The following is a 56,151-nucleotide window of genomic DNA, read 5'->3' on the forward strand; positions in this document are numbered from 1 at the left end:
CAGCATCACGCGTACGCCGCTGTCGTCCCGGAAGACGGTGGCCAGCCGGAGCGGCAGCGGGGTGGTGACGGCGGTGAGCGCGTCGACGACCTGCTGGTGGGCGCGGGCGGTGGCGGTCAGCCAGTCCAGGTCCTCCAGGTGGGCGCGCAGCGCCTCCTCGCTGAAGTCGGCCTCGGGCACATGGCTGACGACGGCGACCAGGTCGCCGTGCGGCAGCAGCCGGGGCGGGTCGCCCGCGACGCCCGTGAGCTGGGTCTGCAGGGCCGCGTCGAAGGGGCGGCAGACGGCGTAGACGTAGCGCAGTCCGGTCACGGCGCCTCCCTCGGTACGCGGCCCGGGTCCAGCTCACGCAGGCGTTCGCGCAGCGCCGCGTTCTCCCGGGCGAGCTCGTCGTGCCGGGCGCGCGAGGACAGGGCGGGATCGCTCTCCCACCAGTCGATGCCCATCTCCTTGGCCTTGTCCACGGAGGCGACGACGAGCCGGAGCTTGATCGTCAGCAACTCGATGTCGAGCAGGTTGATCTTGATGTCGCCCGCGATCACGACTCCCTTGTCGAGCACCCGCTCCAGGATGTCGGCGAGGTTGGCGCTCTGTCCCTGGCCGTAGGGATCGGGCAGCCGGCTGGGGGTGGTCATCGACGGCTCCCGCCCTCGGCGTCCTCGTACTCCTCACGGGACGCGTACTCGTCCTCCCCGGCTTCCTTGTCCGCCGGGGGCTCCTCGTACTCGCCCTCGGGCTCCTCCTCGTACTCGGCGTCGGCCTCTTCCGGCTCCTCCTCGTACTCGCCCTCGGGCTCTTCCTCGTACTCGCCCTCGGGCTCCTCGTCGTACTCGGCCTCCGCCTCGCCCTCGGACTCCTGCTCCGGTTCCTGCTCCCGGCCCTGCTGCTCTTCCTCCTCCGCGACGGCGTCCTCGTGGCTGCGGACGACCTCACCGTCGCGGATCTCGCCGCGCCAGCCGTCGTCGGCCTCGCCCTTGAAGGTGATGTGACGGACGTAGTTCTTCAGGTCGAGCCGGGCCCGGCGGCCCTGGGCGCGCCAGATGTTGCCGGTCTTCTCGAACAGGCCGCTCGGGTAGTACTCGATGACCAGGACCACGCGGGTCAGGCTGGGGGCGAGCTCGTGGAAGCTGACGACGCCCTTGGTGGAGCCCTTGGCGCCCTCGGACGTCCAGGAGATCCGGTCGTCGGGCACCTGCTCGGTGGTCGTCGCCTTCCAGCTGCGGTTGGACCAAAAGACCTTCAGCTGCCAGTCGGAGGTCGTGTCGTCGGCGCGGTTCGCGCTCTTGACGCCCTTGGCGAAGGTGCTGAAGTCCTGGTACTGGGTCCACTGGTCGTAGGCGGTGCGCAGCGGCACGCCGACGTCGACGTACTCGATGATGACCGTCGGCTTCTGGCCGCCCCCGCCCTTCTTCCCGCCCTTGCCGCCGGTGAGGTTCTTGAAGGCGCCGACCACGTTGTCCTTCACCTTGCCGGCGCCGACCTCGAAGGCCGCCCGCATCGGACTCTTGCCCTCGGCGAGCTTGCGTCCGCCGTCGAGGGCGAGCTTGGCGAAGCCTGGACTGTTGCCCTCGGCGATGTCGTTGAGCTTGCCGGTGGTCTCGCCGAGCTTGGTGCCGAGGCCGGTCAGCAGCCGGGTGGCCTGGGCGGCGAGGTAGTCCTGCACCTCCGCCTTCAGGCGGTCGGCCGCCTCGCTCTGCGCGACGTCGGCCAGCGGGTTCTTCTTCGCGGCGTCTCCCGCCTTGGAGGCCGCGGATCCGAGGGTGTCGCTCATCGCTCACCACCGCCCTTCGGCTGGCGGGCACCGGACGTCTTCTTGGCGGCCGCCTTCTTCGCGGGCTGGGCCCGCTTCGCCGCCGCCTTCCTCGCGGGCGCCTTGGCCGCGGCCTTCTTCGCGGGCGTCTTCTTGGCGGTCTTGCGCGCTTCGGGCGGAGCCTTCCTGGCCGGCCGCTCGCGCCGCGGTGCGCGCCGTTCCCCGCGCTCGTCGCGCTCCTCACGCTCCTCGTACTCCGAGTCCTCCGAGTCCTCGGAGTCGCGGGAGTCGTCGGATCCGACGCCGGCTGCCTGGGACGCCCCGCCGGAGAGCTGGTCGCGCACCTCGGCGGTGCGCCCGTGCAGCCGGTCGGCCAGCGCGTCCAGCCGCCGCTCGACCAGGGCGCCCGAGGCCGCCTTGCCCACGCCCCGCAGATCCGTGCGCAGCTGGTCCCCGATCTCCTTGAACTGCGGGTTGTTCTGCAGTTGTCCGGAGACCAGTTCGGCGATGCCCTTCGGGGTCAGGTTCATCTTCTTGCCGGCCACCATGGTGCCCACGGCGACCGCGAGTTTCAGCTTCTTGGTACGTCCCAGCAGATAACCGGCCCCTATCGCGAGGCCCAGTCCCGTTCGGTTCATGGTGCCGTCCCGTTGCCCAATCCCGCGCTCGTGCGCGTAGCGATCTCCAGCCGGTCCAGAAGCTCGTCCTCCTGTCGGTCGAACTCCTCCTCGGTGATCTCCCCGGCCTCCAACTGCTCCTCCAGGCGGGCAAGTTCGGCTCGTACGGTGGCGGGGTCGTAGTAGATTCGCTCCGCCTCGCTCAGTACCTGTCTGATGGCCCAGCCGCTGCCGCGCACCGGTGCGAACGGCAGCAGCAGGACTTCCGAGATCAGCCCCATGTCGTCACCCCGCTCCGGCGTCCGCCCCGCCGGCCGCGGTCCCCGCGGGCTCGGCCGGGCCGGGCTCGACGAAGCTGTACGGCGGGAGCGGACCGTTCAGGCGGACCTCCAGGTGCGGCATGTCGCCGCGGGCCCGCTCGACGGCCTCCAGGAAGTCGTCGGCCGCCTCCCGCTTGACCAGGAACGAGACGTTGGCCAGCCAGCCGGTGGACTCGGGGCCCACGCTCACGGCGTCGGCGGCCGGTTCCAGGGCGCGCTCCAGCGTGGTGGCATCCTCGGCCTCCTTGTCCTTGACCGCGGCCGCGACCATCTCGCCGAGCCGGATCTTCGTCTCGTACGTTCCGCCGCCCGCCTGCCGGTTGGACTCCGCGAGGGCGCGGATCTCGGGGTTCTGGGCCATCACGTGGTGCAGCACGGCCTCTTCGACGTGGGTGGCCTTGACGTTGTACTCGACCCGGCCGTCCAGCGCTCCCAGGCGCTCCGCGTAGTGTTCGGCGCGCTCGGCGAGCACCCCGGTGACCGCCTTGTCGTCCGGGGCGATGCTGCCGAAGCGCATGGGCAGCACGCAGCCGTCCGCGCCGACCTCGCTGAGCACGTTCTGGTGGGCGAGCAGTTCCCTGCGCTTGGGGCGCAGTCCCTCGGGTGCGTCGCTGACGACGGCCGCCAGGCCGCCCTCCTTGAGGATCCGCACCTCGCGCGGCGGGTCACCGACGCCGCCCGTGCCCTCGGGGAGCGAGGGATGCGTGGCGGCGGTGATGCCGTAGACGTACGTACTCACTCCTGCTCCTCCTTCCGGCGCGGGGGCGCGGCCTTGCGGGCGCGCGGTCGCGACGAGGTCTCGCGCTCGGAGCCGCCCTCGTCACGGGCCTGCTTGAACGCGTCGGAGATGGTCTCGGCGGCGCCGGACAGCGCCCCCTTGGACTTGCCGCGGGCGCCGGACTCGGTCATCTCGCCGACCAGGTCGGGCAGCCCCGGGTCCTTGCGCGGTCCGGCCTCCAGGTCGAGCCGGTTGCACGCCTCGGCGAAGCGCAGATAGGTGTCCACGCTGGCGACGACGACACGGACGTCGATCTTCAGGATCTCGATGCCGACCAGGGACACGCGCACGAAGGCGTCGATGACGAGCCCCCTGTCCAGAACAAGCTCGAGCACGTCGTAGAGGCCGCTGCTGCCGCCTCCGCCGCCGGTCTGTTGTGCCGGTACGACAGTCATGCCTGCTGTTCCTCCATCTTGTCGGTGGTGTGGGTGGTATGCGCGATGCGCTTGGGTGGGGGCGGACGCCGTGCGCCGGTCTAGCGGCTGCCGCGGGCGTCGGCCCGGCCGCGCTCGTAGCGCCGTACGCGCCGGTAGCCCGTGAGCTGCCCGTCGGCGTCCAGTTCCACCTGGTAGCTCGCCATCAGGCTCATGGTGTCGGGCACCCGCTCGAGTTCCAGGACCTCGACCTCCAGCGCCCAGCCCTCGTCCGTCTGCTCGAAGGACGACACGGACTCGGCGGTCATCCCCGTGAGCTCCGCCAGCTGGGCGCGCGCCTCGCGCAGGACCTCCATCGGCCTGGGACGGCGCGGCTCCTGTGACGACTGCGACGTTTGGGACTTGGGAGTCTTCCGGGATGTATGTGGCTTTCGTGAACTCTGTTGTGCGTCTTGCGAGTCGGATGTGCTGTTCGTGTTCGACATGGCCACCTCCCCCTCCGTGTGGCCGCATGTGTGTTCGCCAAACCTCGCCGAGTTGCGCGACTCGCTCAGTCGTGCAAGGCGTTCAGCCGCCGCCGGGCGGGGCCGAGGGCCCGGGCGCGGTCCGTGAGCCCGGCCCAGGGCCTGGTCCGGGCCTGTTCCACGGCGTCCGCGATGGTCCAGCGCCGGGCGTGCAGACCGGGGTCGTCCAGCTGGTCCCAGGAGATGGGCGTGGCCACGGGGGCGCCGGGGCGGGCGCGCACGGTGAAGGGGGCGACCGCGGTCTGGGCGTAGGCGTTGCGCTGGATGTCGAGGTAGAGCCGGTCGCCGCGGTCCTTCTTGCGGGCGGCGGTGGTGAGCCGGTCGGGGTGGGCGGCTGCCAGGACGTCGGCGACGGCCCGCGCGAAGTCGCGTACGTCGTCGAAGTCCTGGCAGCCGTCCAGCGGAACCACGACGTGCAGCCCCCGGGAGCCGGTGGTCATCGGCGCCGAGGGCAGCTTCAGCTCGTCGAGCAGTTCCGCCAGCAGCCGGGCCGCCTCCCGGACCGCCTCGAAGTCGTCTCCGGCCGGGTCGAGGTCGAAGACCATGCGGTCGGGCCGGTCGATCTCCGCGGTCCGGGACAGCCAGCGGTGCAGGGTGAGTGCGGCCTGGTCGGCGAGGTAGACGAGGGTGGCGGAGTCGTCGCAGACGGTGTGGCAGACCGTGCCGCCCTCCTTGCCGACCTCGACGCGTTCGATCCACTCCGGGTAGTGCTCCGGGGTGTTCTTCTGCATGAACCGCGGTCCGTCGATCCCGTCCGGGTGCCGCTCCAGCATCAGGGGGCGGCCCCGCAGGTGGGGCAGCATGAACGGGGCGACGGCCCGGTGGTAGTCGACGAGATCGCCCTTGGTGTACTCCTTCGGCTCCTCGGCGCCGCCCGCACCGGCCGGGAACAGCACCTTGTCCGGCCGGTGGACCTCCACGGTGCGGCGCCCGGCCCGCACGGTCCGGGCGGTCCGGGCGCCGTCACCGCCGCTGCCGCCGTTCTGGCCCCCGCGCCCGCTCACGGCACGATCGCCTGCTCCACGAGCATCCGGGCGGCCGCCTCGATGGACTCGGCGTCGATCCCCGCGGCGTGCAGTTCCTCCGCCGGGGACGCGGAGCCCGGCATCGTCGTGACCGCGAGCCGCACCAGCCGGGGCACGGGCCGCCCGTCCGTGAACGCGTCCAGGACGGCGTCGCCGATGCCGCCCTCGCGGCGGTGGTCCTCCACGGTCACCAGGCAGCCGGTCTCCTCGGCGGCGGCGCGCAGGGTGGCCCGGTCCACGGGCTTGACGGAGTACAGGTCGATCACCCGGACCGGGATGCCGTCCCGTTCGAGGGCGTCGGCCGCGGCGAGCGCCTCGTGCACGGTCACGCCGGCCGCGACGACGGTGAGCCGGTCACGGTCGGAGGAGCGCAGCACCTTGCTGCCGCCGACGGGGAACTCCTCGTCGGGTCCGTAGACCACCTTGCTCTCGCCGCGCGAGGTGCGCAGGTACCGGATGCCCTCCAGGCCGGCCATCTCGGCGACCAGGCGAGCGGTCTGGTTGGCGTCGCACGGGTACAGCACGGTCGAGCCGTGGACGGCCCGCATCATCGCGAGGTCCTCCAGACCCATCTGGCTGGGTCCGTCCTGGCCGATGGCGACGCCCGCGTGGGAGCCGACGAGGTTGATGCCGGAGCCGCTGATCGAGGCCATGCGCACGAAATCGTAGGCGCGGGTCAGGAACGCGGCGAACGTGGTGGCGAACGGCACCCAGCCGCGCGCCGCCATCCCCACGGCGGCGGCGACCATCTGCTGCTCGGCGATGTAGCACTCGAAGTAGCGCTCGGGGTGTTCCTTGGCGAAGAACTCGGCCCGGGTGGAGTCGCCGACCTCGCCGTCGAGGGCGACGACGTCGCCGCGCGCGGTGCCCACGGCCGCGAGCGCCTCGCCGAACGCGTTGCGGGTGGCGATCTCGTCACCCTTGTCGTAGCGGGGCAGCTCGGTCCGTCCGGTGCCCGTCGAATGGAGGGCCCGGGCGTCCTCGGGCGCGTGCACCCGCACCGTGAGGTCGCGGGGGCCGCCGAGTTCGGCGACGGCCTCCTCGGCCTCGGGCAGCGGCTTGCCGTGCTGCCCCTCGCGGTCCTCCACGGCCTTGACGCCCTTGCCCTTGAGGGTGCGGGCGATGATCGCGGTGGGCTGGCCCTTGGTGGACAGGGCCTCGCCGTAGGCGCGGTCGATGGCGTCGACGTCGTGGCCGTCGATCTCGATGGTGTGCCACTCGAAGGCCCGGAAGCGGCGCGCGTACGCGTCGAGGTCGTGGCCGTGCCGGGTGGGGCCGCGCTGGCCGAGCCGGTTGACGTCGACGATCACGGTGAGGTTGTCGAGGTGCTCGTGCCCGGCGTGCTCGGCGGCCTCCCACACCGATCCCTCGGCCATCTCGCTGTCGCCGCACAGGACCCACACGCGGTAGTCGGTGTGGTCGAGCCGCTTGCCGGACAGCGCGATGCCGACGCCCACGGGCAGTCCCTGCCCGAGCGACCCGGTGGCCGTCTCGACCCACGGCAGCCGCTGCGGCGTGGGGTGCCCCTCCAGGCGGCTGCCCAGCTTGCGGAAGGTGAGCAGTTCCTCGTCGTCGATGGCGCCGGCCGCCTTGAAGGCGGAGTAGAGCAGGGGCGAGGCGTGTCCCTTGGAAAGCACGAAGCGGTCGTTGCCGGGGTGGGCGGGGCGCCCGAAGTCGTAGCGGAGGTGGTTGGCCAGCAGTACGGCCATCAGGTCCGCGGCGGACATCGACGACGTCGGGTGCCCGGACCCCGCGGCGGCGGACGCCCGTACGCTGTCGACGCGCAACTGCTGTCCGAGATCGACGAGTTCACCGGTGTTCATGAGTCTCCTTCCGCGGCGCGGCCGTCGGTGCGCTTGACCGGGCCGGGGGCGATGTCGGGTCCCGGGGGCGGCTGGTTCGCCGGCGGTTCGGGACCGGGGTCGGTGGGCGGCCCCGCGGACCGGCTCGGTCCGGACGGGGCGGTGGGGCGTTTGCCGGCGGAGCCCTCACCGGCCGCCCGCGGGGCCTTTCCCGGCCTTCCGGAGCCTCCCCGGGCGGGGCGGGGTCCGGCGGCTTCCACGGCACGGCGTGGCTTGCCGGAAGCGCGGGGCGAGCCGGACGGCCCCTTCTTCGCACGCTCACCGTGCGGCTGGTTCCTGGCCGGTTCCCCGCCGGGCTGATTCCTGGCGCCCTCGCCGCCGGGCTGGTTCTTGGCGGGCTCGCCGCCGGGCTGGTTCTTGGCGGGCTCGCCGCCGGGCTGGTTCCTGGCCGGTTCCCCGCCCGGGCGGGACCGTGCGGGCTCGCCGCCCGGGCGGGACCGTGCGGGATCACTGTCCGGGCGGGACCGTGCGGGATCGCTGGCCGACTGGTTCTTCGCCGCCCCGGCGTTCGCTGTGCCGCCGGCCTGCGCGCCCCCCGGCCCGGTGTCCGACCGCTGCGTGCCGGGCGTCGTGGTCATCCCCGCCCCCTCCGGTCGCCCGGGTACCCGCGCGACCTCGGGCGACGACGATTCCAACGGCACGGACCAGGACCGTACGAGACCGAGCTGCACGGCCTGCCGGGGCAGCACCGCGTCGAGCAGCCAGTCGGCGGCGACCCGCACGCGGTTGCCCGGCATCGCCGCCAGGTGGTAGCCGCGGGTGACCGCGCCCGCCGCCGGGCCGGACATCGGCACGCCGAGCGGGTTGGCGGCGGCCTTGGCGCCGCCGAGGTCCACGACGAACCCCATGTCACGGTGGCGGTAGGCCCGCCGCTGCCCGCGGCCGAACGACGCGACGACGTTGTGGGCGCAGACCTTGCCGTGCCGCCAGGCGTGCTGGGCGGTCATCGGCGTGTACTGGCCCGGCTGGTTCAGGTCGGGCACGGCGGCCACGTCACCGCAGGCGAACAGCTCGGGCCGGCCCGGCACCTGGAGGTGGGGGTCGACGAGCAGCCGGCCGCGTTCCATGGGCAGCCCCAGGGACTCCACCAGCGGGTCGGGCCGTACGCCCACGCACCACACGAGTGTGCGGGTGTCGACGGTGGTCCCGTCGGTCAGTACGACCCCGTCGTGCGTGGCCTCCTTCACGGAGGTCCCCATGCGCACGTCGACACCCCGCTGCCGCAGGACCCGCTCGGCGGTGCGGGAGAGCCGTTCGTCCATCTCCGGCATGACCCGGGGCGCCACGTCGAGCAGCATCCAGCGCGGCCGCATGCCGGTGCGCATCGGGTGCTTGCGGACCTGCGCGTCGGTGTACATCGCACCGTGCGCGGCGACCTCGGTGCCGGTGTAGCCCGCGCCGACCACGACGAACGTGCACCGTGCGGCGCACTCCGCCCGGTCGTCTGCCGCCGCGGCCAGCTCCACCTGCCGGGTCACGTGGTCGCGCAGGTAGAGCGCCTCCGGCAGCCCGCGGAAGCCGTGGGCGTGCTCGGCGACGCCGGGGATGGGCAGCAGCTTGTTGACGCTGCCCGCGGCGAGCACCAGCCGGTCGTAGGACAGGGTGCCCTCCTCGCCCTCCGGGCCGGTGTAGTGCACGGTGCGCCCGTCGAGGTCGATGCCGTCGGCCTCACCGAGCACCAGCCGTACGTGCGGCAGCGTGCCCGACAGGGACACGCTGACCCGGCGCGGTTCCAGGATTCCGGCGGCGACCTGGGGCAGCAGGGGCAGGTACAGGAAGTAGTCGGTCGGGTTGAGCAGGGTGATGTCGGCCTGGTGCCGGGTGAGCCGGGACAGGGTGCGGGCCGTCCGGTACCCGGCGAAGCCGGCACCGACGATCACGATGCGGGGTCGGCTCACGGTTCGCCTCCGGGCTGTCGCGTACCTCGTGAGCCTTCCGCGTCCCCTTGGCCAGGGCGCCCAAACGTCCCCGGGGCGGCCGCACCCCACCGGCGAGGAGGCCGCCGTGCCACCGGTTTCCGGCCCGGTGCCCGGGTACCCGGCCCCGGACCCACCCGCTCCCTGTCCGGAGGCACCCCCTCATGCCCGAGTACGGCTATTTCCTCTCGTGCGAACAGTACGGTCCCGCTGAGCTCATCGAGCAGGCCCGAATGGCCGAGCAGGCCGGTTTCCAGGCACTGTGGATCTCCGACCACTACCACCCCTGGAACGGCGAACAGGGCCAGAGTCCGTTCGTGTGGTCGGTGATCGGCGCGTTGTCCGACGCCGTGTCCCTGCCGATCGAGACGGCGGTGACCTGCCCGACGGTGCGCATCCACCCGGCGGTGGTGGCGCAGGCCGCGGCGACCAGCGCGGTGATGACCGACGGCCGGTTCCGGCTGGGCGTCGGCACCGGCGAGGCGCTGAACGAGCACATCTTCGGCGACGCCTGGCCTGCCGCACACGTACGCCTGGAGATGCTGGAGGAGGCCATCCTGATCATCCGCCGGCTGCTCACCGGGGAGGAGGTCAACCACCACGGCACCCACTACACGGTGGAGAACGCCCGCCTGTACACGGTGCCGGACGAGCCGGTGCCGATCGACATCTCGGGGTTCGGTCCCTCGGCCACGAAGCTGGCGGCCCGGGTCGGGGACGGCTACATCACGATGATGCCGGACGCCTCGATGGTGGAGCAGTACCGCAAGGGCGGGGGCGGCGGCCACCTGGTCAGCGGCGGCACCAAGGTCTGCTACGACACCGACAAGGACGCGGCCGTGCGCACGGTTCACCGGCTGTGGGCCAACGAGCAGCTGCCCGGCGAGCTGGGCCAGGTACTGCCCTCGCCGAAACACTTCGAGCAGGCGCAGACCCTGGTCACCGAGGACATGGTCCGCGACAACCGGGTGTGCGGCGCCGACGTGGACGAGCACGTGGCGGAGCTGAAGCAGTTCGCCGACGCCGGCTTCGACCGGGTCTACGTCAACCAGATCGGCCCGGATCTGCGCGGCTTCTTCGACCTGTACCGCACCAAGGTGCTGCCGCAGCTCCAGCAGAGCACCTGACCGCGGCACGACAGGCACGGCAGAGCGCCTGACCGCGGCACGGCAGGCACCTCACCGGCCCGGCACGAGAAGGCGCCCCGCACGGAAGCATCCGTGCGGGGCGCACCCCGTCCGCGGCCGGTCAGCCGCGCTCGCGCCCGGCCTCGGGGTCGATGTCGTCCTGACGCGGGGCCGCCGGTCCGGTGCCGCCGGGTGCGGGCGTGCCCGCGCCCGGGGCGCCGGTCGCCGCGCCCGCGCCGCCGGGAGCGACGGGGGGCATCGGCGGGTACGGCACAGCGCCTAGGCCGCTCGGCGGTCCGCCGGGTGCGCCGCCGCCGACGACGTGCTCGTGACCGGCGCCGTGCGCGGAGTCCGGCCCGGAGGCGTGCGGCCGGGCCGCGCCGCGCAGCAAGTACGCCACGACGCCCAGGAGCACGGCCGTGATCAACGCCGCGGCCCAGCCCGGCAGTACGGCGGCGAGTGCCAGTCCCACGGCCAGCGCGACGGCGGCGCCCGCGTACAGGGCGGCGGTGCCGGACGCGGCGTACAGCGCGGCCTTGCGGCGCTGCCTGCGGGTCTGTTCGCGCAGTTCGTCGCGCACGGTCTCGCGTGCCACCTGCGCCAGCTCGTCGACCAGTTGCCTGTCCAGGTGTTCCAAGTGATCCATGCGGTCCATGTGTTGCGGGTACCCGCGGACCCGGCTTCCATGGCCGGACCGGCGGTGGCCGGCCGGCGGACGCAACTAGGCTCCTCCTCATGGACATTCTGGGAGCCACACTGCGCATCTACGTCGACGACCTGGACAAGGCGATCCCCTTCTACGAGCAACTGGCCGGGGGCGAAGCCCTCCGCTTCGAACGCGGCGGGGTCCACGTCGCCGCGGTCGGCTGCTTCCTGCTGATGAGCGGGCCCGAATCCCAACTCGAGGTGTTGCGCAAGGTGGCCGCGACCATCGCCGTGACGGACGTCGAGGAGACGCACCGCGTACTCGCCTCACTGGGCGCGGACATCATCGCCGGCCCGGTCGCCACGCCCGTCGGCCGCAACCTGATCGCCCGGCACCCGGACGGGACGATCTACGAGTACGTGGACCGGCAGCAGAAATAGACCCGGGTACCGGACGGGGCCGGACGGGCGGGCGGGTGCCCGGATCACTCCCGGTCCGGCCGCATCCTGAAGTCGTAGCGGGCCGGGAGCGGTGCGTCGTCCAGACGGGCCCACAGCAGGCCTATGCTCTCGGCGCCCTCTCTCAGGTCGGCGACCTCGAAGCCCTCGTCGAAGACGGCCCGCGCCTCCTCCCGCCGGCCCTCGGCGGCCAGCAACTCCGCCTCGGTCAGGCGGAAGCGGCCCCGCGCCCGCGTCTCCGGGTCCAGCCTCTCCCACACGGCACGGGCGTCGGCGGTGCGCCCGGCGGAGAGCAGCGCCCCGATCGCCTCGCCGCCGAGCGCGGCCGCGACGGCCGTCCACCGTCCGTCCGCGTCCTGCGGCCCGTCGGGCCGGCGTGCGCAGAGGTCGGCGAAGGCCTCCGCGTAACGGTCGGCGGCGCGCTCGCGGTGGCCGTCCTCCTGGTCGGCGACGGCGAGGCAGCGCAGCAACGGCCAGCGGTCGGCGGCGGCCCCCGGGCCCCGGTCGCTCCGGGGACCCTGGGCGCTTTCGGCACTCTGGAGGCTCTGGAGGCCGCGTTCCCAGCTGCGTACCGCCTGTGCGCGGTCGTCGCCGTGCCACTGGGCGACGCCGAGGTGGTACTCGGCCAGGGGTGTGGCGGCCGTCGTCTCCAGCATGTCCCGCCAGGGCCGGGCGACCAGCGTCCCGCCGGGCGGCTCGTGGTCCGCCGGCTCGGGCAGCGAACCGGCGCGCAGGAGGTGCAGCCAGGGCCGCTGCTGCTCACCGAGGGTGTCCTCGTCGAACGGTGTGCCGGGCAGTTTCCAGCCGGCCCGCAGTACTTCGAGGGCGCCCCAGCCCGACCCGGTGGCCAGACGCTCGCCCGGCTGCGCGTCGGCGTGCGGCCGCCAGGCGTCGTACGCGGCGTCGACGTCGGCCCGCGGCAGGACGGCCTCGAGCCGGTCCTCGGCCCCGCTCAGGACGCTGTGCCAGTCGCCCTCGGGCGGGGCGTCGAGCGGTCCGTACGCCTCCAGCCAGGCGATTTCGCTCTCCGCCTCCAGTTTGACGTGTTCGAGCTGGGTGCGGACGAGTCCGGCCTGGATCTCGCAGTAACCGCCGGTGCCGGGCTCGGTGAGCCACTCCTGCCAGCGCCGTCCGCCGGGCCCGGTGCCCCACACGAACAGCTTGCGGCCGCGCAGCACGTCGGTCGAGGTCTGCACCAGTCCGTGACCGTGCTCGTCGAGGGCGGCGATCCAGCGCCGCCGGTCGTCCGGCACCTCGTAGAAGTAGTCGGCGGCGTACCTGCTGTTCGGCGGGTACGTCCGGTCGACGCCGTCGTACTCCGGGACGGGCACGCGGCGCAGCCGTCGCTCGTAGCCGAAGTGCCAGGCCTCGTCGGCGGGGGCGAGGACGCGGCGGTCCTCGGGGACGGCGATGTTGGACCACCAGTAGGTGGGCACCGGGTGCTCGTGCGGGTTGCGGATCCGGGCTCCGACGTAGAGGAAGTCCGAGCCGTCCGGCAGCCACAGGTCGACCTGGAAGGCCAGGTCGCGCAGCCGCTCCCACTCCCACAGACGCAGCATTTCGCCGCCGTCGGGGGCGGGGACGCGGGCGGCGTGCACGGGTGAGCAGGACAGGGTGGTGTGACCGGTGGCTCCGATGTTCCACTCGATGCCGCCGGAGAACCAGGCGCCGTTGAGGGCGAAGTTGGCGGGCTGGAGGACGGGGTTGACGTAGAGGAGCTCGCGGTCGCTCGGCTTGTGGCGCAGGGAGGCGATGCGGCCGCCGAGGGCCGGCAGGACGGTGGCCCGCAGCCGGTCGTTCTCGATGACGAGGGCGTCCAGCCCGCGCGGTTCGCGTCCGCGTCCGTAGCCGTCCCGGACCTGGACGGGCAGCAGGCTGCGCAGTGGCTCGTAGTCGATCTGGCGGGCCATGTCGCGCGGCAGGTCCGCCCGGTCCCGGTCGTCGATGCGGTGGGCCTCGTCCAGGGGGCGCAGCGGCGGCAGGGGGTTGTCCGGGCCCAGCGGCGCGGCGGACAGGGTCAGTACCTCACGTCGGATCGTCGTCACGCCTCCCCATGGAAGCCGCTCGCCGCCCCGGTGAACAGGGGTTCCGCCGGCCGGGCCGGGGCGATGTGGCTCACGTTTAATCCGCTGGGGCGCGGTGGGGGCGGGGACATAGGCTCGTGCGGTCGGCGCGCCCGCGAAGGCCGGGGCCGAGACGACGGAAGAGAGCGGCACGTGAGTGAGCAGCACACCTACCGGGTGATCGTCCGGGGCACCTGGGACGGTCTGACCGAGGACGCCCGGACCCGGTTGCTCGCCGAGGCGGGCGAGCACGGGATGGCGAGCATGCGGTTCACGGAGGAGGGGTCGCTGTCGTACGAGCCCGCTCCGCTGAAGCACTTCTCGATGCGTTACGTGGTGGTGTCGGACGCGGCGGACGGCGAGGAGATGGCGGGGGCGATCGCGGAGGACCGGGCGGAGGGCGCGCTGCGCGGTCTCGGCTACGGATTCCGCGACCTGCGGTCCACGGTGACGGACCTGGACACGATGAAGGTCAACCGGAAGTCACGGTCTCGGCGGTGATCGCCCAGCGCTGGTGGTCGCGCCAGGCGCCGTCGAGGTAGAGCATCCTCGGCGAGAAGCCCTCCAGGTGGAAGCCGCAGGAGCGGGCCAGCGCGATCGAGGCGGCGTTGCCCGGCTGGACGTTGATCTCCAGCCGGTGCAGCCGCATCGGCCCGAACGCGTACCGCACCACCAGGTCCAGCCCTTCGCGCATCAGCCCGCGGCCCGCCGCGTGCGCGAAGGCGCCGTAGCCGAGCGCGCCGCTGAGGAATCCTCCCTCGACGATGTTGTTGATGTTCACGAACCCGGCGATGGTGCTGCCGGGGGCGTCCCCGCAGGCCGGGTCCGGGTCCTTCTCGCAGACCAGGAACCCGGCCTTGGTGCGGTCCTCGATCAGCCGGCCCGCGTAGGCCTCGTACGCCTGGATGGTGTCCGGCGGGAAGAGCCAGGGGTGGTGCAGGTCCTTGCTCTCCCGGGCCCGGGCGGTGAACTCGGCACCGTCCTCGTAGGTGAAGTGCCGGATGCCCACGCGCGGGCCCTCGGCGAGGTGACGGGACGGGGTGTGCGGCATGGGGTCAGCCTACGACGGTCAGCGCAGCGCCGGCCGGTCCAGGGTCAAGGTGCCCGCGTCCGCGTCGAGTTCCGCCGGTATGCCGAACGGGACGGTCAGCGCCCCCTCGCAGTGCCCGAAACCGAACCCTTCGGCGACCGGCACGCCGAGGCCGCCGAGCCGGTCGGCCAGCAGGGGCCGCAGCCGCTCGTAGGGGTCGCACTCCTCCCAGGAACCGAGCAGCACGCCGGCGACCCCGTCGAGCCAGCCGGCCCGCAGCAACTGCGTGAGGTAGCGGTCGACGCGGTAGGTCTCCTCTCCCACGTCCTCCAGGCACAGCAGGCCGCCGCGCGCGGAGGGACGGGCGTGCGGGGTGCCCAGTTCGGCGGCGAGCAGAGCGAGGCAGCCGCCGAGGGTGACGCCGCGGGCCCGGCCCGGCACCAGGGGTGTGCCGTCGGAGGCGATCACGCGGACCGTCTCCGGGGCGAACAGGGTGGCCCTCAGGTGTTCCTGCGCCCGCGCGTTCTTGATGAAGTCCGCCGCCGCCGCCATCGGTCCGTGCAGGGTGGCCAGGCCGAGGCGGGCGGCGAACGCCTCGTGCAGCACGGTGATGTCGCTGAATCCGACGAACACCTTCGGCCCGGCCGCGCGCATCGCCTCCCAGTCGAGCAGGTCGGCCATGCGCTGTGCGCCGTACCCGCCGCGGGCGCAGAGCACCGCGTCCACGGACGGGTCGCACCAGGCGGCCTGGAGGTCGGCGGCCCGGTCGGCGTCGGGGCCCGCGAGGTAGTCGAAGGTGCCGTGCCGGTCCAGGACGTGCGGCGCCACGACCGGGTCGAGGTCCCAGCCGCGGAGCACGTCCAGGCCCGCCTGGATCCGCTCCTCGGGCACGGGCCCGCTGGGTGCGACGACGGCCACCCGGGCTCCGGGGGCGAGCCGCGCCGGCCGGACCAGCTCTCTCACCTGGCTCACCGGGACAGCTCCAGGGTCGGGACACCGGGCGGGGTCAGCCCGAAGGTCTGCGCGTACAGCGAGAGTTCGGCCTCCAGGGCGCGGACCATCGTCTCGGCCCGGCGGAATCCGTGCCCCTCTCCCTCGAAGGTGAGGTAGGCGTGCGGCACCCCTCGGCCCGCCATGCGTTCCAGGAACCGCTCGCACTGCACGGGCGGGCAGATCACGTCGTCGAGTCCCTGGAGCAGCAGGAACGGGGCGGTGACGCTCTCGGCGTGCTGGGCGGGCGACCTCTCGGTGTAGCGGTCGGGGACCTCGGCGTACGGACCGATCAGGCTCTCCAGGTACTGCGACTCGAAGTCGTGGGTCTCCCCGGTGCCCCACCCGGTGAGGTCGAGGATCGGGTAGAGGATCGTGCCGCAGGCGTAGACGTCGGTGCCGGCCAGCGACGCGGCGGAGGTCCAGCCTCCCGCGCTGCCGCCGCGCACGGCGAGCCGCTCCGGGTCCGCGGTGCCCTCCTCGGCGAGGGCGACGGCGACGGCCGCGCAGTCCTCGACGTCGACGACTCCCCACTGCTCGCGCAGCCGGTTGCGGTACTCCCGGCCGTGTCCGCTCGAGCCTCCGTAATTGACCTCGGCGACGCCGATGCCCCGGGAGGTGAAGTAGGCGATCTCCAGGTCGAGAACGAGCGGGGCGCGGCTGGTGGGGCCGCCGTGCGCCCAGATGACGTACGGCGGAAGTTCGCCGTCCGGGGCCCGGCAGCCGGGGTTGTGCGGCGGGTAGAGGTGGGCGTGGATCTCGCGTCCGTCCGGGCCCTGGAAGGTGCGGATCTGCGGCTGCGGGTAGTAGGCGGGGTCGGTGGCGTCCTCGTGGGGCGCCCCGATCACGCGGGCGCGGCCGGTGCGGGCGTCCAGTTCGACGACCTCGAAGCCGCTGTGCGCACTGGCGCCGACGGCGACGACCCGCTCGCCGTGCGCGGCGAGAGCGGGCGCGAACTCGGTCCAGGGGCCCGCCGCGTCGACGACCTCGCCGGTCTCGGGGTCGAGTATGCCGAGGACGGCGGCGCCCCGGCCGTGCAGGACCGCGATCAGGCCGCTGTCCAGCGGCGCGAACCAGCGCTGCCCTAGCTTCCACAGCGGCCCGCCGAACTCCTCCTCGCGGGCGCACAGGGGCTGCCCGTCGCGGTAGAGGTTCCACCAGCCGGTGCGGTCGGAGACGTGGAGCAGGGTGCCGTCCGGTGCCCAGTCGGCCTGGGCGACCGACTCCTCGGGGCCGCCCGCGAGGGTCCGGGCGTCCTGGAACGTGCCCTCCGGGCCGACCTCGGCGACGATCAGCTCGGTGCCGTCCCAGGGCATGCGCGGGTGGTCCCAGGCGAGCCAGGCGGCGCGGTGCCCGTCGGGCGACAGGCGGGGCCCGGTGACGAAACGGTGCCGCTCGGGGGCGAGTTCGCGGACGGCGCCGCGGTCGCCGGCCGCCGAGCCGTCCAGCGGCACCGCCACGGGCACGCGGCGCAGGTCGGTGGGGCCCTCGCCGGTGAACTCCTCCAGGACGCACCACACTTCGCCACGCTCGGGGTACGGGTCCGGTTCGATCCAGCGCAGTCCGCCGCCCACCGTGGACAGCGGTGTCAGGGGGCGGGGTTCGCCGCCGCCCGGGGTGAAGGCGTACAGCCGCTGGTCGGCGAAGTTCACGAAGACCACGAGCGGGCCGGAGTCGGTCTGGACGGCGCCCCAGGGCCGGCCGCCGTACTCGATGACGCGGCTGCGCACGTTCCACGGCGCGGGCAGGACCGGCTCCTCGGTGCCGTCGGGGTGCCGCCGCACCAGGGTGCGGCGTCCGCCCTCGGTGGGCCGGGGCGCGGTCCACCACACCTCGTCGCCGACGAAGGCGACGTCGTCGGGCCGCCCGTCGTGCGCGGCGGCGAGGGCCGCGTCGACGGGTGAGGGCCACGATCCGTACGAAAGAGTCGACACTGACTCCCCCACTTCTCCTCCAACAACTGCTCGTTCGGTCGGGTGCCGGGCCCCGGGGGCTCTAGGCCGTGCGCAGGAAGCGGTCCAGGACGCGCACGCCGAAGTGCAGCGCCTCGACGGGGACCCGTTCGTCCACGCCGTGGAAGAGGGCCTGGTAGTCGAAGCCCTCGGGCAGCTTGAGCGGGGCGAACCCGTAACCGGTGATGCCGAGCCGCGAGAACTGCTTGGCGTCCGTGCCCCCGGACATGCAGTACGGCACGACGTGCCCCTCGGGTGCGAACTCCCGCACCGCCGCGCGCATCCGGGCGTACGTCGGCGAGTCGACCGGCGCCTGGAGCGCCACCTCGCGGTGGGCGAACTCCCAGTCCACGCCGGGCCCGGTGAGCCGGTCCAGGGTGTCGCGGAACTCGTCCTCGCCCCCGTACAGGAACCGTCCGTCGACGTGGGCGACGGCTTCTGCGGGGATGACGTTGACCTTGTACCCGGCGTCCAGCATGGTCGGGTTGGCGCTGTTTCGGACGGTTGCCTCGACCAGCTTGGCGGCCGGGCCGAGCTTGTCCAGCAGCGCGTCGACGTCGCTCAGGTCGGTCTCGATGCCGTAGACGGCGGCGATCTCGGTCAGGGCGGCGCGCACGGTGGGGGTCAGGCGCAGCGGCCACTCGTGTTCGCCGATGCGGGTGATCGCGGCGGCGAGCCGGGTGACCGCGTTCTCCCGGTTGACCTTGGACCCGTGACCGGCGCGTCCGCGGGCGGTGAGCTTGAGCCAGCCCGTACCGCGCTCACCGGCGGCGATGGGGTAGAACTGCCGTCCGGACCCGTCGTGGAAGGTGAACGCACCGGACTCGCTGACGCCTTCGGTGCACCCCTCGAACAGGGCGGCGTGCCGGTCGGCGAGGAAGCCTGAACCGTCCTCGGCGCTGGCCTCCTCGTCCGCGGTGAACGCGATGACCACGTCCCGCCGGGGCCGCACTCCCTGACGGGCCCAGTCGCGGACCACCGCGAGGATCATCGCGTCCATGTTCTTCATGTCGACCGCGCCGCGCCCCCACACCACGCCGTCGCGGATCTCCCCGGAGAAGGGGTGCACGCTCCAGTCGGCGGCCTCGGCGGGCACCACGTCCAGATGACCGTGGACCAGCAGCGCGTCGGCCGACGGGTCGGTGCCCTCGATGCGGGCGACGACGTTGGTGCGGCCCTCGGTCCGCTCCAGGAGCGCGGGCTCGATCCCGGCCTCGGAGAGCCGCGCGGCGGCGTACTCGGCGGCCGGCCGCTCCCGGCAGTCGCCGCCGCCCCTGTTGGTGGTGTCGATACGGATCAGTTCGGAGGTGAACCGGACTACCTCGTCCAGCGCCTGCTCGCCCGTTTCCGGGGCCGGGTCGGGGCCCGTGTGCTCAGCCATACTGCTCCTCCACCGCCGCCGAGACGATCGTGGTGACCGCCTTGAACGTCCGGATCGCCTCGAACATCGTGTCGTGGGTGTACGCCACCTTGCGCTCCCCGACCTGCGCCACCCCGGGCACGACGGTCGCGGCCGCCGCGAGGTGCTCGGCGTCGAACTCGAGGGCGAGGGTGAACGGCCCTCCGGTCACCGGTTCGTGGCGCACCGCGAGCGTCGCCGCGTCCTTGGCCGCGGCCCGGATGTCGGCGGCGGTCCTGGCCGGCGTGCGGCACACGGCCGCGTACCGCGACACATGGTCCTTGACCGCGACCTTCCGCGCCTCCGGCGCGTAGCCGAGCGCGTCCTCGCAGGCGACGTCGTCCCCGGTGACCAGCACCACGGGCACGCCGTACTCGGCGACCACGTGTGCGTTGAGCAGACCCTCGCTGGCTCGTATGTCGTTGAGCCAGACGCCGGTGAGCTGGTTGGCGAGGTAGGTGTGCGCGAGGACGCCCTCCATTCCGGCGCCCGCGTGGTATCCCACGAACGCGATGCCGTCCACGTCCCCGTGCTGGACGCCCTCCACCATGGAAAGCGCCTTGTGCCGCCCGGTGAGCATCTCCGTGCGCTCGTCGAGCCGCTCCAGGAGGAGGTTGCGCATGGACCAGTGCGCCTCGTTGACCAGCACCTCGTCGGCGCCGCCGTCGAAGAAGCCCAGCACGGCCGCGTTCACGTCCGAGGTGAACATCGACCGGCACCGCTCCCACTGCGGCGTGCCCGGCAGCACGTCGGCCGGCCAGGTGACACCGGTGGCGCCTTCCATGTCGGCGCTGATGAGGATCTTCATGGCTCGAAACCGTACGCGCTGCCCGGCCGCCTCGGCCAGAGCTGTGGACAACCACCGGTGGTCTAGACCGCCAAACTGACCTCGTACGGCCTACGATCAGCGCTTTCTCCGGAATCGGTGCGGTCGTACAAACGCGAGGAAACGGCGCACCTCACGCACGCCGGCCCGCCACCACCCACGTCGACGGCAGCTCGATGCGGGTGCCGTCCGGCGTGTACTCGGTGGTGAGCAACGGGAGTTCGCCGCTCGCCAGGACGGTGAGGCCGGCCGCGCGGAGGTACTCGGGCACCGCCTCGTCGGGGACGGCGCCGGGAGTCAGCCCGTGGCGGAGGACGGGGGCGAGTTTCGCCGGCGGCCCGGCGGGGCCCCGCGCCAGGCCCATCAGGACGGTCCTGGCCGCCTGGGAGGGCTCCACCAGGAAGGCACGGCCGCGGGCGCCCAGGAGCGCGGCGACGGCGTCGGCCAGGGGCTGACGGTCGTCGGGCTCGCACTGGTGCAGGACGCCGCGGACGTAGACGTTGGCGTCGCCCAGCTCCGCGTGCAGGGCCTCCGCCTCGGCCTTGTCGGCGGCGTCCAGCCGCCGGTACGCGGCCGTCCCGGCCGGGTCCGCACGGCGGGCGTGCTCGAGGGCCGCCTCGGAGAGGTCGGCGCCGACGACGTGCGGGAAACGTTCGGCGAGGTGGCGGGTCTGGGTGCCGTTGCCGCAGCCCAGGTCTATCAGGGGCAGGCCCGGGTCGGTCAGGTGCGGCTCGAAGTGGGCCAGGTGGCGACCGGCGGTCAGGGGCGGTTCCGCGTCCCAGAACACCGCCCCGCGGTCCTCGGAGGCCTCGCTCCAGAAGCCCTCCCAGGCGGCCCGGTACCGACTCGTCACGCTCATGCCCGCTCCCCAGGTGCGACGACGTACGAGCCCGTCGACGGCGACGGGTCCGTACGGTGTACCGCGCCCGGCGCACGGCCACAAGCGCCCGGCGCGTTCCTTCACCGGTCGTTCGCGCCGGGCGGATTCGGGCCGCGGACGGGTCGGGTAGATTGCGGCGGTCGGCCGGGGACGGGGCGGCGGGGGCAGCCAAGAGGGCGGGGGAACGCGTGAGTGTCGGACGGTACCGGGACATCGAGGTCGCGGACATGCCACCGGTGCTCGCCGCCGTCCTCGGGGTGTTCCTCCTGGGCCTGTTCTGCGGCCTCATCTGGTACCTGACCAGGCTCGACCACACGAAACTCAGGGACCCCCGCGCCCGGGCGCGGGCCGAGCGGGGCAAGAAGAGCCGCCGCCGGCAGCGGGAGCTGCGTGCCCGGCGCGAGTCCCTGCAACGCAGGGCGGCGCGGCGCCGCGACGACGTCTAGGACGTCGGCGCCGGGGCCTCGCGGCGCCGGCCCTGCCGGGCGGGCAGGGTCAGTTCGAACCACACCGTCTTGCCCGCGTTGGTGCGGCTCGCGCCCCATTCGCGGGCCAGGGTGCTGACGACGCGCAGGCCGCGCCCGGTCTCGTCCTCGGGGCCCGCGCTCTTCAGGGCCGGCAGGTCGTGGTCGTCGTCGTCCACCTCGCACAGCAGCGTGTCGGCGCGCACCAGGCGCAGTTCGACGGGGCGGGCGTGCGCGTGGCGGACGGCGTTGGTGACGAGTTCGCTGACCATGAGTTCCGCCGGGGCGGCCAGGCCGGGCAGCCCCCAGTCGTGGAGTTGCTCGCGGACCGCCGCGCGGGCACGGCCCACCTCGGCCGGGTCGCGGCCCAGGCGCCACTCGGCGACGGCGTCGGGTTCGATGCCGGTCAGCCGGGCCATCAACAGCGCGACGTCGTCCTTGCGGCCGCCGCGGATGCCCAGCGCGCGGATGATGGTGTCGCAGGCGTCGTCCATGGACGCGGCCGGATGGGCGGCGGACTCGCAGAGGGTGGCGAGACCGACGCCGATGTCCTCGCCGCGCACCTCCACCAGGCCGTCGGTGCACATCACCAGCCGGTCACCGGGAGCCACCGGCACGCGCACCGACTCGAAGGGCACCCCGCCGACGCCGATCGGCGCCCCCGTCGGCAGCTCGATCAGCTCGCTGGCGCCGTCCTCGGCGCGGACCAGGACGGGCGGGATGTGGCCGGCGTTGGCCAGGTGCAGTTCACCGGCGATGGGGTCGTACACGGCGTACAGGCAGGTCGCGAGGTGGGTGTCGCCGAGCCGCTGGGCGAGGTCGTCGAGGTTGCGCAGGAGCTGGGCGGGCGGCAGGTCGAGGCCGGCCATGGTCTGCACGGCGGTGCGCAGTTGCCCCATCATCGCGGCCGAGCCCAGGCCGTGCCCCATGACGTCGCCGACGACCAGGGCGGTGCGGGCGCCGGGCAGCTTGACCGAGTCGAACCAGTCGCCGCCGACCCGGCCGAGCAGCGTGCCCGGCAGATAGCGGGTGGCGATGTCGCAGCCGGCCATGCGCGCGGGGATGTGCGGCAGCATGCTGTCCTGGAGCGTCTCGGCGACGTTCTCCTGGTGGGTGTACATGCGCGCGTTGTCGAGTACGAGGCCCGCGCGGGCGGCGAGTTCGGCACCGGTGACGCGGTCCATGTCGTTGAAGACGGGGCGTTCCGGGTGCCGGAGCAGGATCATGAAGCCGAGCACGACCTGGCGTGCCTTGAGCGGCACCAGCAGCATCGAACGGCCCGTGATGAGCGGCCGGATGTCCCGCTTCTCGAACTGGGAGGCGATGGCGTGCCCCATCTCCTCCGTGATGCGGGGCACCAGGACCGGCTCTCCGCTGGTCATGCACTGGAAGAAGGGAGTGTGCGCCGGGAAGGGCATCGCCTCGCCGACGGGGACGACGTCGTCCCAGCGGCCGGGTTCGTCGGTGTGCTCCAGGGCCACCCGGTGCCACATCGTCGTCGTGTCGGGCACGCCGTCGGGGAAGCCCTCGCCGGCGACGACCTGCTCGCGCAGATAGGTGCCGGCGACGTCGGTGAAGCGCGGGACGACCGCCCTGCTGACCTCGACGATGGTCCGCGAGAGGTCCAGCGAGGTGCCGATCGCGCCGCTGACCTCGTTGAGGAACTCCAAGCGCTCGCGGACCGCCGCGTACTCCAGGTCCTCGGCCTCGTCCCGCAGCTCGTCCGGCACCGGTTCGCCCGCCGCCAGTGCCCGCGCGGCCCGCTCGCGGCGCGCCCGGCGCTCGGCACGCCGGGGCACACCCCAGTCGGGGGTGACGGGCACCCGGTCGTTCTGGCTGAACTCGAGGATGGGGTAACCCAGTTCGAGGACCTGGGCGACGATGCGGGCGCTCTCGCCGACGCTCATGCTGGGCAGGATCTCGGGGAGGCGGCGGGCGAGTTCGTCGGCGCCGGGGAAGTCGGTGTGCAGGGCGAATCCGGGCGCGATCCGCTCGACGACGACCGCCTCCGCGCCCTCGCCGTCGCCCCCGTAGCCGTCGCCGTCGCCCCCGTCGCCGTAGTCACGGCGCAGTCCGTCCGCGTCGGCGGCCAGCACGAGCAGCCGCTCCGGGCCGGGGCCCACCAGGGGGTACGCCCACCAGAGCACGTCGACGCGGGCGTCCGCCGGCACGGTCAGCCGCGCACGGCCGGCGGCCGGGTAGGACAGCCGCCCGTCGAGGGAGGACTCCAGGTCGGGTCCGAGACCGTCGTGGTCCGGGGAGGGGCCGTGGGACAGGTCGTCGCCCCCGCTCCCGTCCCCGAGCACGCCCGAGACGGGCAGCAGGTCGGGGGCGGGGCGGCCGATCGCCTCTTCCCTGGGCAGGCCGAACAGCCGCCGTGCGCCTCGGCTCCAGTGGGAGACCAGCCCGTCGCGGTCCACCACGACGACGGCCAGCGGGACACGGCCCGTCACGGGGTCGGCCGGCACGGTGCCGGGTCCGGCCGCGCGGCCGGGGGGTGCGTCCCGCTCGGTGCCATGGTCCATGGCGTCAGGCCCTCTCTGCCCACGGCTCCGCAAGATCTGTGTCGCCGTCACCACCGTACGGTGGCGGCCGGTGACCATGTGCGGCAACGGGGGAATTGGTGGCGCGCGAACACACCGGCGCGCGCCCGCGCGCCGGTGTGCCGGTCTCAGTCCTCGTGTCCGAGCTGCAGGTCACGCTCGGTGCGGCCGCCGCCGGCCACCTGGAGCACGGTCGCGACGGGCGGGTATCCGGCCGCGATGACGGTGTACTCGCCGGACGACAGGTCGACGAACCGGAAGGTGCCGTCGGGCCCGGTGGTCAGGGTGTCCACCACGTTGCCCGCCGCGTCGAGCAGCGTCACACGCGCGTCCTCCACGACCCGTCCACCACTGGCCCGTACGGTGCCGCGCAGCACGGCCCCGCCGGCCAGTTCGACGTCCTGGCGGGTCTCCCGGGCGGCCTGGACGCTGACCGGCAACGCGGCCGGGCGGAAGGCGGGTGCGCTGGCGGCCAGGGTGTATTCGCCCGCCACCAGCTCGGTGATGACGTAACCGCCCTCGCGGCCGCTGCGGGTGGTGGCGACGACCTCGCCGTGCACGTTGGTGAGGGTCACGGCCGCGTCGCGTACCGGGGTGCCGTCGGCGGTCACGACGCTGCCTGCCAGGCGTCCGGCGCCGCCGAGGACCACGTCCAGTTCCACCGGGCGCTCGCCGACGGTCACGGAGACCGCCTGCGGCTGGTGACCGCCGGCCGCGGCGATCAGGACGTACGCGCCGGAGCCGGGCGTGGCCAGCGCGTACCGTCCGTCGTCCCCGCTGGCGCCCCGGCCGATCTGCTGCCCGCCGACGTCGATGAGGGTGAGCGCCGCGCGGGGCACGACGGTGCCGTCGGGGTGCTGCACCGTGCCGCAGACGGGGATGCCGCCGGCGTAGGGCGACCGGGCCGGCGGGACCTGGGCGGCGGACTGTTCCTGCGGTGCGTGCTGTGCGTACTGCGGCTGCCGCGCGGTCTCCGGCTCGGTGACGGGGGCGTTGTGGGACACCAGGGGTTTCTCCTTGAGGAAGAGGGCGATGAGGAGCCCGAGGACGAGCACCGGCACCAGGTAGAGGAAGATCCGCGGCATGGCGTCGGCGTACGCCCCGATGTAGGCGTCGCGCAGCGCCGGCGGCAGGGAGTGGACGAGCTGGGGGGTGATGGCCTCGGCGTCGGGGAGCCCGGCCCCCGCGTCGGCGGGGATCCGGTCGGCGAGGGCGTCGGTGAGCCGGCCGGCGAAGAGCGTGCCGAAGACGGCCGCGCCGACGCTGCCGCCGATCTGCCGGAAGTAGTTGTTGGCGCTGGTGGCGGTGCCCAGGTCGGTGGGGCGCACGGAGTTCTGCACGGCGAGGACGAGGACGGGCATCACCATGCCGATGCCGGCGCCGAGGACGGCCATCCAGATGCTGTAGTGCAGCCGGGGCGTGTCGGCGTCGAGGCGGGAGAGCAGCCACATGCCGACGACGGACAGCGCGCTGCCGAGGATCGGGTGGACGCGGTAGTGACCGGTACGGCTGATGAGCTGTCCGGAGATGATCGAAGCGCCGACGACGCCGCCCATCATCGGCAGCATCAGCAGACCGGACTCGGTGGCGCTGGCGCCGTCCACCATCTGGAGGAAGGTCGGCAGGTAGCTCGCGGCGCCGAACAGGGCGACGCCGATGACGAGCCCGACCAGCGCGGTGACGTTGAAGATGGAGTCCCGGAACAGGCGCAGCGGGATCAGCGGTTCGGGTGCGAAGCGCTCGGCGACCAGGAAGAGCAGGGTGGACCCGACCGCTCCGGCGGCGAGACCGAGGATCGTTCTCGACCCCCACGCGTACTCGGTGCCGCCCCAGCTGGTGAGCAGCACCAGGCAGGTGGAGGCGGCGGCGAGCATGAGGGTGCCGAGGATGTCGAGGCGGGGCTTGACCCGCGGCCTGGGCAGCTTGAGGACGACGGCGACGACGGCCATGGTGATCAGACCGAAGGGCACGTTGATGTAGAAGCACCAGCGCCAGGAGAGGTGGTCGGTGAAGTAGCCGCCGAGCAACGGGCCCGCGACGGAGGCGAGTCCGAAGGCGGCGCCGATCAGTCCCATGAAGCGGCCGCGTTCGCGGGGCGGCACGATGTCCGCGATGATCGCCTGTACGCCGATCATCAGGCCGCCGGCGCCGACGCCCTGCACCGCGCGGAAGACGATCAGCTGGTCCATGCTCTGCGCGCGTCCGGCGAGCGCGGAGCCGACGACGAAGACCAGGATGGCGAACTGGAAGACGCCCTTGCGTCCGAAGAGGTCGCCGAGCTTGCCGTAGATCGGCAGCCCGATGGTCGAGGTGAGCAGGTAGGCGGTGATCGCCCAGGACATCCGGTCCAGGCCGTGCAGCTCGCCGACGATCTTCGGCAGGGCCGTGGCGACGATCATCTGCTCGAGGGCGGCGAGCAGCAGGGCCAGCATCAGCCCGACGAAGACCAGCCGCACCCGGCGCGGACTCAGCCCGGCGTCCGGTCCCCGGTCTTCCCCCTCCGGCTCCCGGCCCGTTCCGGCGGCGGGGGGCCCGGGTGGCACGGGGGCCGGGACGACCGGCCCTTCCGCCACCGGATCCTGCACCAGAGTGATCCCGCCCACGTACCGCTCCCCTCGTCACACCTGCTCACATTTGCCACCTGAGGCGACAACTGCGAACAAGTGCGACGAGTTACGGACGTACGGCGCATTCGCGCGGAGATCACTCGAACCGGTGAGGCACCCAACAGGCGCCTCCCGCTTGCCCTTTGGCTACTTCTCGACCTCGGCGGCGAGCTTGGCGAGCATGGCGTCGTAGATGCGGCCGAGGCCCTTGGGAGCGAAGGTCTTCTCGAAGAAGCCGCCGACACCGCCGGCACCCTGCCAGGTGGTGACCACGACGACCCGGGACCTGCCCTCGCCCGCCGGGGTGACCCGCCAGGTGGTGACCATGGACGAGTTGCGGTCCTTCTCGACCAGCTCGCCGTCGGTGGGCTCGGTGACCTCCAGCAGGCAGTCACGGATGCGCTTGCTGGTGGCCTGCAGCTTCCAGTGCACGAGGGTGCCCTCGCCGTCGCCGCCCTCGCGGACCTCGTACTCACTGAAGTGCTCGGGGAGCAGCTTCTCGCGGGTGCCGCTGTAGTCGGCGAGGGTGTCGAACACCGTCTCCGCGTCCGCTGCGACGATCCGCTCCGTCGTCGCCTCGACCTGCGCCATCGGGTTCCTCCAGGGCCTGGTTCTCGGGTTCGGGGCAAGCCAACCACCCCGCCGCGCGGCCACCAAATCGGGGGGCGTGAAGCGGGCCCGCGCGACTCACCCGCACGATCAAGGGAACAAGTGTTCTATTGTGTCGGCCAGTGCTACCGAGGAGGCCGCAATGCGCTGGGAGAACCTCACGGACTCCGACCACGCCCGGGCCGCGGACACCGCGCTGTTCGGCGCCGACGCCGTCGTCACCCGTACGTTCGACACGCCCGAGTTCGCGGGCGTCACCTTCCACGAGGTGCGGGCCCGCTCGATCCTGAACCGGGTGCCGGGAGCGTCACGCATGCCGTTCGAGTGGACGGTGAACCCGTACCGGGGCTGTACGCACGCGTGTGTCTACTGTTTCGCGCGCAAGACGCACAGCTACCTGGACCTCGACACGGGGCTCGGTTTCGACTCCCAGATCGTCGTCAAGGTGAACGCGCCCGAGCTGCTGCGCCGCCAGCTGTCCTCGCGGCGCTGGCAGGGCGAGCACGTCGCGATGGGCACCAACGTGGACTGCTACCAGCGCGCGGAGGGCCGCTACCGGCTGATGCCGGGCATCATCGAGGCCCTCACCGAGCGGGCGAACCCCTTCTCGATCCTGACCAAGGGCACGCTGATCCTGCGCGACCTGGACCTGCTGACGCGGGCGGCCCGGGTCACGGACGTGGGCATCTCGGTCTCGGTCGGCTTCACCGACGCCGACCTGTGGCGCACCGTGGAGCCGGGCACCCCGGCCCCGGAGCGCCGCCTGGAGGTCGTCCGGGCCCTCGGCGAGCGCGGCATCGGCTGCGGGGTGCTGATGGCCCCGGTCATCCCCTTCCTCGGCGACCAGCCGGCCCAGCTGAGGGCCACCGTGCGCGCCATCGCCGCCGCGGGCGCCACCTCGGTGACGCCCCTGGTGCTGCATCTGCGCCCGGGCGCCCGGGAGTGGTTCACGGCCTGGCTCGGCCGGCACCACCCGCACCTGGTCCGCCGCTACGAGCGGCTGTACGCGGACGGCGCCTACGCGCCGAAGTGGTACCAGCGCCGGATCACCCGCCAGGTGCACGACCTGGCCCGCGAATACGGCATCGGCCCCACGCGCGCGGGAATGCCGCGCCGGATCGCCGAGCCGGAGCATTCCCGCCCCGCCGGGGCCACGCCCACCGGGCCGGTTCAGCTTTCGCTCATCTGAGAGTCTCCGGGTACCGGCTCCGTCCGAAACGGCCGGCCTCGCCCGGCGGAAAGGATCCCGCATGCCCTACGGCTGCATCGCCTCCATGAAGACCAGACCCGGCTTCCGCGACGAGGTCGTCTCCCTGCTCCTGAGCGGCGCCGACGGCCTCCGGGCAGCCGGCTGCGACCTCTATCTCGTCGGCCGGTCCGACGACGACGAGACGACGATCTGGGTGACCGAGGTGTGGCGCACCCGGGAACACCACGACGCTTCGCTGGAACTGCCCGAGGCGAAGGCTGCCATCAGCCGAGCCATGCCGATGCTCACGGGTGAGTTCACCAAGCAGGAGATGACGGTCGAGGGCGGGCTCGGGCTCTGACGGTTCCGTCAGCCGGCCGAGGGGCCCGACTCGAAGCATTGGGGGCATCTTCCGGCCCAATTGGGTCAACTATGGACAGCCCGCGTTCTTCCGAAGGCGCTTCCCGGGACGATCCGGCGAGGACCGCGACCCGCGCGGACCGCAGCCCTCCCGTTCCGGGAGCTCTGGGAGTCCTGGGAGAACGCCATGAGACAACGCGCAGCCGTGCTGTGCGGCGCCGCCGTCATCGCCGCCGGGACCGTCACGGCCGTCCCCGCCGGGGCGAGCGCCCCGCGACCCGCGCAAGCCGTGCCCGCCGCGGGACTGCACTGGAAGAAGTGCGCCACGGAGGACTACCCGGCACTCCAGTGCGCTTCCCTGAAGGTGCCGCTCGACCACGCGCGTCCGCACGGCAGGCAGATCACGCTGGCGTTGTCCCGCGTGCCGCACACCGCCGAGAGGTACCAGGGGCCCCTGCTGGTGAACCCCGGCGGCCCCGGCGGCAGCGGGCTGACGCTCGCCGGGTTCGTGGCCTCGTCGCTGCCCGCGAAGGTGGCCGCCCAGTACGACGTCATCGGCTTCGACCCGCGCGGGGTCGGCAGGAGCAGCCCGGCACTGGACTGCCTGCCGGGGCACTTCGACCCGGTGCGCCCCGACTCGCTGCCGGACACGCCGGGCGTCGAGCAGGCCAACCTCACGCGCGCGAAGTCCTTCGCCGACGCCTGCGGCGACAAGTACGCGGACGTGCTGCCCCACATCGACACGGTCAGCGCCGCGCGGGACCTGGACGCGATCCGCGCGGCGCTCGGCTCCGGGAAGCTCAGCTACTTCGGCTACTCGTACGGCACCTACCTGGGCGCCGTCTACGCCAAGCTCTACCCGGACCGGGTACGGCGGCTGGTCCTGGACTCGGTCGTCGGTCCGGACGACGTCTGGTACGACGCCAACCTCAACCAGGACCTCGCCTTCAACGACCGCCATCGGGCGTTCCTGGCCTGGATCGCCGAGCACGACGCGGCGTACGGACTGGGCACCGACCCCGAACGGGTCGAGACCGCGTGGTACGCCATGCGAGCGGCGCTGGCGAAGAACCCGGCGGGCGGGAAGGTCGGCGCCTCCGAACTGGAGGACACCTACATGCCGGGCGGCTACTACAACGGCTACTGGCCCTACCTGGCCGAGGCGTTCGCCGCGTACGCCGACGACGGGGACACCGGCCCGCTCGTCGAGGCGTACGAGAACTTCGGTGCCCTGGACGCCTCCGGGGACAACGGGTACAGCGTCTACACCGCCGTCGAGTGCCGCGACGCCGGCTGGCCGCGCGACTGGGACGAGTGGCGCGACGACAGCTGGGGCCTGTACGAGAAGGCGCCCTTCATGGTGTGGAACAACGCCTGGTACAACGCACCGTGCGCGTTCTGGCCCACGGAGTCCCGGGAGCCGGTGGACGTGGCCAACGACGAACTGCCCCCGGTACTGCTGTTCCAGGCGACGGGCGACGCGGCCACGCCGTACGAGGGCGGCGTCACCGCGCACCGTCTGCTGCGCGGCTCCGGTCTCGTCGTCGAGGAGGGCGGCGGGAACCACGGCATCACGCTGAGCGGGAACGACTGCCTGGACGAGCACCTGGCCGCCTACCTGACCGACGGCACCGTGCCGCACGGCGACGGCGGCGGTGTGGCGGATGCGGTGTGCCCGGCGCTGCCGGAGCCGAAGCCGCTGGAGTCCAAGGCGGCTTCGACGTCCTCGCGCGGTTCGACCCTGCACGGGCTGCTCGGCTTCCGCGGCTGACCCCGGGGCGGCGTTGTCAGTGCCGTGGTCCACGATGGACGCATGAGTGAACTGACCAGGATCTCCGGCCCCGAGGGCGTCGCGCCCGCCGCGCAGTACACCCATGTCGTCCTCGGCACCGGACGGTTCGTGGCCGTCTCGGGGCAGCTCTCCCTGGACGAGGACGGCAAGGTGGTCGGCGAGGGCGACCCGGCGGCCCAGGCCCGCCAGGTGTTCGAGAATCTGCGCCGGTGCCTGGCCTCGGCCGGAGCGTCCTTCGACGACGTGGTGAAGCTGACCTTCTTCGTCACGGACATGGCGCACATGGCGGCGATCCGGGCGGCCCGCGCCGAGCACATACCGGACGACCGGCTGCCGGCCGCCTCGGCGGTGCAGGTGGGCGCGCTGGTGCGGCCGGAGTTCCTCATGGAGATCGAGGCGTTCGCGGTCGTGGCGCCGTGAGTCCGCCGCCGGCGCCGGTGCGGGTGCGGGAGATGGCCCTCGCGGACTGCGACCACGTGTCCCGGATTCGCGTCCGGGGCTGGCGCACCGCCTACCGGGGACTGGTTCCGCAGCCGTACCTCGACGCGATGGACCCGGTGACGGACGCCGAGCGGCGCCGGTCCGTGTTCACCGGTGCCTCGGCGGACGTGGTGAACCTGGTCGCCGAGGACGACGACGGCGCGATCGTCGGCTGGGCCTGCACCGGCCCCTACCGGGACGGCGAGCGGCGCACCGCGGACGCCGAGTTGTACGCGCTCTACGTCGACGCGGGACGGTTCGGCTCGGGCATCGGTCAGGCCCTGCTCCGGGAGTCGGTGCGCCGGTGCGAGGCCGCCGGGCACGCGCGGATGCTCCTGTGGGTGATCGAGGGCAACGCCCGCGCCCGGCACTTCTACGAGCGGGCGGGGTTCCGCCCCGACGGCGCCGAGGAGCCCTTCGTGGTGGAGGGGGTCGCGGTGCCGGAGGTGCGGTACGCGCGGCCGCTGCGCGGCTGACGGCACGTCACCGGGCCGACCGCGCCCGCGGCCGGCCGTGCCGCGTGTCCCAACCCCCCGCACGCCCCGCCGACGCCTCGGCGGTGGCCGGGCCCATGCCGCGTACCCCCGCGCGCCGCCGGCCCCTCAACCGTGGCCGGCCTCCAGGCGGCCCTCGCGTCGCTCGGCCGTTCCGCAGCGCGGTCCGCCCGCACCGGCCGGACGCTGCTCACCGCTGCCCCGGGATGCGCGCCAGCGCCCGTACCGCCGCCTCGGCCAGTGCCGGGTGGGCGAGCGCGTCGTTCAGGACGGGGGCGGCGCGGTCGTCGCCGAGGGTGCCGAGGCCCTCGACGCAGGCCAGCGCGACGCGCCGGTACGGGTCGTGCGGGCGCAGCCTCCGCCGCAGCGTGGTGATCAGCGCGGGCACCGCCTCCGGGGCGCGCAGTTCGACCAGCAGCCGCACCGGGTGCAGGGCGTAGGCGACCCGCAGCTCGTTGGTGGCGAGCGCGGCGGCGGCACGGGCGGTGCGCGGGTCGCCGAGGCGGGCCAGGGCGTGGGCGGCCGAGGCGCAGCGCGGCGGATCACGGTGGTTCAGCAGCAGCACGAGCGATTCGAAGGCCCGCCGGTCCCCCGCCACGCCCAGCCGGAAGGCGGCCAGTTCCCGGGCCCACAGCGGGTGCCCCGGCTCGGTGAGCACCGCGGCCAGCTCGTCGTGGTCCCCGGTCGCCACAAGGCGGTCGTACTCCGCCGTGGCGCCCGGAGCGCCGGATGCCGCCGACTCGGCCCGTAAGCGCTCCGTGAGCACACGCAACTCTTCGTCCATGACACCGAGGTTAGGCGCGTCACCCCACCCGTGGGACGTACATCACGAACACCGAGGGCTGGCGCGCTCGTTACCCGCGGGTTAACCTCAGACGAGCGGGTCATCCACCCGCAGCAACTCCTCACGGTGGTCTGGTGACGCAACCACCGGGAGAGCAGTCGGTCCGGTACCTCGGGTACCGCATCAGGACTCGGCCTCGGGACAGGGCCGGTCACAGGCCGCCGGGCGGGCGTGTGCACGCCCTCCGCGACGGCACCGGGCGTGTGCGCCGTTCGAGCCCGGCAACACCCGCACTCCTTTCCTTCCTTCCCACGCACCCGGTGCGCCGCGACGGCGCACCCGGGCGTGCTCCCGTCGTCACCCCTCATTCCTGGAGTCCCGCGATGGCCACTCCCCTGTCCGACACCCCTCTGTCCCCGCTCCGGACCGTCGCCGTGGTCGGCCTCGGCACCATGGGCACCGGCATCGCCGAGGTCCTGGCCGTGGGCGGCCGCGACGTCGTCGGCATCGACGTCAGCGAGGCGCAGGCCGTCAAGGCCGTCGCCGCGCTGGAGTCCTCCACCGCCCGTGCCGTCGAGCGCGGGCGCCTGACCGGGCCGGAGCGAGCCGCCGCCCTGGGCCGCGTCCGTACCTCCGCCGACCTGCGGGCGGCCGCCGGCGCCGACCTGGTGATCGAGGTGGTCCCGGAGTCGTACGAGATCAAGCAGCGGGTCTTGCGGGAGCTGGACGGGATCGTGCGCCCGGAGACGATCCTGGCGACCGGCACCAACGCGCTGTCGGTCACCCGGCTCGCCGCGGACTCGGCCCGCCCGGAGCGGGTGCTCGGCCTCCACTTCTTCAACCCGGCTCCGGCCATGAAGCTGGTCGAGGTCGTCTCCTCGGTGCTGACCGCGCCCGCCGCCGTCACGGCCGTCACCGACCTCGCCCTGGACCTCGGCAAGGAGCCGGTCGCGGTCGGGGACCGGCCCGGGTTCGTCGCGGACGGCCTGCTGTTCGGCTACCTCAACCAGGCCGCCGCGATGTACGAGGCGAACTACGCCTCCCGCGAGGACATCGACGCCGCGATGCGGCTCGGCTGCGGTCTGCCGATGGGACCGCTGGCCCTGCTGGACCTGGTGGGCGTGGACACCGCCCGCACGGTCCTGGAGGCCATGTACGCGGCATCGCACGACCGTCTGCACGCCCCCGCGCCGATCCTCAGGCAGCTCAGCGAGGCGGGCCTGACGGGGCGCAAGGCGGGACGCGGCTTCTACACCTACGAGGCGCCCGGCAGCGCGGTCGTGGTGCCGGACACGCTCACCCCGGCGGAGGGCGGCGCCGCGGTCGCCGGGCGGCCGGTGCGCGCGGTGGGCGTGGCCGGTTCGGGGACCATGGCGTCCGGCATCGCGGAGGTGTTCGCCAAGGCCGGCTACGAGGTGGTGCTGGCCGCCCGCAGCGCGGAGAAGGCGCAGACGGCCAAGGCCCGGATCGGGAAGTCCCTGTCCCGGTCGGTCGACAAGGGCCGCATGAGCGCCGAGGCGGCCGCGCGGACGCTGGAGCTGATCACGCCGACGGGCACGTACGACGACTTCGCCGAGGTCGACCTGGCCGTGGAGGCCGTCGCCGAGGACCTGGAGGTCAAGCGGCAGCTCTTCGCCACGCTGGACAAGGTCTGCAAGCCCGGCGCGGTGCTGGCCACGACCACGTCCTCGCTGCCGGTCGTCGCCTGCGCCCGGGCCACCTCGCGTCCGCAGGACGTGATCGGCATGCACTTCTTCAACCCGGCCCCGGCGATGAAGCTGGTCGAGGTGGTCCGCACGGTGCTGACCGCCGACGACGTGCACGCCACCGTCCGCGAGGTCTGCGCCAAGGTGCGCAAGCACGCCGTGGACTGCGGCGACCGGGCCGGTTTCATCGTGAACGCGCTGCTGTTCCCGTACCTCAACAACGCGGTCAAGATGGTGCAGGAGCACTACGCGACCCTCGACGACATCGACGCGGCGATGAAGCTGGGCGGCGGCTACCCGATGGGCCCCTTCGAACTGCTCGACGTGGTCGGACTCGACGTGTCGCTGGCCATCGAGAAGGTCCTGCACCGGGAGTTCCGCGACCCGGGGCTGGCTCCCGCTCCGCTTCTGGAACATCTGGTGGCCGCGGGCTGCCTCGGCCGCAAGACGGGCCGCGGCTTCCGCGAGCATGCCCGCCGCTGAGCGGCCGGGCGACTGGTTCGGGCCCGGGGAGGACTGGGGCGGGCTGCTCGGTCCTGCCGGGTCTCCCCCGCCCGCGGCGGGCGGGGGAATCCCCGGTCACGCGCATGATTGCGCCCGCATGCAGTACGTTCGGGTCATGTCCCAGCCCGCCAAGTCCTCACGTACCTCAGCCACGTCCGACGCTCCGGAGAGCACGGCCGGCAGCCGGGCCGCCGCCCAGCGGCTCAAAATGCGCCGGGAACTGGCGGCTGCGGCCATGGAGCTGTTCGCGACCAAGGGGTACGAGGCGACCACCGTCGACGAGATCGCGGCCCAGGCCGGGGTCGCCCGCCGCACCTTCTTCCGTCACTTCCGCTCCAAGGAAGAGGCGATCTTCCCCGACCACGACGACACCCTGGTGCGCGCCGAGGCCGTCCTCAACGCGGCGCCGGCGCACGAGCACCCGCTCGACACGGTGTGCCGCGGCATCAAGGAAGTCATGAAGATGTACGCGGCCCGGCCGGAGATCTCGGTCGCCCGCTACAAGCTGACGCGCGAGGTGCCCACGCTGCGCGAGGCGGAGATCGCGTCGGTGGCGCGTTACGAGCGCCTGTTCACCCGCTATCTGCTCGGTCACTTCGACGAGCACGCGCACGACGACGACGCCAACGACGACCCGCTGCTCGCGGAGGTCGCCGCGTCCGCGGTGGTCACCGCGCACAACCACGTGCTGCGGCGCTGGCTGCGGGCCGACGGGCAGGGCGACGTGGAGGCCGAGCTGGACCACGCCTTCGCCATCGTGCGGAGGACCTTCGGCACGGGCATCGGCGCGGGCCGCGGCACCGCCTCCGGCTCGCGGCCGGCGGCCGCCCCGGCGTCCTCGGCCTCCGTGCAGGGCGAGGTGCTCGTGACGGTGGCGCGCACCGATGCGCCGCTGCACGAGGTCATGCGCACCATCGAGCAGGCGCTCAAGGAGCGCTGACCGCCCTTCCCGCACTGTTCCGCTCTGTGACGACGGCCACCCACCGGGTGGCCGTTTTTGCATGTCGGTACCCCTTTTTCACCCGTGGCGGGAGATGATTCGATCGATCATCGCTCATCTGTCACGTAAAGATTTCATCTGAGAAGAGTTTCTGGCACTCAGTGCCTTGCGGGGTGACACGCGGTGTCATACGTTGAAGGTGTTCGGGCTGTCCCCGCACCTCATCCCCTGCGCGCCCGAACGCCTGCGTCACAGGCACACACCCTCACCCTCAGCAGCACCGACGTACCCCTCAGCGCCCCTCCCTCAGGGCGCTCACCGCCGGAGGCAACACCGTGACCGTGAAGGACATCCTGGACGCGATCCAGTCGACCGACGCCACGAAGGCCGACATCGCCGCTCTGCCGCTCCCCGAGTCGTACCGCGCGATCACCGTGCACAAGGACGAGACGGAGATGTTCGCGGGCCTGGAGACCCGCGACAAGGACCCCCGCAAGTCGATCCACCTGGACGAGGTGCCGCTGCCCGAGCTGGGCCCGGGCGAGGCCCTGGTGGCCGTCATGGCCTCCTCGGTCAACTACAACTCGGTGTGGACCTCGATCTTCGAGCCGCTGTCCACCTTCGGGTTCCTGGAGCGCTACGGCCGCACCAACGAGCTGGCCAAGCGGCACGACCTGCCGTACCACATCATCGGCTCCGACCTCGCCGGCGTCGTCCTGCGCACCGGCCCCGGCGTCAACGCCTGGCAGCCGGGCGACGAGGTCGTCGCGCACTGCCTCTCCGTCGAGCTGGAGTCGTCCGACGGCCACAACGACACGATGCTCGACCCCGAGCAGCGGATCTGGGGCTTCGAGACCAACTTCGGCGGCCTCGCGGAGATCGCGCTGGTCAAGTCCAACCAGCTGATGCCGAAGCCGGACCACCTCAGCTGGGAGGAGGCCGCCGCTCCCGGCCTGGTCAACTCCACCGCCTACCGCCAGCTGGTCTCCCGCAACGGCGCCGGCATGAAGCAGGGCGACAACGTCCTCATCTGGGGCGCCAGCGGCGGACTCGGCTCCTACGCCACCCAGTTCGCCCTCGCCGGCGGCGCCAACCCCATCTGTGTCGTCTCCTCGCCGCAGAAGGCGGAGATCTGCCGCTCGATGGGTGCCGAGGCGATCATCGACCGCAACGCCGAGGGCTACAAGTTCTGGAAGGACGAGCAGACCCAGGACCCGAAGGAGTGGAAGCGCTTCGGCAAGCGCATCCGCGAACTCACCGGCGGCGAGGACATCGACATCGTCTTCGAGCACCCCGGCCGCGAGACCTTCGGCGCCTCCGTCTTCGTCACCCGCAAGGGCGGCACCATCACCACCTGCGCCTCGACCTCGGGCTACATGCACGAGTACGACAACCGCTACCTGTGGATGTCCCTGAAGCGCATCATCGGCTCCCACTTCGCCAACTACCGCGAGGCCTGGGAGGCCAACCGCCTCATCGCCAAGGGCAAGATCCACCCCACGCTCTCCAAGGTGTACTCCCTCGAGGACACCGGCCAGGCGGCGTACGACGTCCACCGCAACCTCCACCAGGGCAAGGTCGGCGTGCTGTGCCTGGCCCCCGAGGAGGGCCTGGGCGTGCGCGACCAGGAGAAGCGCGCGAAGCACCTCGACGCCATCAACCGCTTCCGGAACATCTGAGGGCGGCGGAGGCCACACATGACTGAGCGTCAGAAGGACCGGCCGTGGCTCATGCGCACCTACGCCGGTCACTCCACGGCCGAGGCGTCCAACGAGCTGTACCGGCGCAACCTGGCCAAGGGGCAGACGGGTCTGTCGGTCGCCTTCGACCTGCCGACCCAGACCGGGTACGACTCCGACCACGTCCTCGCCCGCGGCGAGGTCGGCCGGGTCGGCGTGCCGGTCGCGCACCTCGGTGACATGCGCCGGCTGTTCCAGGACATCCCGCTGGAGCAGATGAACACCTCGATGACCATCAACGCCACGGCCATGTGGCTGCTGGCGCTCTACCAGGTCGTCGCGGAGGAGCAGGGCGCGGACATCACCAAGCTCCAGGGCACGACCCAGAACGACATCGTCAAGGAGTACCTGTCCCGGGGGACGCACGTCTTCCCGCCGGGTCCGTCCCTCCGCCTGACGACGGACATGATCGCGTACACGGTCTCCCATCTGCCCAAGTGGAACCCGATCAACATCTGCAGCTACCACCTGCAGGAGGCGGGCGCCACGCCGGTGCAGGAGATCGCGTACGCGATGTCCACCGCGATCGCCGTCCTCGACGCGGTGCGCGACGGCGGTCAGGTCCCGCAGGAACGCATGGGCGACGTGGTCGGCCGCATCTCCTTCTTCGTGAACGCGGGCGTGCGCTTCGTCGAGGAGATGTGCAAGATGCGCGCCTTCGGCCGCATCTGGGACCGCATCACGCGCGAGCGCTACGGCATCGAGAACCCCAAGCACCGCCGCTTCCGCTACGGCGTCCAGGTCAACTCTCTGGGCCTGACCGAGGCGCAGCCGGAGAACAACGTCCAGCGGATCGTGCTGGAGATGCTGGCGGTCACCCTCTCCAAGGACGCACGCGCGCGTGCCGTGCAGTTGCCGGCCTGGAACGAGGCGCTGGGCCTGCCCCGCCCGTGGGACCAGCAGTGGTCGCTGCGCATCCAGCAGGTGCTCGCCTACGAGAGCGACCTGCTGGAGTACGGCGACCTCTTCGAGGGGTCGAAGGTGGTCGAGGCGAAGGTGGACGAGCTGGTCGAGGAGGCGTTCGCGGAGATCGAGCGCATCCAGGAGATGGGCGGCGCGATGGCCGCCGTGGAGTCCGGCTACCTCAAGTCTCAACTGGTCGCCTCGCACGCCGAACGCCGGGCCCGGATCGAGTCCGGCGAGGAGAAGATCATCGGTGTCAACGCCTTCGAGGGCACCGAGCCCAACCCGCTGACCGCCGACCTGGACACCGCGATCCAGACGGTCGATCCTGCGGTGGAGGCCCGGGTCATCGCCTCGCTGGAGAACTGGCGCGACAGCCGCTACCAGCCCCCCTTCAACCATCCGCGCCCCTGCAAGGCGCTGGAGAAGCTGAAGGAGGCCGCGCGCGGCACCGACAACCTCATGGAGGCCACCCTGGAGTGCGCCCGCGCCGGTGCCACGACCGGCGAGTGGGCCGGCGCGCTGCGCGAGGTGTTCGGCGAGTTCCGCGCGCCGACCGGGGTGTCCTCGGCGCCGGTCGCGGTCACCGCCGAGGAGGGTTCGGCCCTGTCGGAGGTGCGCCGCAAGGTGGAGCTGACGGCCAAGGAGATGGGCGTCGGCAAGCTCCGCTTCCTGGTCGGCAAGCCCGGCCTGGACGGCCACTCCAACGGCGCCGAGCAGATCGCCGTGCGCGCCCGCGACGCCGGGTTCGAGGTGGTCTACCAGGGCATCCGGCTCACCCCGGAGCAGATCGTGGACGCCGCCCTCGCGGAGGACGTGCACGCGGTGGGCCTGTCCATCCTGTCCGGCTCGCACGCGCAGCTGGTGCCGGACGTGCTCGAACGGCTCCGTGTGGCCGGTGCCACAGATATACCGGTGATCGCCGGTGGCATCATCCCGAACGGTGACGCCGAGGAACTGCGGGCCGCGGGAGTGGCCGCGGTCTTCACCCCGAAGGACTTCGACATCACCGGCATCATCGGCCGGATCGTCGACGAGATCCGGAACGCGAACAAGCTCGACCCCCTGGAGGTCCCCGCATGACCACGGTCAACCGTCTCCGCCCCCGGCGTTCCTGCCTGGCCGTACCGGGCTCGAACCCGCGCTTCCTGGAGAAGGCCCAGGGCCTCCCGGCGGACCAGGTCTTCCTCGACCTGGAGGACGCCTGCGCGCCGCTCGCCAAGCCCGAGGCGCGGCACAGCATCGTCAAGTTCCTCAACGAGGGCGACTGGACCGGCAAGACCCGCGTCGTGCGCGTCAACGACTGGACGACCGAGTGGACGTACCGCGACGTCGTCACGGTGGTGGAGGGCGCGGGCCCGAACCTGGACTGCATCATGCTCCCGAAGGTCCAGGACGCCCAGCAGATCGTCGCGCTCGACCTCCTCCTGACCCAGATCGAGAAGACGATGGGCTTCGAGGTCGGCCGGATCGGCATCGAGGCGCAGATCGAGAACGCGCAGGGCCTGAACAACGTCAACGAGATCGCCCAGGCCAGCCCGCGCGTGGAGACCATCATCTTCGGCCCGGCCGACTTCATGGCGTCCATCAACATGAAGTCCCTCGTCGTGGGCGAGCAGCCGCCCGGCTACCCGGCGGACGCCTACCACTTCATCCTGATGAAGATCCTGATGGCCGCCCGTGCCAACAACCTCCAGGCGATCGACGGCCCCTACCTGCAGATCCGCAACGTGGACGGCTACCGCGAGGTCGCGCAGCGCGCCGCCGCCCTCGGCTTCGACGGCAAGTGGGTCCTGCACCCGGGCCAGGTCGAGGCGTCCAACGAGATCTTCTCGCCCTCCCAGGAGGACTACGACCACGCCGAGCTGATCCTGGACGCGTACGACTACTACACGTCCGAGGCGGGCGGCAAGAAGGGCTCCGCCATGCTCGGCGACGAGATGATCGACGAGGCCAGCCGCAAGATGGCGCTGGTCATCTCCGGCAAGGGGCGCGCGGCCGGCATGCAGCGCACGTCGAAGTTCGAGATCCCGGAGGGCTGAGCGCCATGCAGTTCGGACGCACCTACGAGGAGTTCGAGGTCGGGGCGACGTACAAGCACTGGCCGGGGAAGACGGTCACGGAGTACGACGACCACCTGTTCTGTCTGCTCACCATGAACCACCACCCGCTCCACATGGACACCAACTACGCCGAGAAGACGACGGACTTCGGCAAGAACGTGGTGGTCGGCAACTACATCTACTCGCTCCTGCTCGGCATGTCCGTGCCGGACGTCTCCGGCAAGGCGATCGCCAACCTGGAGATCGAGTCGCTCAGGCACGTGGCGCCGACCTTCCACGGCGACACGATCTACGGCCAGACGACCGTGCTCGACAAGTGGCCGTCCAAGTCGAAGAACGACCGCGGCATCGTGCACGTCGAGACCAAGGGCTACAAGCAGGACGGGACGCTGGTCTGCGTCTTCCGCCGCAAGGTGATGGTGCCGACCGAGACGTACACCAAGGAGCGCGGCGGCGAACAGCCCGGCCGGCCCGAGCTGAAGGAACAGGGGAAGTAGAGATGAGCCGCCTCGCCCAGACCCACGGCCTCACGGACGTCCAGCAGGAGATCCTCTCCACGGTCCGGGACTTCGTGGACAAGGAGATCCTGCCGGTCGCCACCGAGCTGGAGCACCGGGACGAGTACCCGCAGGACATCGTCGACGGGCTGAAGGAGCTCGGCCTGTTCGGCCTGATGATCCCCGAGGAGTACGGGGGCCTGGGCGAGTCGCTCCTGACCTACGCCCTGTGCGTGGAGGAGATCGCCCGCGGCTGGATGTCGGTGTCCGGCATCATCAACACCCACTTCATCGTGGCGTACATGCTCAAGCAGCACGGCACGCAGGAGCAGAAGGACCACTTCCTGCCCCGCATGGCGGCCGGCGACATCCGGGGCGCCTTCTCGATGTCCGAGCCGGCCCTGGGCTCCGACGTCTCGGCGATCTCCTCGAAGGCCGTGAAGGACGGCGAGGAGTACGTCCTGAACGGCCAGAAGATGTGGCTGACCAACGGCGGCACGTCGTCGCTGGTGGCCGTCCTGGTGAGGAGTGACGAGGGTCACCCCGAGGGGACCGCTCCCCACAAGTCCATGACGACCTTCCTGGTGGAGAAGGAGCCCGGCTTCGGCGAGGTCCGCCCGGGTCTGACCATCCCCGGCAAGATCGACAAGATGGGCTACAAGGGCGTCGACACCACCGAGCTCATCATGGACGGCCTGCGCATTCCGGCCAATCGGGTCCTCGGCGGCGTCACCGGCCGAGGTTTTTACCAAATGATGGACGGCGTCGAGGTGGGCCGGGTGAATGTGGCGGCCCGTGGCTGCGGCGTCGCTCAGCGTGCCTTCGAACTCGGCGTCCGGTACGCCCAGCAGCGTCACACTTTCGGCAAGCAGATCGCCCAGCACCAGGCCGTCCAGTTCAAGCTCGCGGAGATGGCTACCAAGGTGGAGGCCGCACATGCGATGATGGTGAACGCTGCACGCAAAAAGGACTCGGGCGAACGAAACGACCTGGAAGCGGGGATGGCCAAGTACCTCGCCTCCGAGTACTGCAAGGAGGTCGTGGAGGACGCCTTCCGGATCCACGGCGGGTACGGCTTCTCCAAGGAGTACGAGATCGAGCGCCTCTACCGCGAGGCGCCGATGCTGCTCATCGGTGAAGGCACCGCCGAGATCCAGAAAATGATCATCGGCCGCCGACTGCTCGAAGAGTATCGATTCCAGGGTTAGATGTCCGGATACGGGGTGTTTTCTTGGAGAAGAAGGTCACACCCCGTAGGCACTGTTCGGCCGCCGACTCGGCTTCCTGGCTTACCCAGTTGCGGCAGGAAGCCGCTACGATCGCCGGAAAGCCGCCGTCCCCCGTCAGAGCGCGGCATCATCCGCTACGAAGGTCATCCATGCCCCACAGCCAAACCTCTGCACCTCGCGACAGCCTCGCCGGCGTACGCCTCGCGCGCGGAGCCTCGCCGTGGCTTCTGCCGACCGTCGCCACCGCAGCCGTCAGCCTCCTGCGGGCCCGTCGTTCCGGCGCCGCCAAGGCCGTCGCCGTCCCCGCCACCGCGCTCGCGGCGGGGATGCTGTGGTTCTTCCGCGACCCCGAGCGCGAGATCACCCGGGGCCGGGTGATCTCGCCCGCCGACGGTGTGGTGCAGAGCATCATGCCGTGGAAGGACGGCCGCACCCGCGTCGCGATCTTCATGAGCCCGCTCAACGTCCACGTCAACCGCGCCCCGCTGGCGGGCACGGTGACCTCGGTCGAGCACGTGCCGGGCGGCTTCGTCCCCGCTTTCAACAAGGAGAGCGAGAACAACGAGCGCGTCGTGTGGCACTTCGACACCGAGCTCGGCGACATCGAGATGATCCAGATCGCCGGCGCGGTGGCCCGCCGCATCGTCCCGTACGTGCCGCAGGGCACCAAGGTCGAGCAGGGCGAGCGGGTCGGCCTGATCCGCTTCGGCTCCCGCGTCGACCTGTACCTGCCGGAGGGCGTCGAGGTGGATGTCGAGGTGGGTCAGAAGACGGTGGCTGGGGTGACTCGAATTGACCGTGATTGATCCACAGACCCAGGCCGGATGGGTGCCGGAGGCCGACGAGGTGGACGACGAGGAGGAGATGCCGCTCTCGCTCCGCCTGTCGATAGCGGACACGCTCACGCTCGGCAACGCGACGTGCGGCTTCATGGCGGTGTACTTCACCACCACCGGCATCCTGATCCCGCACCTCATGGGCAGCGACGAGTCGGGCATGGCCCGGCACAGCGCGGCCACCGCGGTCATCCTGATGCTGTGCGCGGCGATCTTCGACCTGTTCGACGGTCTGGTCGCCCGCAAGCTGCGCTCGTCCCCCATGGGCGCGGAGCTGGACAACCTGTCCGACCTGATCAGCTTCGGCCTGGCGCCGGCGTACTTCGTCCTCGTCTACGGCATGGTCGCGGACGACGCCTACCAGCGCGTGGCGGCGGTGGGGGCGATCGTGGTGCTGCTGGCGGTGGTGCTGCGGCTCGCGCGGTTCTCCTGCGTCACGGTCAAGGACGGCACCTTCCAGGGCATGCCGTCGCCGTTCGGCGCGCTGACGGTGGTGTCGATCGTGCTGCTCGAGCTGCCCTTCGTCGCGACGCTGCTGGCGATCCTGGGTACGGCCTGGCTGATGGTGAGCCGGGTCGAATACCCGAAGCCGCGGGGCCGCCTCGCGGTGGCGATGCTGTCGTGGATCGTCCTGTCGATGGGCCTGCTGGCCGGCTGGGCCTTCGACGCGCCGAGCGGGCAGCTGCTGCTGCAGACGGGGTGTGCGCTCCAGCTGGTGATGGGGGCGGTGATCCCCCTGTTCGCCACGGCTCGCAGGGTGAACAACTTCCGTGACAATCGTCGGGAGGCGCGGGCTGCGCAGCTTCCGTGACGTGTGAACGTCGGCAGGGCCCCGGACCCGGGTTGGGTTCGGGGCCCTGCCGTTTGTGCGCGCCCGGCGTAGGTGCCGGCGTCCCTCGGGGCTCCGCCCCAGGACCCCAGGCCCCCGGGCCCATGCCCACCCACCGCCACGACTCAGTGGACTGAAAGGTGCCGCACTCCTCGGCCCGTCCGGCGTTGGAGGACGAGGCCCGTTCAGGGCCGAAACGGGGGTCTGGAGGCAGACCCCCCGGGGTCGGGACGGGGAAGGGGCGGCGGGGGCGAGACTCCCCTAGGCGACGAAGTCCCGCGCGATGGACTCTGCCACCCGCTCCAGAATCGGCCCCGCATCCGCGATGCACTTCGCCACGTCCGGCTCCACATCCGTCAGCGGATACGCCCGCCGGATCCCCGCCCGCCCCAGCGTCTCCGCCGGCAGCGCCAGCCGCCCGCACACCGCGACGACCTCCTTGCCCGCGGCCCGGGCCGCCGCCGCGACACCCGCCGGAGCCTTCCCGTGCAGGGTCTGCTCGTCCAGCGAGCCCTCCCCGGTGATCACCAGGGCCGCCCGCTCCAGCGCCGGCGCGAAGCCCAGCACGTCCAGCATCACCTCGATGCCGGGCCGGAACCGCGCGCCCAGCAGCATCGCACCGAACCCGATGCCGCCCGCAGCGCCCGCCCCCGGGGACGCGGCGTACTCGGCCGCACGCGCGCCCACGCCCTGCGTCCCCTCCAGCACCTTCGCGAAGTGCGCGAGGGCGGCGTCCAGGGCCGTCACGTCGTCCGGCGAGGCACCCTTCTGCGGTCCGTAGACCGCCGGGGCGCCCTTCGGGCCGGTCAGGGGATTGTCCACGTCGCTGGCGAGCACCAGCTCGACGTCCGCCAGCCGCGGGTCGAGACCGGACAGGTCGGCCGAGGCCAGAGCGGCCAGCCCGCCCCCGCCCGCCGCGACGGGCTTCCCGTCGGCGTCCAGGAACCGCGCGCCCAGCGCGGCCAGCATTCCGGCACCGCCGTCCGTGGTGGCGCTGCCGCCGACCCCGAACACGATCGTGCGCGCCCCCGCGTCCAGCGCGGCCCGCAGCAGCTCGCCCGAGCCGTACGTCGACGCCGTGAGCGGTGCGAGGACGCCCTCCGGGAGCCGGTAGAGGCCGCTGGCCTCGGCCATCTCCACCACCGCGGTGCCCTCGCGCAGCGCGTACGCCGCCGTCACCTCGTCGCCGAGCGGCCCGGCGACCCGCACCTCCCGGCGTTCGAACCCGGCCGCGACCGCCGCGGCCACCGTGCCGTCGCCGCCGTCGGCGACGGGCAGCGCCTCGACCAGGACGTCCGGCACGACGCGGCGCAGTCCGGCCGTGACGCGCTCGGCGACCTCCACGGCCGTCAGCGAGCCCTTGAACTTGTCCGCGGCGACGAGCACCCGGCGGGCCCCGTCCACAGCAGCGTCAGCCACCTTGATCTCCCCTTGCTCTCCGAGCCTTGCGCACGTCAAGGCAGTCGCGCCGCTGCGACCCTAACCGGAGGACACCCGTGCCGTCATGCCCTGCCCACACCGTGGAACCGGCGGTGCACCCGCCTCGCGGCTTCCCCGCAGCGGGGCGCGGGCTCGTTACGCTTCCGGAATGACCACTCCTGACTACGCCACCTACATCGCCGGTCTGCCCCGCGTCCTGGCCGGGGCCGCCACGGTCTTCAGGGACGCCGGAGGACGGGTGCTGCTCGTCGAGCCCAACTACCGCGAGGGGTGGGCGCTGCCGGGCGGGACGATCGAGTCCGAGGACGGGGAGACGCCGCGGCAGGGCGCGTGGCGGGAGACCCTCGAGGAGATCGGGCTCGACGTGCGGATCGGGCGCCTGCTCGCGGTGGACTGGGTGCACGGTGCGGGCAGGCCGCCGATCGTGGCGTACCTGTACGACGGCGGGGTCCTGTCCGAGGACGACCTCAAGGCGATCCGGCTGCAGGAGGAGGAGTTGCTGTCCTGGCGGCTGGTGCCGCGCGAGGACCTGGGCGACCACCTCCTCGACGCGCTGCACGGCCGGGTGCTGACCGCACTGGACGTGCTGGCGGACGGCTCCGGCACGGCCGAGCTGGTCAACGGCGTCCGCGTCGACCGATAACCGTTCGCCGCCCGGGCGCCGGAGCCCTACCCTCGGCCGCATGACCGGCAAGCCCCTCGTCGCCATCCTCAGCGGTGCCGGCGTCTCGACCGACTCAGGCATCCCCGACTACCGCGGTCCGAACGGGCTGTGGCGGCGCGACCCGGAGGCGGAGAAGCTCGTCACCTACGAGTACTACATGGGCGACCCGGAGATCAGGCGGCGCTCGTGGCGGATGCGGCGCGACACCGCGGGCCTGCACGCCGAGCCGAACGCGGCGCACCGCGCGGTGGCCGAACTGGAGCGGCGCGGGGTGCCGGTCCGCGTGATCACCCAGAACGTGGACGGCCTGCACCAGCTCGCCGGGGTCTCCGCCCGCAAGGTCCTCGAACTGCACGGCACCGCGCGCGCCTACGTGTGCACGGGCTGCCGGGTCCGGGGCCCGATGGCGGACGCCTTCGCCCGGATCGACGCCGGCGAGGACGACCCGCCGTGCCTGGAGTGCGGCGGCATCCTGAAGACGGCGACCGTGATGTTCGGCGAGCGCCTCGACCCGGTGGTGCTGGGTGAGGCGGTCGCCATCAGCAAGGCGTGCCAGGTCTTCGTCGCCGTCGGCACCAGCCTCCGGGTGGAGCCCGCCGCCGCACTGGCAGGGGTGGCCGTCGACCACGGGGCCCGGCTGGTCGTCGTCAACACCGAGCCGACGCCGTACGACGCCCTGGCCGACGAGGTCGTCCGGGAGCCGATCGGCACCGCCCTGCCCCGGCTGCTGCGCGGCCTGGGCTGAGCGGGCGCCGGTCGGGCGGTCAGCGCACGGCGCCCGGTCGGAACAGGGCGTCCGCGAGGCGGTCGACCTGGTCGATGTCCGGGGCCCAGCAGTACAGCACGACCTCGTCGGCGCCGATGCCGCGGAAGGCCTCGACGGCCGCGCGGACGTCCCGTGCGGTGGTGAGCAGGCCCTTGGCCATGTACTCGGCGCGCCCGGTGAAGGCGTAGTAGTCGCGGAGGTTCCGCCGGGCCCGCTCGACCGTGCTGTCGGGGCCGAGGGCCACGCTCGCCTGGGCGACCAGGTGCGGCCGGCCCGGGCGGTCGTACTTCCGCCAGACCGCCTCGACCCGGCGGAACAGGCCGGACATGTGCGCGGCGGGCAGGGCGGCGCCGAGGAAGCCGTCGCCGAAGCGGCCGACCCGCTCCAGCGCGGCCGGGGCGAAGCCGCCGAACAGCACCCGGGGCCCGCCGGGCGTCGCGGGGCGGGGCCCGATGGGGCCGACGTCCCGGGCGTAGGGCTCGCCCGCCCAGGTCCGGCGCAGGAGGGTCATCTGCTCGTCGAGGCGGCGACCCCGGCGGTGGAGGTCGATGCCGGCGGCGAGGCAGTCGTCGGCCCGGCCGCCGACGCCGATGCCGAGCGTGAAGCGGCCGCCCGACAGCCGGTCGAGGGTCGCGGTCTGCTTGGCGAGCAGTGCGGTGTTGTGGACGGGGGCGATCAGCACCTCGGTCTGCAGGCGGATGCGGGAGGTGGCGCCCGCGAGGGTCGCGAGGGTGATCAGGGGTTCGGGGTTGTCGTAGACGAGCCGGTCGAGCAGGCCGAGCGTGCTGAAGGGGAGCGCGTCGGCGCGCCGGGCCCAGGTCGGCAGCAGCGCGGGGGCGTCGACGGGAAGGCCGAGGCCGATGCGCAGGGGATGCGCGGGGTGCGTGGGCGCGGAATGCATGGGTGCGGTCCTCCGGAGGGCATGACGGATCAGGGCGCCGCCCCTCCGTGGCTCCGGGCTGCTGTGCGCGGGCCTGCTCCCCGTCTGCGGCATCGTTCTGGAGAGCGTGGTCTTCGAAGTCCGGCGAGCGTAGCGGGCGCCGCGGCGCCCGGGCAACGCGTTTACGCCCGGTCGCCGCGGCTAGAACAACGCCTCCGGTCCCGTCCCGCCCCGTTCGAAGTCCAGCAGGCGCCGCTTGCGTTCCAGGCCGCCGCCGTAGCCGGTGAGGCCGCCGCTCGCGCCGATGACGCGGTGGCAGGGGACGACGATGCCGATCGGGTTGCGGCCGTTGGCGAGGCCCACGGCGCGGGAGGCGGCCGGGTTGCCGAGGGCGGCGGCGAGTTCGCCGTAGGTGCGGGTCTCGCCGTACGGGATCTTGCGGAGCTGGTCCCAGACCGTGCGCTGGAAGGGGGTGCCGTTCAGGCGCAGGTCGAGGGTGAAGTCCTTCAGCTCGCCGCTGAAGTAGGCCTCCAGTTGTTCCTCGGTCTCGGCGAAGGGGCGTGCGTCGCGGGCGCCGAAGGTCTCCTCGGGCGGACGGTGGCGCTGGTCGGTCATGTAGAGGCCGCACAGGACGGCGTCCTCCGCGACGAGGGTGAGCGCGCCGTACGGGCTGTCGATCACGGTGTGCTGTCTCACGGGGTTCACGCGGGCTCCTCGCACGGGCTATACGGGCAGGAAGTTGATCGGGTGGTCGTCGGTGGCCCACAGGTACTGGACGGCGTACGCCCGCCAGGGCCGCCAGGCCGCCGCGCGGGCGGTGAGCGCGGCCGGGGTGGAGGGCAGGCCCAGTTCACCGGCGGCGCGGCGGATGCCGAGGTCGGTGGGGAGGAAGGCGTCGGGGTCCCCGAGGGCACGCATGGCGATGACGTCGGCGGTCCAGGGGCCGAAGCCGGGCAGGTCGAGGAGGCGGGCCCGGGTCTCGGCCCAGTCGCACTCGACGCCCAGGCTGACCGAGCCGTCGGCCAGGCGGGCGACCAGGGTGGAGAAGGTGGTGCGGCGGGTGCGCGGCATCGCCAGAGTCCCGGGGTCCACGGCCGCCAGGGCCCCGGTGGACGGGAAGAGGTGGGTCAGGCCGCCCTCGGGATCGTCCACCGGATCGCCGTGCGCGGTGACCAGGCGGGCGGCGTGGGTGCGGGCGGCGGCGGTGGAGACCTGCTGGCCGAGCACGGCCCGTACGGCGAACTCCGCCTCGTCCACCGTGCGGGGCACCCGGCGGCCGGGCGCCTTGTCGACGAGCGGTGCGAGCAGCGGGTCGGCGCGCAGCTGGTCGTCGATGGCCACCGGGTCGGCGTCCAGGTCGAGCAGACGCCGGCAGCGGCTGATGGCGACGGTCAGGTCGCGCGGGTCGCCGAGGGTGAGGCGGCAGGCGATGTGGTCGGGGTGGGGGGTGAGGGCCACGATGCCGTGACCGTAGGGGAGGCGCAGGGTGCGCCGGTACGCGCCGTCCCGCCACTCCTCCACGCCGGGTACGGCGGTGGCGGCGAGGTGGCCGAAGAGGTTGTCGGGGTTGAGCGGGGCGCGGAACGGCAGGCGGAGGGACAGGGTGCCGGGGGTGGTGCGGGCGAGGCGGTTCCCGGGGGCGCGGGTGCGCAGTTCGCTCGGGGAGAGGGCGTAGACCTCGCGGACCGTGTCGTTGAAGGTGCGGATGGAGGCGAAGCCGGCCGCGAAGGCGATCTCCGCCATGGGCAGCGGGGTGGTCTCGATCAGCAGCCGGGCGGTCTGGGCGCGCTGCGCGCGGGCGAGGGCGAGGGGACCCGCGCCCACTTCGGCGAGGAGCTGGCGCTCGATCTGCCGGGTGCTGTAGCCGAGGCGGGCGGCGAGGCCGGGCACGCCCTCGCGGTCCACGACGCCGTCGGCGATCAGGCGCATGGCGCGGGCCGTGAGGTCGGCGCGCAGGTTCCACTCGGGCGAGCCGGGGCTGGTGTCCGGGCGGCAGCGTTTGCACGCCCGGAACCCGGCCTGCTGGCAGGCCGCCGCGCTCGGGTAGAAGGTCATGTTGCCGGGCTTGGGCGGCACCACCGGGCAGCTGGGCCGGCAGTAGATCCGGGTCGTCAGGACGGCCGTGAAGAACCAGCCGTCGAAGCGCGCGTCCTTCGACTGCACGGCGCGCACGCAGCGCTCGGTGTCGGTGTGCATTCCCGTCTGCATGTGTCCAGGATGGCCCCCGCGACGGGTACCGGCTGGCGGGAATCCGACATCGACGTGCCCCGTGCTGGGCCTTGGCGGATCACCCGGACCAGCCGGACCACGCGGATCACTCCGCGCGCCACGCCGACTCGCGCAGCAGCCGCAGGCCGTTCAGGCCGACCAGCACGGTGGAGCCCTCGTGGCCCGCGACGCCGAGCGGGAGCGGGAGGTGCCCGATCAGGTCCCACAGGACGAGGACGGTGATGAAGACGCCGGCGACGGCCAGGTTCTGCACGACCAGCCGGCGTGCGCGCCGGGAGAGCCGTACGACGGCGGGGACGGCCGTCAGCTCGTCGCGCACGACGACGGCGTCGGCGGTCTCCAGGGCGAGGTCGGAGCCGGCCCCGCCCATGGCGACACCGGCGTGCGCGGCGGCCAGTGCGGGGGCGTCGTTGACGCCGTCGCCGACGAAGAGCACCTTGCGGCCGGCCCGCTCCCGTTCCCGTACGGCCTTGACCTTGTCCTCGGGGAGCAGTCCGGCGCGGACGTCGGTGATGCCGGTCGCCTCGGCCACGCGGGCGGCGGCGGCCGTGTGGTCGCCGGTCAGCAGGGCGGGGGCGGTGCCGGTGAGGGCGGTGAGGGCGGCGGCGGCCGGGGCCGCGTCGGTGCGGAGGCGGTCGGTGAGGGCGAGGGTGCCCAGGAGCGTGCCGTCACGGGTGACGCGAACGGTGGTCTCGGCGCCCTCGGGGGCGTCCGCGCGGCCGACGTGCACCGTACGGCCGTCGACCACGGCCGTCACCCCGCGGCCGGGAGCCGCCGTGAAGTCCTCCGCCGGCGCGATCCGCAGCCCTCGGGCGCGGGCGGCGGCCACGATCGCGCGGGCCAGCGGGTGTTCGCTGGGGTGCTCGGCCGCGGCGGCGAGGGCGAGGAGGGCGTCCTCGTCCACGCCGGAGCCGGCCAGGGGGCGTACGGCGGTCACCTCGGGGGTGCCCTCGGTGAGGGTGCCGGTCTTGTCGAGGGCGGCGGTGTCGATCTCGCCGAGACGTTCCATGGCGACCGCCGACTTGACCAGAACGCCGTGCCGGCCGGCGTTGGCGATGGCGGAGAGCAGCGGCGGCATCGTGGCGAGGACGACGGCGCACGGCGAGGCGACGATCATGAAGGTCATGGCGCGCAGCAGGGCGTCGGTGAGGTCGGCGCCGAAGGCGAGGGGGATGCCGAAGACGGCGAGGGTGGCGACGACCACGCCGACCGAGTAGCGCTGCTCGATCTTCTCGATGAACAGCTGGGTCGGCGCCTTGGTGCGGGACGCCTCCTCGACCAGGGCGACGATCCGGGCGATGACCGAGTCGGCCGGGTCGCGTCCGACGCGGACGCGCAGGGCGCCGGTGCCGTTGAGGGTGCCGGCGAAGACGTCGTCGCCGGAGCGTTTGAGGACGGGCAGGGACTCGCCGGTGATGGTGGCCTGGTCGACCTCTCCGGTGCCGTCGACGACCGTGCCGTCCGCGCCGATCCGCTCCCCCGGCCGGACCAGGACCAGGTCGCCGACGGCGAGGTCGGCGGTCGGGACGGTCTCCTCGTCGCCGTCCCGCAGGCGGGTCGCGGTGGTGGGCGCGAGGTCGAGCAGGCCGCGCACGGAGTCGGCGGTACGGGCGGTGGCCAGGGCCTCCAGGGCGCCGGAGGTGGCGAAGATGACGATGAGCAGGGCGCCGTCGAGGACCTGGCCGATGGCGGCCGCGCCGAGCGCCGCGACGATCATCAGCAGGTCGACGTCGAGGGTCTTCTCGCGCAGCGCGCGCAGCCCTTCGAGCGCGGGCTCCCAGCCGCCGGCGGCGTAGGCGACCGCGTACAGCGGGCCGTACGCCCAGGCGGGCGCGCCGCCGAGGTCGAGGGGCAGGGCCAGGAGGAAGGCGACGAGGGACACGAGCGCCCAGCGGGCCTCGGGCAGGGCGAGGACACGGGTGCGGCGGCGGGGCGGCGCCGGGGCGGAGGGCGCGGCCTCGGGAGCGGGGGCGAGGGTGGTGGACACGCGGTACACCATACAGGAACACATGAAGACCCATTCATTCGTTCATCTGTTCATGTGCCTCCGGGGAGTCGTCCGGGCAGTGCGTAAGATGACCGCATGGGTCACGGAGCCGCCACCACCGCGCAGAACGCCGCCGAGCGGGTGCGTCTGGACGCGGACAACGTCGCGAAGGTGGCCACGACCCTCCAGGCCCTGTCCACCCCGTCCCGGCTGCTGATCCTCGCCCGGCTGCGCGAAGGGCCGCTGCCCGCCACCGAGTTGGCGGCGGAGGTCGGCATGGAGCAGTCGGCCTGTTCGCACCAGCTGCGGCTGCTGCGCAATCTGGGCCTGGTGGTCGGCGAGCGCCGGGGCCGCTCGGTGGTGTACGCCCTGCACGACGACCATGTCGCCGAGCTGCTCGACCAGGCCGTGTTCCACGTGGAGCACCTGCGGCTGGGGATCAGCGACGCGGCTCGGTGAGCAGCCGCCGCATCGTCTCGGCCGCGCGCACGGCGGCGTCCGCGCAGCAGTTGTTGAACAGCACGTGCAGCTCCTCCGACAGGCGTGCCGCGCGCCGCAGACGGGGCACGCGGGCGGCGAGTTCGAGCACGTCGTAGTCGTACCGGAAGCGGTCCTCCTTGGTGCCCCTCCCCCACGCCGGACTGCGGCCGTGGAAGCGGACGACGGCGAGGGCGGGCCGGGTGACCGGCGCGACGGGCGGCAAGGAGCCGGACAAACCCTGAGCCATGTCGGTGCCGACCGCCGAGGCCCCCAGAGTCGACAGAAGGACGTGCGTGCTCTCCGCCTGCTCCGGCTCCCACCAGCCCGGATGCCGGAACTCCACCGCGAGGGGCCAGCCCCGCGCTCGCCGCACACACGCGTCGAGGGCCGCCTCCGCCCAGGAACCGGGCGCGAACCACGGCGGGAACTGGAACAGCACGGTGCCGAGCCGCCCGGCCTCGCGCAGCGGCGCGATCGCGTCGGCGAATCTCCCCCACACCTCGTCCAGCAGTCCGTCGCTCACCTGCCCGCGTCCGAGCCGCCCCCGCCCGGTCCCGCGCAGGTCGGCGGGGAGGGCCTCCGCACGCGTGGGGTGCCCCGTCAGCAGGGAGAAGGCCTTGACGTCGAAACGGAAGTCCTCCGGAGTGCGCTCCACCCACAGCTCGCTGTTGCGCCGGCTGGGCAGCGCGTAGTACCCGGCGTCCACTTCGACGACGGGCAGCCGCGAGGCGTAGTGCCGCAGTCGTCCTTCCGCGTCCCGGCGCCCGCGGGGATACCAGCCGCTCGCGAGGAGTTGCCGGTCCGTCCACGAGCATGCCCCGACCAGAATGTCACCCATGGGAGCCCGGATACCCCGGGCTCCCGATCCCCATCAGGTTCTACTCCGTCGCCGTCGGCCGCCGCGAGGCGCGCGTGGCGTCACGGACGTCGGTGAGCGGGCGCAGCCGGTAGGTGTACGCGTAGTCCCGGTCGGCGAAGAGCTTGAACTCGTCGTGGGTGTGCGCGCCCCAGCTGTTGTCGCCGCCGACACCCATCTGACGGTGGTTCAGGCGCAGGACGACCTCGTCCCTCGGGGTGAGCTGGTAGTCGTGCCGCACGCCGGCCGACAGATCCTCCGGCGTGAAGTACGAGGCGTTGGCCTCCAGCAGGGTTTCGCCGGAGGCGAGCAGGCCCACGCCGTGCCGGTCGGTGAGGGCGATCCAGCGGACGTCGGTCTTGTTGCCGTTCTCCTGCGGGCGGATGTAGGGGGTCCACTGCTCGGCGACGGTCCCGGAGTACAGGCCGACGTCCGTGCCGTCGTTGCGGTCCCAGTGGTTCTCCTCGGGGCCGCGGCCGTACCAGTGCACGCGGTCCAGACGGCGCGGCAGGAAGAGCATGGTGCCGACCTCGGGGATGTACGGCAGGTTCGCGGCGCCCGGGTGCAGGGTGTTGTCGACCTTGACCTCGCCGTTGCCGAACACCGTGTAGGTGGTGCTGTAGGCGGACTCCACCGAGGTGGGCAGGGTGCCGGTGACCTTGATCTCGACCGCCCGGTCGCCGAGCGCGCGCACGGCTACGCCGGTGACCTTGCGGCGGGCGCCGGCGTCGCGCCAGGTCTGGTTGCGGGTGTGCTGGCCGTTGCCCTTGTCGTTGTCGGTGGGCGCGCGCCAGAAGTTGGGCACGGGCCCGGAGGTGATCAGGGGGCGGCCCTTGGCCTCGTAGGAGGTGAGGGTGCCGGTGGCCTTGTCGACGGTGACCGAGAAGTCCTCGCCGGTGATCCTGACGTCCTTGTCGCGGTCCTGGTGGCGCAGGGCCGGGACGCTCTCCAGGCGTGCCGGGACGGGGGCGGGGGCGTCGCTCTCGACGGGGAGCTGCTGCCGGGCCACCTCGAAGCCCGCCTTCGCCCAGGGGGTGGACTCCTTGGTGGTGAAGGAGAGCTGCAGGAAGTACTCGGTGCCCGGGTCCGGGTCGCGGGGCAGGCGTAGAGGGACGGTGATGTCCTTCTCCGACCGCGGTGCCACGTCCAGTTGGTCGCGGGTCAGCTTTCCGCGCCGCACGACCTCGCCGTCGGCGACGAGTTCCCAGCGGCCGTCGAACTCGCGGAGGTGGGTGAAGAGGTACTCGTTGACGAGGGTGACCGCGCCGGGGCCGCCGCCCGGGGTGCTGACCGCGTTGACGGCCTGGTAGACGCGCTTGACCTCGGCGGCCTTGCCGGTGTGGCCGCGGTCCGCGGTGACGATGCCGTCCGCGACGAAGGCGCCGTCGTTCGGGTTGTCACCCCAGTCGCCGCCGTAGGCGAGGAACGTCTTGTCCCGGGGCCGCTTCCGCTCGCTCTTCACGGTGGCGGCGTCGAACCAGAACCGCACGCCGTCGTCGCCGGGACCGCGGCCGTCGGAGGCCAGCTCGCCGGCGCCGAGGGCGCGGGCGTAGACGCGGGCGCGGCGGATGGTGCCGCTGAACTCCCGTACCTGGTTGTCGGCGTCGGAGGCGAGGGCGAGGGGCGCGGTGTTGCTGCTGGGGCGCCGGTCGGTGGTGCGGGTGGCCCGGACCGTGCCGTCGACGTAGAGGGTCAGGGTCCCGGCGTCGGCGTCGAAGACGCCCGCGAGGTGGTGCTCGCGGCCGGTCCAGTCGTCCGGCACGGTCCAGTTCGCGGTGATCCACTGGCCCTCGGAGTGGATGAAGAACTCCAGGGTCCGGCCGTTCTGCTTCAGCGCGTACTGGGTGTCGCCCTTGGCGATGATCGGCTGGTGGTAGCCCGTCACGTGCGGGGTGACCCAGGCTTCCAGGGTCAGGGAGCCGGTGAGGTCGAGGCTGTCGTCGCGTTCGAAGACGGTGATGCCGGACAGGCCCTTGTCGCGGTCGAGGGTGCCGCGGGTGGCGAGGATCTCGCCGCGCAGCCCGGCGGGTCCTGCCTCGGTGAGCAGGGTGCGGGCGGGGACGGGCGTGTAGAGGGACTGGTCCACGAAATCCCAGATCCAGCCGCCCTGGAGGACGTCGTACCGGCGGACGATGTCCCAGTACTTCTTGAAGTTGCCGGTCGAGTTCCCCATCGAGTGGGCGTACTCGATCATGACGTACGGCCGGGTGTCGGAGGTGTCCTTCGCGCGCTGCTCGACGCGCTGCGGGCTGTCGTACATCTCCGAGCGGATGTCGCTGACGCCGGGGCGGTCGTCGCCCTCGTACTGGATGACGCGGGTGTCGTCGTAGGAGCGGATCCAGTCGTGCATGGCGGTGAAGGTGGAGCCGCCGCCCGCCTCGTTGCCCAGCGACCAGATGACGACCGAGGCGTGGTTCTTGTCGCGGTGCACCATGTTCTGGGCGCGGGCGACGCAGGCGGCGGTCCAGTCCGGGTGGTCGCCGGGGTACTCGCCGCGGATGCCGTGGGTCTCCAGGTTGGTCTCGTCGACGAGGTAGAGGCCGTACTCGTCGGCCAGTTCCAGCCAGTACGGGTTGTTGGGGTAGTGCGAGGTGCGGACGCTGTTCATGTTCATCCGCTTGATGATCTTGATGTCCTCGACCATGTCCTCGCGGGTGAGCGCGGTGCCGCGGGAGGGGTGCATCTCGTGGCGGTTGGTGCCGCGGATCGACACCGGCTCGCCGTTGATCCGCATCAGCCCGTCCTTGAGCGCGAACTCGCGGAAGCCGACCCGGTGCGACAGGGTCTCGGTCACCTTCCCGGCGGGGTCGCGCAGGCGCAGGACGGCCGTGTACAGGTCGGGGTGTTCGGCGGACCAGAGCCGGGGCTTGGGCACGGCCTTGGCCGCCCGGACGGTGACGTCCTCGCCGGCGCGGGCCGCGCCGACGTCGACGGGCTGCTCCAGCGGCCGGGACCAGACGGCGTGGCCGCGCGCGTCGTACAGCTGGGTCTCGACGGTGTAGCGGCCGGTACCGCCCTCGCCGTACGCCCGCACGCTCGCGGTGACAGCCAGTTCGGCGCCGGTGTAGGTGGCGTCGAGCGGGGTGTCGAGCTTGAAGTCGCGCAGGTGCACGGCCGGGGTGGAGTAGAGGTGGACCGAGCGGAAGATGCCGCTCACCCGGATCATGTCCTGGTCCTCCATCCAGTCGCCGTCGGAGTAGCGGTAGACCTCGACGGCGATCTGGTTGGTGCCGGGCTTGAGGTGGTCGGTGACGTCGTACTCGGAGGGGGTGTAGGAGTCCTCGTCGTAGCCGACCAGTTCGCCGTTGATCCACACGTAGTGCGCGGACTTGACGCCCTCGAAGTGGAGGAAGGTGCGGCGGCCCTTCCAGTCGCGGGGGACGGTGAAGGTGCGCCGGTACTGGCCGACCGGGTTGTAGCGGGTCGGCGCGGCGGGCGGCTGCGGCTCCTCGCCCAGGCCGTTGGGGCCCCAGTACGGGTAGGTGATGTTCAGGTAGATGGGGAAGTCGTGGCCGTGCAGCTGCCACACGGAGGGGACCGGGATGGTCTCCCAGTCGGCGTCGTCCACGTCGGTGCGGTGGAAGTCGGCGTCCCGGTCCTCGGGGCGGTCGGCGTAGGCGAACTTCCAGGTGCCGTCCAGGCTCAGCCGGTAGGGCGAGCGGGCGCGGTCTCCGGCGAGTGCCTGCTTGACGTCCTCGTACGGCGTGAGTGTGGCGTGCGGCGGTTCGGTGCCGAGCCGGAAGAC

At 72.6% G+C, this 56,151-nt stretch carries 51 protein-coding genes (2 of these 51 only partly in view); 21 read left to right on the forward strand and 30 right to left on the reverse strand.

Translation table 11 applies throughout. The features are described 5' to 3' along the window. The 11 genes from NI25_RS05905 to NI25_RS05955 all read right to left on the reverse strand — a co-directional run. On the reverse strand, positions 1 to 312 hold the 5' portion of the coding sequence (locus NI25_RS05905; RefSeq protein WP_061441439.1) for a GvpL/GvpF family gas vesicle protein. The gene continues 483 nt to the left of window position 1, outside the view; only the first 312 of its 795 coding nucleotides appear in the window; it begins with the start codon at positions 310 to 312; its stop codon lies off the left edge, out of view. After that, on the reverse strand, positions 309 to 635 hold the full coding sequence (locus tag NI25_RS05910; RefSeq protein ID WP_061441440.1) for a gas vesicle protein: 327 nt from the start codon (positions 633 to 635) through the stop codon (positions 309 to 311). The genes NI25_RS05905 and NI25_RS05910 overlap by 4 nt, the downstream gene beginning before the upstream one ends. Continuing rightward, positions 632 to 1,771: an SRPBCC family protein gene (locus NI25_RS05915; protein WP_061441441.1), complete on the reverse strand. Its 1,140-nt coding sequence runs from the start codon at positions 1,769 to 1,771 to the stop codon at positions 632 to 634. Before NI25_RS05915 ends, NI25_RS05910 begins: the two co-directional genes overlap by 4 nt. Beyond that, positions 1,768 to 2,388, reverse strand: a complete 621-nt coding sequence (locus tag NI25_RS05920) for a hypothetical protein (RefSeq protein ID WP_061441442.1) — start codon at positions 2,386 to 2,388, stop codon at positions 1,768 to 1,770. Before NI25_RS05920 ends, NI25_RS05915 begins: the two co-directional genes overlap by 4 nt. Continuing rightward, on the reverse strand, positions 2,385 to 2,648 hold the full coding sequence (locus tag NI25_RS05925) for a gas vesicle protein GvpG (protein WP_061441443.1): 264 nt from the start codon (positions 2,646 to 2,648) through the stop codon (positions 2,385 to 2,387). The genes NI25_RS05920 and NI25_RS05925 overlap by 4 nt, the downstream gene beginning before the upstream one ends. A gap of 4 nt (positions 2,649 to 2,652) precedes the next feature. Then, positions 2,653 to 3,426 (reverse strand): GvpL/GvpF family gas vesicle protein, encoded by a 774-nt coding sequence (locus tag NI25_RS05930; RefSeq protein ID WP_061441444.1) that lies wholly within the window; start codon positions 3,424 to 3,426, stop codon positions 2,653 to 2,655. After that, the gene (locus NI25_RS05935; protein WP_061441445.1) at positions 3,423 to 3,860 is read right to left on the reverse strand and encodes a gas vesicle structural protein GvpA; all 438 of its coding nucleotides are present in this window, start codon (positions 3,858 to 3,860) and stop codon (positions 3,423 to 3,425) included. The genes NI25_RS05930 and NI25_RS05935 overlap by 4 nt, the downstream gene beginning before the upstream one ends. An 80-nt stretch (positions 3,861 to 3,940) precedes the next feature. Further along, positions 3,941 to 4,324, reverse strand: coding sequence for a gas vesicle protein (locus tag NI25_RS05940; protein WP_078884837.1), 384 nt, complete (start codon positions 4,322 to 4,324; stop codon positions 3,941 to 3,943). Positions 4,325 to 4,389: 65 nt separating this feature from the next. Next, positions 4,390 to 5,304 (reverse strand): non-homologous end-joining DNA ligase, encoded by a 915-nt coding sequence (gene ligD, locus NI25_RS05945; protein WP_061446766.1) that lies wholly within the window; start codon positions 5,302 to 5,304, stop codon positions 4,390 to 4,392. Positions 5,305 to 5,363: 59 nt separating this feature from the next. Further along, positions 5,364 to 7,211, reverse strand: coding sequence for a transketolase (locus NI25_RS05950; RefSeq protein WP_061441447.1), 1,848 nt, complete (start codon positions 7,209 to 7,211; stop codon positions 5,364 to 5,366). After that, a complete protein-coding gene (locus NI25_RS05955) occupies positions 7,208 to 9,148 on the reverse strand; it encodes an NAD(P)/FAD-dependent oxidoreductase (RefSeq protein ID WP_061441448.1) in 1,941 nt (646 codons plus the stop codon). Before NI25_RS05955 ends, NI25_RS05950 begins: the two co-directional genes overlap by 4 nt. A gap of 182 nt (positions 9,149 to 9,330) precedes the next feature. On the opposite strand from NI25_RS05955, the gene NI25_RS05960 reads away from it, so the two are divergent. Further along, the gene (locus NI25_RS05960; protein WP_061441449.1) at positions 9,331 to 10,293 is read left to right on the forward strand and encodes an LLM class F420-dependent oxidoreductase; all 963 of its coding nucleotides are present in this window, start codon (positions 9,331 to 9,333) and stop codon (positions 10,291 to 10,293) included. 121 nt (positions 10,294 to 10,414) lie between these two features. Here NI25_RS05960 and NI25_RS05965 read toward each other — a convergent pair whose 3' ends face one another. Beyond that, positions 10,415 to 10,948, reverse strand: a complete 534-nt coding sequence (locus NI25_RS05965) for a phage holin family protein (protein ID WP_061441450.1) — start codon at positions 10,946 to 10,948, stop codon at positions 10,415 to 10,417. 80 nt (positions 10,949 to 11,028) lie between these two features. Here NI25_RS05965 and NI25_RS05970 point away from each other — a divergent pair, with 80 nt between their 5' ends. Then, positions 11,029 to 11,379: a VOC family protein gene (locus tag NI25_RS05970; RefSeq protein ID WP_061441451.1), complete on the forward strand. Its 351-nt coding sequence runs from the start codon at positions 11,029 to 11,031 to the stop codon at positions 11,377 to 11,379. A 44-nt stretch (positions 11,380 to 11,423) separates the two neighbouring features. Here NI25_RS05970 and NI25_RS05975 read toward each other — a convergent pair whose 3' ends face one another. Further along, positions 11,424 to 13,442 (reverse strand): DUF5107 domain-containing protein, encoded by a 2,019-nt coding sequence (locus NI25_RS05975; protein WP_061441452.1) that lies wholly within the window; start codon positions 13,440 to 13,442, stop codon positions 11,424 to 11,426. A gap of 171 nt (positions 13,443 to 13,613) precedes the next feature. On the opposite strand from NI25_RS05975, the gene NI25_RS05980 reads away from it, so the two are divergent. Continuing rightward, entirely contained in the window at positions 13,614 to 13,961 is a 348-nt protein-coding gene (locus tag NI25_RS05980; RefSeq protein ID WP_061441453.1) for a DUF6204 family protein, read from the forward strand. On the opposite strand, the gene NI25_RS05985 is transcribed toward NI25_RS05980, so the two are convergent. The 6 genes from NI25_RS05985 to NI25_RS06010 all read right to left on the reverse strand — a co-directional run bounded on the left by NI25_RS05985 (position 13,933) and on the right by NI25_RS06010 (position 20,516). After that, positions 13,933 to 14,511, reverse strand: coding sequence for a GNAT family N-acetyltransferase (locus NI25_RS05985; protein WP_061441454.1), 579 nt, complete (start codon positions 14,509 to 14,511; stop codon positions 13,933 to 13,935). The two genes, NI25_RS05980 and NI25_RS05985, sit on opposite strands and share 29 nt — an antisense overlap. An 18-nt stretch (positions 14,512 to 14,529) precedes the next feature. Then, a complete protein-coding gene (locus NI25_RS05990; protein ID WP_061446767.1) occupies positions 14,530 to 15,453 on the reverse strand; it encodes a S66 peptidase family protein in 924 nt (307 codons plus the stop codon). Positions 15,454 to 15,458: 5 nt separating this feature from the next. Further along, positions 15,459 to 17,426, reverse strand: coding sequence for a S9 family peptidase (locus NI25_RS05995; protein WP_061441455.1), 1,968 nt, complete (start codon positions 17,424 to 17,426; stop codon positions 15,459 to 15,461). Positions 17,427 to 17,475: 49 nt separating this feature from the next. After that, positions 17,476 to 18,813: a M20/M25/M40 family metallo-hydrolase gene (locus NI25_RS06000; RefSeq protein WP_061441456.1), complete on the reverse strand. Its 1,338-nt coding sequence runs from the start codon at positions 18,811 to 18,813 to the stop codon at positions 17,476 to 17,478. Continuing rightward, entirely contained in the window at positions 18,806 to 19,639 is an 834-nt protein-coding gene (locus NI25_RS06005; RefSeq protein ID WP_061441457.1) for a M55 family metallopeptidase, read from the reverse strand. The genes NI25_RS06000 and NI25_RS06005 overlap by 8 nt, the downstream gene beginning before the upstream one ends. Positions 19,640 to 19,790: 151 nt before the next feature. Further along, on the reverse strand, positions 19,791 to 20,516 hold the full coding sequence (locus tag NI25_RS06010) for a class I SAM-dependent methyltransferase (RefSeq protein WP_061441458.1): 726 nt from the start codon (positions 20,514 to 20,516) through the stop codon (positions 19,791 to 19,793). A gap of 209 nt (positions 20,517 to 20,725) precedes the next feature. Here NI25_RS06010 and NI25_RS06015 point away from each other — a divergent pair, with 209 nt between their 5' ends. Beyond that, positions 20,726 to 20,983: a hypothetical protein gene (locus NI25_RS06015; RefSeq protein ID WP_061441459.1), complete on the forward strand. Its 258-nt coding sequence runs from the start codon at positions 20,726 to 20,728 to the stop codon at positions 20,981 to 20,983. On the opposite strand, the gene NI25_RS06020 is transcribed toward NI25_RS06015, so the two are convergent. The 3 genes from NI25_RS06020 to NI25_RS06030 all read right to left on the reverse strand — a co-directional run bounded on the left by NI25_RS06020 (position 20,980) and on the right by NI25_RS06030 (position 26,741). Continuing rightward, positions 20,980 to 23,526, reverse strand: coding sequence for a SpoIIE family protein phosphatase (locus tag NI25_RS06020; RefSeq protein ID WP_061441460.1), 2,547 nt, complete (start codon positions 23,524 to 23,526; stop codon positions 20,980 to 20,982). The two genes, NI25_RS06015 and NI25_RS06020, sit on opposite strands and share 4 nt — an antisense overlap. Positions 23,527 to 23,672: 146 nt before the next feature. After that, positions 23,673 to 26,147, reverse strand: a complete 2,475-nt coding sequence (locus tag NI25_RS06025; protein ID WP_061441461.1) for an MFS transporter — start codon at positions 26,145 to 26,147, stop codon at positions 23,673 to 23,675. Between the two features lie 150 nt (positions 26,148 to 26,297). Then, on the reverse strand, positions 26,298 to 26,741 hold the full coding sequence (locus NI25_RS06030; protein ID WP_061441462.1) for an SRPBCC family protein: 444 nt from the start codon (positions 26,739 to 26,741) through the stop codon (positions 26,298 to 26,300). A gap of 160 nt (positions 26,742 to 26,901) precedes the next feature. Between NI25_RS06030 and NI25_RS06035 the strand changes: the two genes are divergently transcribed. The 5 genes from NI25_RS06035 to NI25_RS06055 all read left to right on the forward strand — a co-directional run bounded on the left by NI25_RS06035 (position 26,902) and on the right by NI25_RS06055 (position 31,056). Then, positions 26,902 to 27,948, forward strand: a complete 1,047-nt coding sequence (locus tag NI25_RS06035; protein WP_061441463.1) for an Rv2578c family radical SAM protein — start codon at positions 26,902 to 26,904, stop codon at positions 27,946 to 27,948. Positions 27,949 to 28,009: 61 nt separating this feature from the next. Then, complete coding sequence (locus NI25_RS06040; protein ID WP_061441464.1) at positions 28,010 to 28,309, forward strand: putative quinol monooxygenase; 300 nt, start codon at positions 28,010 to 28,012, stop codon at positions 28,307 to 28,309. 186 nt (positions 28,310 to 28,495) lie between these two features. Then, complete coding sequence (locus NI25_RS06045) at positions 28,496 to 30,079, forward strand: alpha/beta hydrolase (RefSeq protein ID WP_061441465.1); 1,584 nt, start codon at positions 28,496 to 28,498, stop codon at positions 30,077 to 30,079. A gap of 42 nt (positions 30,080 to 30,121) precedes the next feature. After that, on the forward strand, positions 30,122 to 30,520 hold the full coding sequence (locus tag NI25_RS06050) for a RidA family protein (protein ID WP_061441466.1): 399 nt from the start codon (positions 30,122 to 30,124) through the stop codon (positions 30,518 to 30,520). Then, positions 30,517 to 31,056, forward strand: coding sequence for a GNAT family N-acetyltransferase (locus NI25_RS06055; protein WP_061441467.1), 540 nt, complete (start codon positions 30,517 to 30,519; stop codon positions 31,054 to 31,056). The genes NI25_RS06050 and NI25_RS06055 overlap by 4 nt, the downstream gene beginning before the upstream one ends. A 208-nt stretch (positions 31,057 to 31,264) precedes the next feature. Here the strand turns inward: NI25_RS06055 and NI25_RS06060 are convergent, their stop codons facing one another. Continuing rightward, entirely contained in the window at positions 31,265 to 31,858 is a 594-nt protein-coding gene (locus NI25_RS06060) for an adenylosuccinate lyase (RefSeq protein ID WP_061441468.1), read from the reverse strand. 383 nt (positions 31,859 to 32,241) lie between these two features. Here NI25_RS06060 and NI25_RS06065 point away from each other — a divergent pair, with 383 nt between their 5' ends. From NI25_RS06065 to pssA, 9 genes are all read left to right on the forward strand, one after another. Further along, entirely contained in the window at positions 32,242 to 34,047 is a 1,806-nt protein-coding gene (locus tag NI25_RS06065; RefSeq protein ID WP_061441469.1) for a 3-hydroxyacyl-CoA dehydrogenase family protein, read from the forward strand. A 136-nt stretch (positions 34,048 to 34,183) separates the two neighbouring features. Then, complete coding sequence (locus NI25_RS06070; RefSeq protein WP_061446768.1) at positions 34,184 to 35,008, forward strand: TetR family transcriptional regulator; 825 nt, start codon at positions 34,184 to 34,186, stop codon at positions 35,006 to 35,008. 341 nt (positions 35,009 to 35,349) lie between these two features. Continuing rightward, positions 35,350 to 36,687, forward strand: a complete 1,338-nt coding sequence (ccrA, locus tag NI25_RS06075; protein ID WP_199561090.1) for a crotonyl-CoA carboxylase/reductase — start codon at positions 35,350 to 35,352, stop codon at positions 36,685 to 36,687. Positions 36,688 to 36,705: 18 nt separating this feature from the next. Then, positions 36,706 to 38,733 (forward strand): protein meaA, encoded by a 2,028-nt coding sequence (locus NI25_RS06080; RefSeq protein ID WP_061441471.1) that lies wholly within the window; start codon positions 36,706 to 36,708, stop codon positions 38,731 to 38,733. Further along, positions 38,730 to 39,692, forward strand: a complete 963-nt coding sequence (locus NI25_RS06085) for an HpcH/HpaI aldolase/citrate lyase family protein (RefSeq protein ID WP_061441472.1) — start codon at positions 38,730 to 38,732, stop codon at positions 39,690 to 39,692. The genes NI25_RS06080 and NI25_RS06085 overlap by 4 nt, the downstream gene beginning before the upstream one ends. Before the next feature lie 5 nt (positions 39,693 to 39,697). Next, positions 39,698 to 40,210, forward strand: a complete 513-nt coding sequence (locus tag NI25_RS06090) for a MaoC family dehydratase (protein ID WP_061441473.1) — start codon at positions 39,698 to 39,700, stop codon at positions 40,208 to 40,210. A gap of 2 nt (positions 40,211 to 40,212) precedes the next feature. After that, complete coding sequence (locus tag NI25_RS06095) at positions 40,213 to 41,418, forward strand: acyl-CoA dehydrogenase family protein (protein ID WP_061441474.1); 1,206 nt, start codon at positions 40,213 to 40,215, stop codon at positions 41,416 to 41,418. A gap of 170 nt (positions 41,419 to 41,588) precedes the next feature. Beyond that, positions 41,589 to 42,245 (forward strand): phosphatidylserine decarboxylase, encoded by a 657-nt coding sequence (locus NI25_RS06100; RefSeq protein WP_061441475.1) that lies wholly within the window; start codon positions 41,589 to 41,591, stop codon positions 42,243 to 42,245. Positions 42,246 to 42,267: 22 nt separating this feature from the next. After that, positions 42,268 to 43,086: a CDP-diacylglycerol--serine O-phosphatidyltransferase gene (gene pssA / locus NI25_RS06105; protein WP_030178550.1), complete on the forward strand. Its 819-nt coding sequence runs from the start codon at positions 42,268 to 42,270 to the stop codon at positions 43,084 to 43,086. A 279-nt stretch (positions 43,087 to 43,365) separates the two neighbouring features. Here pssA and NI25_RS06110 read toward each other — a convergent pair whose 3' ends face one another. After that, positions 43,366 to 44,490: a glycerate kinase gene (locus tag NI25_RS06110; RefSeq protein WP_061446769.1), complete on the reverse strand. Its 1,125-nt coding sequence runs from the start codon at positions 44,488 to 44,490 to the stop codon at positions 43,366 to 43,368. A gap of 202 nt (positions 44,491 to 44,692) precedes the next feature. Here NI25_RS06110 and NI25_RS06115 point away from each other — a divergent pair, with 202 nt between their 5' ends. Together NI25_RS06115 and NI25_RS06120 are read left to right on the forward strand one after the other, a co-directional pair. Further along, entirely contained in the window at positions 44,693 to 45,187 is a 495-nt protein-coding gene (locus NI25_RS06115) for an NUDIX domain-containing protein (RefSeq protein WP_061441476.1), read from the forward strand. 40 nt (positions 45,188 to 45,227) lie between these two features. Then, positions 45,228 to 45,953: an SIR2 family NAD-dependent protein deacylase gene (locus NI25_RS06120; protein ID WP_061441477.1), complete on the forward strand. Its 726-nt coding sequence runs from the start codon at positions 45,228 to 45,230 to the stop codon at positions 45,951 to 45,953. A gap of 19 nt (positions 45,954 to 45,972) precedes the next feature. Here the strand turns inward: NI25_RS06120 and NI25_RS06125 are convergent, their stop codons facing one another. The 4 genes from NI25_RS06125 to NI25_RS06140 all read right to left on the reverse strand — a co-directional run bounded on the left by NI25_RS06125 (position 45,973) and on the right by NI25_RS06140 (position 51,082). Then, positions 45,973 to 46,842: an LLM class flavin-dependent oxidoreductase gene (locus NI25_RS06125; RefSeq protein WP_061446770.1), complete on the reverse strand. Its 870-nt coding sequence runs from the start codon at positions 46,840 to 46,842 to the stop codon at positions 45,973 to 45,975. A gap of 213 nt (positions 46,843 to 47,055) precedes the next feature. Further along, on the reverse strand, positions 47,056 to 47,550 hold the full coding sequence (locus NI25_RS06130) for a methylated-DNA--[protein]-cysteine S-methyltransferase (RefSeq protein ID WP_061446771.1): 495 nt from the start codon (positions 47,548 to 47,550) through the stop codon (positions 47,056 to 47,058). Positions 47,551 to 47,577: 27 nt separating this feature from the next. Further along, positions 47,578 to 49,062, reverse strand: a complete 1,485-nt coding sequence (locus NI25_RS06135; protein WP_324610066.1) for an AlkA N-terminal domain-containing protein — start codon at positions 49,060 to 49,062, stop codon at positions 47,578 to 47,580. Positions 49,063 to 49,168: 106 nt separating this feature from the next. After that, positions 49,169 to 51,082, reverse strand: coding sequence for a heavy metal translocating P-type ATPase (locus NI25_RS06140; RefSeq protein ID WP_199560833.1), 1,914 nt, complete (start codon positions 51,080 to 51,082; stop codon positions 49,169 to 49,171). 84 nt (positions 51,083 to 51,166) lie between these two features. On the opposite strand from NI25_RS06140, the gene NI25_RS06145 reads away from it, so the two are divergent. Next, positions 51,167 to 51,529 carry an ArsR/SmtB family transcription factor gene (locus tag NI25_RS06145; protein ID WP_061441479.1) on the forward strand — a complete coding sequence of 121 codons (363 nt, stop codon included), beginning with the start codon at positions 51,167 to 51,169 and terminating at the stop codon, positions 51,527 to 51,529. On the opposite strand, the gene NI25_RS06150 is transcribed toward NI25_RS06145, so the two are convergent. Then, positions 51,510 to 52,388 carry a DUF72 domain-containing protein gene (locus NI25_RS06150; protein WP_061441480.1) on the reverse strand — a complete coding sequence of 293 codons (879 nt, stop codon included), beginning with the start codon at positions 52,386 to 52,388 and terminating at the stop codon, positions 51,510 to 51,512. The two genes, NI25_RS06145 and NI25_RS06150, sit on opposite strands and share 20 nt — an antisense overlap. Positions 52,389 to 52,428: 40 nt before the next feature. After that, positions 52,429 to 56,151, reverse strand: partial view of a glycoside hydrolase family 2 TIM barrel-domain containing protein gene (locus tag NI25_RS06155; RefSeq protein WP_061441481.1) — the 3' portion only. The gene runs 183 nt beyond the window's last position; the window shows 3,723 of its 3,906 coding nt (coding positions 184-3,906); the start codon falls outside the window, past its right edge; its stop codon occupies positions 52,429 to 52,431.

The organism is Streptomyces sp. CCM_MD2014 (assembly GCF_000772045.1).
Taxonomy (GTDB): Bacteria; Actinomycetota; Actinomycetes; order Streptomycetales; family Streptomycetaceae; genus Streptomyces; species Streptomyces salinarius.

What these genes read in the sequence shown, in the direction of transcription:
- NI25_RS05965 (WP_061441450.1), bottom strand. Translation starts at nt 10,948, where the DNA reads ATGGACCGCATGGATCACTTGGAACACCTGGACAGGCAACTGGTCGAC.
- NI25_RS06045 (WP_061441465.1), top strand. Translation starts at nt 28,496, where the DNA reads ATGAGACAACGCGCAGCCGTGCTGTGCGGCGCCGCCGTCATCGCCGCC.
- NI25_RS06040 (WP_061441464.1), top strand. Translation starts at nt 28,010, where the DNA reads ATGCCCTACGGCTGCATCGCCTCCATGAAGACCAGACCCGGCTTCCGC.
- NI25_RS05950 (WP_061441447.1), bottom strand. Translation starts at nt 7,211, where the DNA reads ATGAACACCGGTGAACTCGTCGATCTCGGACAGCAGTTGCGCGTCGAC.
- NI25_RS06140 (WP_199560833.1), bottom strand. Translation starts at nt 51,082, where the DNA reads ATGGTGTACCGCGTGTCCACCACCCTCGCCCCCGCTCCCGAGGCCGCG.
- NI25_RS06150 (WP_061441480.1), bottom strand. Translation starts at nt 52,388, where the DNA reads ATGGGTGACATTCTGGTCGGGGCATGCTCGTGGACGGACCGGCAACTC.
- NI25_RS06085 (WP_061441472.1), top strand. Translation starts at nt 38,730, where the DNA reads ATGACCACGGTCAACCGTCTCCGCCCCCGGCGTTCCTGCCTGGCCGTA.
- NI25_RS05970 (WP_061441451.1), top strand. Translation starts at nt 11,029, where the DNA reads ATGGACATTCTGGGAGCCACACTGCGCATCTACGTCGACGACCTGGAC.
- NI25_RS06000 (WP_061441456.1), bottom strand. Translation starts at nt 18,813, where the DNA reads ATGGCTGAGCACACGGGCCCCGACCCGGCCCCGGAAACGGGCGAGCAG.
- NI25_RS05925 (WP_061441443.1), bottom strand. Translation starts at nt 2,648, where the DNA reads ATGGGGCTGATCTCGGAAGTCCTGCTGCTGCCGTTCGCACCGGTGCGC.
- NI25_RS06065 (WP_061441469.1), top strand. Translation starts at nt 32,242, where the DNA reads ATGGCCACTCCCCTGTCCGACACCCCTCTGTCCCCGCTCCGGACCGTC.
- NI25_RS06070 (WP_061446768.1), top strand. Translation starts at nt 34,184, where the DNA reads ATGTCCCAGCCCGCCAAGTCCTCACGTACCTCAGCCACGTCCGACGCT.
- NI25_RS05985 (WP_061441454.1), bottom strand. Translation starts at nt 14,511, where the DNA reads ATGCCGCACACCCCGTCCCGTCACCTCGCCGAGGGCCCGCGCGTGGGC.
- NI25_RS06115 (WP_061441476.1), top strand. Translation starts at nt 44,693, where the DNA reads ATGACCACTCCTGACTACGCCACCTACATCGCCGGTCTGCCCCGCGTC.
- NI25_RS06030 (WP_061441462.1), bottom strand. Translation starts at nt 26,741, where the DNA reads ATGGCGCAGGTCGAGGCGACGACGGAGCGGATCGTCGCAGCGGACGCG.
- NI25_RS05960 (WP_061441449.1), top strand. Translation starts at nt 9,331, where the DNA reads ATGCCCGAGTACGGCTATTTCCTCTCGTGCGAACAGTACGGTCCCGCT.
- NI25_RS06095 (WP_061441474.1), top strand. Translation starts at nt 40,213, where the DNA reads ATGAGCCGCCTCGCCCAGACCCACGGCCTCACGGACGTCCAGCAGGAG.
- NI25_RS05920 (WP_061441442.1), bottom strand. Translation starts at nt 2,388, where the DNA reads ATGAACCGAACGGGACTGGGCCTCGCGATAGGGGCCGGTTATCTGCTG.
- NI25_RS06020 (WP_061441460.1), bottom strand. Translation starts at nt 23,526, where the DNA reads ATGGACCATGGCACCGAGCGGGACGCACCCCCCGGCCGCGCGGCCGGA.
- NI25_RS06035 (WP_061441463.1), top strand. Translation starts at nt 26,902, where the DNA reads ATGCGCTGGGAGAACCTCACGGACTCCGACCACGCCCGGGCCGCGGAC.
- NI25_RS06010 (WP_061441458.1), bottom strand. Translation starts at nt 20,516, where the DNA reads ATGAGCGTGACGAGTCGGTACCGGGCCGCCTGGGAGGGCTTCTGGAGC.
- NI25_RS06100 (WP_061441475.1), top strand. Translation starts at nt 41,589, where the DNA reads ATGCCCCACAGCCAAACCTCTGCACCTCGCGACAGCCTCGCCGGCGTA.
- NI25_RS05910 (WP_061441440.1), bottom strand. Translation starts at nt 635, where the DNA reads ATGACCACCCCCAGCCGGCTGCCCGATCCCTACGGCCAGGGACAGAGC.
- NI25_RS05940 (WP_078884837.1), bottom strand. Translation starts at nt 4,324, where the DNA reads ATGTCGAACACGAACAGCACATCCGACTCGCAAGACGCACAACAGAGT.
- NI25_RS06060 (WP_061441468.1), bottom strand. Translation starts at nt 31,858, where the DNA reads ATGGACGAAGAGTTGCGTGTGCTCACGGAGCGCTTACGGGCCGAGTCG.
- NI25_RS06090 (WP_061441473.1), top strand. Translation starts at nt 39,698, where the DNA reads ATGCAGTTCGGACGCACCTACGAGGAGTTCGAGGTCGGGGCGACGTAC.
- NI25_RS06135 (WP_324610066.1), bottom strand. Translation starts at nt 49,062, where the DNA reads ATGCAGACGGGAATGCACACCGACACCGAGCGCTGCGTGCGCGCCGTG.
- NI25_RS05915 (WP_061441441.1), bottom strand. Translation starts at nt 1,771, where the DNA reads ATGAGCGACACCCTCGGATCCGCGGCCTCCAAGGCGGGAGACGCCGCG.
- NI25_RS06145 (WP_061441479.1), top strand. Translation starts at nt 51,167, where the DNA reads ATGGGTCACGGAGCCGCCACCACCGCGCAGAACGCCGCCGAGCGGGTG.
- NI25_RS06005 (WP_061441457.1), bottom strand. Translation starts at nt 19,639, where the DNA reads ATGAAGATCCTCATCAGCGCCGACATGGAAGGCGCCACCGGTGTCACC.
- NI25_RS06080 (WP_061441471.1), top strand. Translation starts at nt 36,706, where the DNA reads ATGACTGAGCGTCAGAAGGACCGGCCGTGGCTCATGCGCACCTACGCC.
- NI25_RS06050 (WP_061441466.1), top strand. Translation starts at nt 30,122, where the DNA reads ATGAGTGAACTGACCAGGATCTCCGGCCCCGAGGGCGTCGCGCCCGCC.
- NI25_RS06120 (WP_061441477.1), top strand. Translation starts at nt 45,228, where the DNA reads ATGACCGGCAAGCCCCTCGTCGCCATCCTCAGCGGTGCCGGCGTCTCG.
- NI25_RS05935 (WP_061441445.1), bottom strand. Translation starts at nt 3,860, where the DNA reads ATGACTGTCGTACCGGCACAACAGACCGGCGGCGGAGGCGGCAGCAGC.